Source organism: Streptomyces sp. JH002 (assembly GCF_050916115.1).
In the GTDB taxonomy this organism is placed as follows: domain Bacteria; phylum Actinomycetota; class Actinomycetes; order Streptomycetales; family Streptomycetaceae; genus Streptomyces; species Streptomyces xiamenensis.
The window spans coordinates 1883953-1939730 of the sequence record NZ_CP087989.1; the positions used below are offsets into that span (position 1 = coordinate 1883953).

At 71.3% G+C, this 55778-nt stretch carries 52 protein-coding genes, 3 tRNA genes and 1 pseudogene (2 of these 56 only partly in view); 31 read left to right on the top strand and 25 right to left on the bottom strand.

Annotated elements, in window-relative coordinates; translation table 11 throughout:
• From H7827_RS08105 to H7827_RS08125, 5 genes are all read right to left on the bottom strand, one after another.
• Positions 1 to 830: the 5' portion of an HD-GYP domain-containing protein gene (locus H7827_RS08105; RefSeq protein WP_432743791.1), read on the bottom strand. The gene continues 460 nt to the left of window position 1, outside the view; the window shows 830 of its 1290 coding nt (coding positions 1-830); it begins with the start codon at positions 828 to 830; its stop codon lies beyond the left edge, outside the window.
• 206 nt (positions 831 to 1036) lie between these two features.
• On the bottom strand, positions 1037 to 1366 hold the full coding sequence (gene rsrA, locus H7827_RS08110; protein WP_432743793.1) for a mycothiol system anti-sigma-R factor: 330 nt from the start codon (positions 1364 to 1366) through the stop codon (positions 1037 to 1039).
• On the bottom strand, positions 1363 to 2013 hold the full coding sequence (locus H7827_RS08115) for a sigma-70 family RNA polymerase sigma factor (RefSeq protein WP_030733316.1): 651 nt from the start codon (positions 2011 to 2013) through the stop codon (positions 1363 to 1365). The genes rsrA and H7827_RS08115 overlap by 4 nt, the downstream gene beginning before the upstream one ends.
• A gap of 333 nt (positions 2014 to 2346) precedes the next feature.
• Entirely contained in the window at positions 2347 to 3201 is an 855-nt protein-coding gene (locus tag H7827_RS08120) for an SOS response-associated peptidase (protein ID WP_046724783.1), read from the bottom strand.
• 133 nt (positions 3202 to 3334) lie between these two features.
• Positions 3335 to 5092, bottom strand: a complete 1758-nt coding sequence (locus H7827_RS08125; protein ID WP_432743795.1) for a glycoside hydrolase family 6 protein — start codon at positions 5090 to 5092, stop codon at positions 3335 to 3337.
• Between the two features lie 234 nt (positions 5093 to 5326).
• Here H7827_RS08125 and H7827_RS08130 point away from each other — a divergent pair, with 234 nt between their 5' ends.
• Entirely contained in the window at positions 5327 to 6397 is a 1071-nt protein-coding gene (locus tag H7827_RS08130) for an SCO2400 family protein (RefSeq protein WP_432743797.1), read from the top strand.
• Positions 6398 to 6547: 150 nt separating this feature from the next.
• On the opposite strand, the pseudogene H7827_RS08135 reads toward H7827_RS08130, so the two are convergent.
• Positions 6548 to 8512: pseudogene (locus H7827_RS08135) on the bottom strand (glycoside hydrolase family 48 protein); the annotation flags it as partial.
• Between the two features lie 622 nt (positions 8513 to 9134).
• Between H7827_RS08135 and H7827_RS08140 the strand changes: the two are divergent.
• Positions 9135 to 10550 (top strand): glycoside hydrolase family 6 protein, encoded by a 1416-nt coding sequence (locus H7827_RS08140; protein WP_432743799.1) that lies wholly within the window; start codon positions 9135 to 9137, stop codon positions 10548 to 10550.
• Positions 10551 to 10641: 91 nt separating this feature from the next.
• On the opposite strand, the gene H7827_RS08145 is transcribed toward H7827_RS08140, so the two are convergent.
• A complete protein-coding gene (locus H7827_RS08145; protein WP_432747952.1) occupies positions 10642 to 10974 on the bottom strand; it encodes a glyoxalase superfamily protein in 333 nt (110 codons plus the stop codon).
• Positions 10975 to 11299: 325 nt separating this feature from the next.
• Between H7827_RS08145 and H7827_RS08150 the strand changes: the two genes are divergently transcribed.
• Both H7827_RS08150 and H7827_RS08155 read left to right on the top strand, forming a co-directional pair.
• The gene (locus H7827_RS08150) at positions 11300 to 11758 is read left to right on the top strand and encodes a GNAT family N-acetyltransferase (RefSeq protein WP_386542019.1); all 459 of its coding nucleotides are present in this window, start codon (positions 11300 to 11302) and stop codon (positions 11756 to 11758) included.
• Positions 11759 to 11916: 158 nt separating this feature from the next.
• A complete protein-coding gene (locus H7827_RS08155) occupies positions 11917 to 12903 on the top strand; it encodes an NAD(P)/FAD-dependent oxidoreductase (protein ID WP_432743802.1) in 987 nt (328 codons plus the stop codon).
• A gap of 534 nt (positions 12904 to 13437) precedes the next feature.
• Here the strand turns inward: H7827_RS08155 and H7827_RS08160 are convergent.
• Positions 13438 to 14475, bottom strand: coding sequence for a LacI family DNA-binding transcriptional regulator (locus tag H7827_RS08160; RefSeq protein ID WP_200364381.1), 1038 nt, complete (start codon positions 14473 to 14475; stop codon positions 13438 to 13440).
• 304 nt (positions 14476 to 14779) lie between these two features.
• Between H7827_RS08160 and H7827_RS08165 the strand changes: the two genes are divergently transcribed.
• The 4 genes from H7827_RS08165 (at position 14780) to H7827_RS08180 (ending at position 19584) form a co-directional block, all read left to right on the top strand.
• The gene (locus H7827_RS08165) at positions 14780 to 16048 is read left to right on the top strand and encodes an ABC transporter substrate-binding protein (protein ID WP_386542017.1); all 1269 of its coding nucleotides are present in this window, start codon (positions 14780 to 14782) and stop codon (positions 16046 to 16048) included.
• A 19-nt stretch (positions 16049 to 16067) separates the two neighbouring features.
• The gene (locus H7827_RS08170; protein ID WP_234389685.1) at positions 16068 to 17075 is read left to right on the top strand and encodes a carbohydrate ABC transporter permease; all 1008 of its coding nucleotides are present in this window, start codon (positions 16068 to 16070) and stop codon (positions 17073 to 17075) included.
• A 131-nt stretch (positions 17076 to 17206) separates the two neighbouring features.
• On the top strand, positions 17207 to 18019 hold the full coding sequence (locus H7827_RS08175; protein WP_046725792.1) for a carbohydrate ABC transporter permease: 813 nt from the start codon (positions 17207 to 17209) through the stop codon (positions 18017 to 18019).
• Positions 18020 to 18132: 113 nt separating this feature from the next.
• A complete protein-coding gene (locus tag H7827_RS08180; RefSeq protein WP_432743805.1) occupies positions 18133 to 19584 on the top strand; it encodes a GH1 family beta-glucosidase in 1452 nt (483 codons plus the stop codon).
• A 14-nt stretch (positions 19585 to 19598) separates the two neighbouring features.
• On the opposite strand, the gene H7827_RS08185 is transcribed toward H7827_RS08180, so the two are convergent.
• Both H7827_RS08185 and H7827_RS08190 read right to left on the bottom strand, forming a co-directional pair.
• Complete coding sequence (locus tag H7827_RS08185) at positions 19599 to 21059, bottom strand: sensor histidine kinase (protein WP_432743807.1); 1461 nt, start codon at positions 21057 to 21059, stop codon at positions 19599 to 19601.
• Positions 21056 to 21751, bottom strand: coding sequence for a response regulator transcription factor (locus H7827_RS08190; protein WP_432743809.1), 696 nt, complete (start codon positions 21749 to 21751; stop codon positions 21056 to 21058). The genes H7827_RS08185 and H7827_RS08190 overlap by 4 nt, the downstream gene beginning before the upstream one ends.
• Before the next feature lie 32 nt (positions 21752 to 21783).
• Between H7827_RS08190 and H7827_RS08195 the strand changes: the two genes are divergently transcribed.
• Complete coding sequence (locus H7827_RS08195) at positions 21784 to 22377, top strand: hypothetical protein (RefSeq protein WP_432743811.1); 594 nt, start codon at positions 21784 to 21786, stop codon at positions 22375 to 22377.
• A 33-nt stretch (positions 22378 to 22410) separates the two neighbouring features.
• On the opposite strand, the gene H7827_RS08200 is transcribed toward H7827_RS08195, so the two are convergent.
• Positions 22411 to 23265: a spermidine synthase gene (locus tag H7827_RS08200; RefSeq protein ID WP_030736767.1), complete on the bottom strand. Its 855-nt coding sequence runs from the start codon at positions 23263 to 23265 to the stop codon at positions 22411 to 22413.
• A 25-nt stretch (positions 23266 to 23290) separates the two neighbouring features.
• On the bottom strand, positions 23291 to 23656 hold the full coding sequence (locus H7827_RS08205; protein WP_030736770.1) for a hypothetical protein: 366 nt from the start codon (positions 23654 to 23656) through the stop codon (positions 23291 to 23293).
• 176 nt (positions 23657 to 23832) lie between these two features.
• On the opposite strand from H7827_RS08205, the gene H7827_RS08210 reads away from it, so the two are divergent.
• Complete coding sequence (locus tag H7827_RS08210; RefSeq protein WP_432743814.1) at positions 23833 to 25182, top strand: tetratricopeptide repeat protein; 1350 nt, start codon at positions 23833 to 23835, stop codon at positions 25180 to 25182.
• A gap of 258 nt (positions 25183 to 25440) precedes the next feature.
• Here H7827_RS08210 and H7827_RS08215 read toward each other — a convergent pair whose 3' ends face one another.
• On the bottom strand, positions 25441 to 26040 hold the full coding sequence (locus H7827_RS08215) for a histidine phosphatase family protein (RefSeq protein ID WP_432743816.1): 600 nt from the start codon (positions 26038 to 26040) through the stop codon (positions 25441 to 25443).
• A 153-nt stretch (positions 26041 to 26193) separates the two neighbouring features.
• On the opposite strand from H7827_RS08215, the gene H7827_RS08220 reads away from it, so the two are divergent.
• The 5 genes from H7827_RS08220 (at position 26194) to H7827_RS08240 (ending at position 28425) form a co-directional block, all read left to right on the top strand.
• The gene (locus tag H7827_RS08220; RefSeq protein WP_432743818.1) at positions 26194 to 27072 is read left to right on the top strand and encodes a phosphatase PAP2 family protein; all 879 of its coding nucleotides are present in this window, start codon (positions 26194 to 26196) and stop codon (positions 27070 to 27072) included.
• A gap of 122 nt (positions 27073 to 27194) precedes the next feature.
• Positions 27195 to 27572, top strand: a complete 378-nt coding sequence (locus tag H7827_RS08225) for a hypothetical protein (protein WP_030736780.1) — start codon at positions 27195 to 27197, stop codon at positions 27570 to 27572.
• Positions 27573 to 27623: 51 nt separating this feature from the next.
• Positions 27624 to 28160 carry a hypothetical protein gene (locus H7827_RS08230; protein WP_386539997.1) on the top strand — a complete coding sequence of 179 codons (537 nt, stop codon included), beginning with the start codon at positions 27624 to 27626 and terminating at the stop codon, positions 28158 to 28160.
• Positions 28151 to 28224, top strand: a tRNA-Lys gene (locus H7827_RS08235). The genes H7827_RS08230 and H7827_RS08235 overlap by 10 nt, the downstream gene beginning before the upstream one ends.
• A gap of 127 nt (positions 28225 to 28351) precedes the next feature.
• Positions 28352 to 28425 (top strand) — tRNA-Lys (locus tag H7827_RS08240).
• Between the two features lie 104 nt (positions 28426 to 28529).
• Here the strand turns inward: H7827_RS08240 and H7827_RS08245 are convergent.
• Positions 28530 to 29750: a M6 family metalloprotease domain-containing protein gene (locus tag H7827_RS08245; protein ID WP_432743821.1), complete on the bottom strand. Its 1221-nt coding sequence runs from the start codon at positions 29748 to 29750 to the stop codon at positions 28530 to 28532.
• Positions 29751 to 30063: 313 nt separating this feature from the next.
• Between H7827_RS08245 and H7827_RS08250 the strand changes: the two genes are divergently transcribed.
• Entirely contained in the window at positions 30064 to 31896 is a 1833-nt protein-coding gene (locus H7827_RS08250; RefSeq protein WP_432743823.1) for a putative bifunctional diguanylate cyclase/phosphodiesterase, read from the top strand.
• A gap of 91 nt (positions 31897 to 31987) precedes the next feature.
• Here H7827_RS08250 and H7827_RS08255 read toward each other — a convergent pair whose 3' ends face one another.
• On the bottom strand, positions 31988 to 32761 hold the full coding sequence (locus H7827_RS08255; protein ID WP_262833116.1) for a maleate cis-trans isomerase family protein: 774 nt from the start codon (positions 32759 to 32761) through the stop codon (positions 31988 to 31990).
• A 39-nt stretch (positions 32762 to 32800) separates the two neighbouring features.
• Positions 32801 to 33700, bottom strand: coding sequence for a maleate cis-trans isomerase family protein (locus H7827_RS08260; protein WP_030736801.1), 900 nt, complete (start codon positions 33698 to 33700; stop codon positions 32801 to 32803).
• Positions 33701 to 33936: 236 nt separating this feature from the next.
• Here H7827_RS08260 and H7827_RS08265 point away from each other — a divergent pair, with 236 nt between their 5' ends.
• Together H7827_RS08265 and H7827_RS08270 are read left to right on the top strand one after the other, a co-directional pair.
• Positions 33937 to 34953, top strand: a complete 1017-nt coding sequence (locus tag H7827_RS08265; protein ID WP_432743825.1) for a D-2-hydroxyacid dehydrogenase — start codon at positions 33937 to 33939, stop codon at positions 34951 to 34953.
• The gene (locus H7827_RS08270; protein WP_432743827.1) at positions 34950 to 36434 is read left to right on the top strand and encodes an amidase; all 1485 of its coding nucleotides are present in this window, start codon (positions 34950 to 34952) and stop codon (positions 36432 to 36434) included. Before H7827_RS08265 ends, H7827_RS08270 begins: the two co-directional genes overlap by 4 nt.
• On the opposite strand, the gene H7827_RS08275 is transcribed toward H7827_RS08270, so the two are convergent.
• Positions 36377 to 36883, bottom strand: a complete 507-nt coding sequence (locus H7827_RS08275) for a DUF3830 family protein (protein ID WP_046724774.1) — start codon at positions 36881 to 36883, stop codon at positions 36377 to 36379. The two genes, H7827_RS08270 and H7827_RS08275, sit on opposite strands and share 58 nt — an antisense overlap.
• A 292-nt stretch (positions 36884 to 37175) precedes the next feature.
• Between H7827_RS08275 and H7827_RS08280 the strand changes: the two genes are divergently transcribed.
• The 8 genes from H7827_RS08280 to H7827_RS08315 all read left to right on the top strand — a co-directional run bounded on the left by H7827_RS08280 (position 37176) and on the right by H7827_RS08315 (position 45534).
• Positions 37176 to 38510 (top strand): WXG100 family type VII secretion target, encoded by a 1335-nt coding sequence (locus H7827_RS08280; RefSeq protein WP_432743829.1) that lies wholly within the window; start codon positions 37176 to 37178, stop codon positions 38508 to 38510.
• Positions 38507 to 39697 (top strand): S8 family serine peptidase, encoded by a 1191-nt coding sequence (locus H7827_RS08285; protein WP_432743831.1) that lies wholly within the window; start codon positions 38507 to 38509, stop codon positions 39695 to 39697. Before H7827_RS08280 ends, H7827_RS08285 begins: the two co-directional genes overlap by 4 nt.
• Before the next feature lie 60 nt (positions 39698 to 39757).
• The gene (gene ehuB, locus H7827_RS08290) at positions 39758 to 40681 is read left to right on the top strand and encodes an ectoine/hydroxyectoine ABC transporter substrate-binding protein EhuB (protein WP_030736820.1); all 924 of its coding nucleotides are present in this window, start codon (positions 39758 to 39760) and stop codon (positions 40679 to 40681) included.
• Positions 40681 to 41379: an ectoine/hydroxyectoine ABC transporter permease subunit EhuC gene (gene ehuC / locus H7827_RS08295; protein WP_043178476.1), complete on the top strand. Its 699-nt coding sequence runs from the start codon at positions 40681 to 40683 to the stop codon at positions 41377 to 41379. Before ehuB ends, ehuC begins: the two co-directional genes overlap by 1 nt.
• Positions 41376 to 42029 carry an ectoine/hydroxyectoine ABC transporter permease subunit EhuD gene (gene ehuD, locus H7827_RS08300; RefSeq protein WP_030736826.1) on the top strand — a complete coding sequence of 218 codons (654 nt, stop codon included), beginning with the start codon at positions 41376 to 41378 and terminating at the stop codon, positions 42027 to 42029. Before ehuC ends, ehuD begins: the two co-directional genes overlap by 4 nt.
• A gap of 27 nt (positions 42030 to 42056) precedes the next feature.
• Positions 42057 to 42848, top strand: a complete 792-nt coding sequence (gene ehuA / locus H7827_RS08305; protein ID WP_030736829.1) for an ectoine/hydroxyectoine ABC transporter ATP-binding protein EhuA — start codon at positions 42057 to 42059, stop codon at positions 42846 to 42848.
• Positions 42849 to 42961: 113 nt separating this feature from the next.
• Positions 42962 to 43720: an IclR family transcriptional regulator gene (locus H7827_RS08310; protein WP_030736832.1), complete on the top strand. Its 759-nt coding sequence runs from the start codon at positions 42962 to 42964 to the stop codon at positions 43718 to 43720.
• Between the two features lie 251 nt (positions 43721 to 43971).
• The gene (locus H7827_RS08315) at positions 43972 to 45534 is read left to right on the top strand and encodes an MFS transporter (protein WP_432743835.1); all 1563 of its coding nucleotides are present in this window, start codon (positions 43972 to 43974) and stop codon (positions 45532 to 45534) included.
• 99 nt (positions 45535 to 45633) lie between these two features.
• Here the strand turns inward: H7827_RS08315 and H7827_RS08320 are convergent, their stop codons facing one another.
• From H7827_RS08320 to H7827_RS08345, 6 genes are all read right to left on the bottom strand, one after another.
• Positions 45634 to 45978, bottom strand: a complete 345-nt coding sequence (locus H7827_RS08320) for an antibiotic biosynthesis monooxygenase family protein (RefSeq protein WP_432743837.1) — start codon at positions 45976 to 45978, stop codon at positions 45634 to 45636.
• An 86-nt stretch (positions 45979 to 46064) separates the two neighbouring features.
• A complete protein-coding gene (locus H7827_RS08325) occupies positions 46065 to 46493 on the bottom strand; it encodes an OsmC family peroxiredoxin (protein WP_030736841.1) in 429 nt (142 codons plus the stop codon).
• A gap of 137 nt (positions 46494 to 46630) precedes the next feature.
• Positions 46631 to 46705 (bottom strand) — tRNA-Leu (locus H7827_RS08330).
• Positions 46706 to 46716: 11 nt separating this feature from the next.
• Entirely contained in the window at positions 46717 to 47499 is a 783-nt protein-coding gene (locus H7827_RS08335) for an HNH endonuclease (protein WP_432743840.1), read from the bottom strand.
• Positions 47500 to 47582: 83 nt separating this feature from the next.
• Positions 47583 to 48143, bottom strand: coding sequence for an HNH endonuclease (locus H7827_RS08340; RefSeq protein ID WP_432743842.1), 561 nt, complete (start codon positions 48141 to 48143; stop codon positions 47583 to 47585).
• Between the two features lie 142 nt (positions 48144 to 48285).
• Entirely contained in the window at positions 48286 to 49608 is a 1323-nt protein-coding gene (locus H7827_RS08345) for a DUF445 domain-containing protein (RefSeq protein WP_432743844.1), read from the bottom strand.
• Positions 49609 to 49620: 12 nt separating this feature from the next.
• On the opposite strand from H7827_RS08345, the gene H7827_RS08350 reads away from it, so the two are divergent.
• Positions 49621 to 50925, top strand: coding sequence for an SGNH/GDSL hydrolase family protein (locus tag H7827_RS08350; protein WP_432747953.1), 1305 nt, complete (start codon positions 49621 to 49623; stop codon positions 50923 to 50925).
• Between the two features lie 77 nt (positions 50926 to 51002).
• Complete coding sequence (locus H7827_RS08355; protein ID WP_432743846.1) at positions 51003 to 53267, top strand: transglycosylase domain-containing protein; 2265 nt, start codon at positions 51003 to 51005, stop codon at positions 53265 to 53267.
• 107 nt (positions 53268 to 53374) lie between these two features.
• Here H7827_RS08355 and H7827_RS08360 read toward each other — a convergent pair whose 3' ends face one another.
• The gene (locus tag H7827_RS08360) at positions 53375 to 53677 is read right to left on the bottom strand and encodes a GroES family chaperonin (protein WP_046725788.1); all 303 of its coding nucleotides are present in this window, start codon (positions 53675 to 53677) and stop codon (positions 53375 to 53377) included.
• Positions 53678 to 53751: 74 nt separating this feature from the next.
• Complete coding sequence (locus H7827_RS08365; RefSeq protein ID WP_432743848.1) at positions 53752 to 54069, bottom strand: DUF3618 domain-containing protein; 318 nt, start codon at positions 54067 to 54069, stop codon at positions 53752 to 53754.
• A gap of 136 nt (positions 54070 to 54205) precedes the next feature.
• On the opposite strand from H7827_RS08365, the gene bcp reads away from it, so the two are divergent.
• From bcp to H7827_RS08380, 3 genes are all read left to right on the top strand, one after another.
• Positions 54206 to 54697: a thioredoxin-dependent thiol peroxidase gene (gene bcp / locus H7827_RS08370; protein WP_432743850.1), complete on the top strand. Its 492-nt coding sequence runs from the start codon at positions 54206 to 54208 to the stop codon at positions 54695 to 54697.
• A complete protein-coding gene (locus H7827_RS08375; protein ID WP_030736868.1) occupies positions 54690 to 55469 on the top strand; it encodes an HAD-IIA family hydrolase in 780 nt (259 codons plus the stop codon). The genes bcp and H7827_RS08375 overlap by 8 nt, the downstream gene beginning before the upstream one ends.
• Before the next feature lie 118 nt (positions 55470 to 55587).
• Positions 55588 to 55778: the start of a hypothetical protein gene (locus H7827_RS08380; protein WP_432743852.1), read on the top strand. Its footprint extends 475 nt past the window's final position; 191 of the gene's 666 nt are visible here — the first part of the coding sequence; it begins with the start codon at positions 55588 to 55590; its stop codon lies off the right edge, out of view.

Consider the following 55778-nt stretch of genomic DNA (forward strand, 5'->3'; position numbering starts at 1 on the left):
TTGCGCAGGGTGCGGGTGGGCACGGCGAGTTTGCCGATGTCGTGCAGGGCGCCCGCGGTGCGCAGGGCGTGGACACGCTCCGTGTCCAGGCCGAGTTCGCGGGCGATGAGGGCGGCGGCGTGGCCGACGCGTTCGCTGTGGCCGCGGGTGTAGCGGTCCTTGAGGTCGACGGCCTGGACGAGCGCGGCGACGGTGGCGCGGTGCGCGGCGTCCAGTTGCCGGGAGCGGGCCATGATCCAGCAGCAGATGTAGCCGGGGGCCAGCACGGGGAGCGCGCCGAGCAGTCCGGGCCCGGGGACGGCGTGCCACAGGGTGGCGGCGAGCAGGCCGAGCAGACCGTAGGGCAGGTGCCCGAGCAGGATGGCGGCGGCGCTGCGGCTGCCGCCCAGCGCCCGGTCGGCGGCGGCGCAGGTGAGCACGGCGATGAGGGCGGGCAGCAGCGTGATGGTGAGCGGCGCGGCGGCGGGCTGCGCGTGCCCGGGGTCGGCGCCGGTGGCGGGCAGCGCGTCGCCGAGCAGCCCTTCGGTGAGCAGCCGGAAGCAGTACGCGGCGGCCGCGGCGGTGACCATGAGGCGGATGGCGTGCCGGGTCCTGCCCTCGGCGGGGCGGTGGCCGAGCAGGGCGCCGGGCAGTGGGGCGAGCGCGGCCAGACCGGGGGGCAGCAGGAACACGCCGGTGAACAGCAGTGCCCCGTAGGCGCCGGTCTCCCGTGGTACGCGGTGGCCCAGGAAGCGGCAGCGGGGCAGGTAGGCGCACAGGGCGCCGAGCAGGGCGAGCGGAAGGAACTGGGTCCACGGCAGGGCCGCGACGGCCTCCCCGAATTCCCGCATGGTGGTCCTCCTCCCCTGGGTGTCCCGGGGAGGATAGAGCGCGCGCCGGAGGACGCGGGGGGAGTTTGCGGGTCAGTCCTGGCAGAACGCCGCCATACTCACCCGATCGAGTGAAAGGGGGGTGAAGGAAGTGAAAGTAGGGCGGAGGGCGCGAGGGACGCGCCCCCGGGGTCCGTGCTGCGGACGGGCCGCACGGCGCGGGCGCGTCAGTCCGCGGTCGACGCCGGCGGAGCGGTGGCCCCACCCGGCTGCCCCGTACCCGCGACCGAGCCGGCGGCGCCCGTGCCCCTGATCAGATCGATCCGGTCCAGCACCTTGGCCCGCAGGTCGGCGGGTACCTCATCCTGGCCGCAGCAGCGCTTGACCAGCTTCTTCACCGACTCCTCGAGGCCGTACTCGGCCAGACACGGCCGGCACTCCTCGATGTGCTCCTGGAACTTCACGGAGTCGACATCGGGCATCTCCTTGTCGAGATACTCGTACAGATGACCCAGGACCTCCGAACAGTCCGTGGGGCGCGACGGGTCGCCACTCATGAGCCTGAGCCTTCCTGTGCCCCGCCCGTGCCGGCCGGGACAAGGCCACGCTCACGGGCGTAATCACTGAGCATGTCGCGCAGCTGCCGACGGCCGCGGTGCAGCCGGGACATCACCGTGCCGATGGGGGTACCCATGATGTCGGCGATCTCCTTGTAGGCAAAGCCCTCGACATCCGCGAGATAGACGGCGATGCGGAATTCCTCCGGGATCGCCTGGAGCGCCTGCTTCACGTCGGAGTCGGGCAGGTGATCCAGCGCCTGCGACTCGGCCGAGCGCAGCCCGGTCGACATGTGCGACTCCGCCCGCGCCAGCTGCCAGTCCTCGATGTCCTCGGCGGCGCTGCGCTGCGGTTCCCGCTGCTTCTTGCGGTACGAGTTGATGAAGGTGTTGGTGAGGATGCGGTACATCCACGCCTTGAGGTTGGTGCCCTCACGGAACTGGTGGAACGAGCCGTACGCCTTCGCGTAGGTCTCCTGCACCAGGTCCTCGGCATCGGCGGGGTTGCGCGTCATGCGCAGCGCGGCCGAGTACATCTGGTCGAGGAAGCCCAGGGCGTCCCGCTCGAAGCGCGCGTTGCGCTCGGCGTCCGTCTCCCGCGCGGCCTCGTCCCGCGACGAATCGTCCGTACCGGTGACCTGACCCACCTCCTCCTTCCGAAAGGCGACGAACCCGGGCATGGGCCCGTCCGTTTCGGAGGATAGACGACGGAAGGGCCCGTCCGCCGGTCGGGAGGACCGGTCGGAGGCCAGTGCCAGCGTCGCCCAGTCCACCTCGGCGGCGGCCGGCCGCCGCGGTCGGGTCGGGCAGCTGATGGATCCCATGGGGGACGTCTCCGCTCTCTCGTCTGCCGTGCGTGCTGTACAGCCCGTACGCATGGCACAACACGGCGGGTGCGCGCCGCATTCCGGCGCGCCGCGGTGATCACGCTCACGTGGGAGGAACGGCCTCGCGAGGCCCGGCGCGCCGCGCGCCCCGGCTCAGAAGAGCGTCTCCTCCTCGGGGGCCGGAAGGGCGGCGACCAGCTCGGGGCCGTTGTTCCGTACGTTGCTGACGTCCGTGGTGACCGGGTACGCACGCACCGTGCCCGGCGGGGGCGGCGCCAGCAGCTCCCGGATGTCCTCGGGGTCGGTGCGGGAGGGATCCAGCCAGGCGTCCCAGCGGTCGGGCAGCAGCATCAGCGGCATCCGGGGGTGGATGTCGGCCAGCGACCTGGGCCCCTTCGCGGCGGCTCCCACCGCAGGGCCCGCGGGCTGCGGGTTCCCTTGCGGCGCGTCCGCCAGCGGGGTGTCCTCCGCGTCGGTGGTGAGCACGGTGCAGGTCACCCACCAGGCGCGCGGATGGTCCTCGGGAAGGGTGCTGTCGCGCCAGAACTCGTACAGTCCGGCCAGCGCCATCACCGAGCCGTCGGCCGGGGTGACGAAGTACGGCTGCTTGCGCTGCCGCTTGCGTTTGCCCTTCTCCTCCTCGGCGCGCTCGTCGCCACCGGTGGCCCATTCGTAGTAACCGTCGGCGGGGAGCAGGCAGCGGCGGGCGGCGAAGGCCCGGCGGTAGGAGGCGCGCTCGTGGACGGTCTCCGAGCGGGCGTTGATCATCTTGGCGGCGGATTCCGGGGACTTGGCCCAGGAGGGCACCAGGCCCCAGCGCAGCACCCGCAGCTGGCGCACCGGCTCGGGGCCGCCGCCCTTGAGGGGGCGGTCGAGGACCGCGTACACCTCTTTGGTGGGGGCCACGTTCCAGTCGGCGGGCAGCGCCTCGGACGGCTCCCAGCGCTCGATGTCGAAGATCGTCGCGAGATCCTCCGGGCTTCTGCTGGCCGCGTACCGTCCACACATGTGATCAAGCGTAGTGCGCCGGGGCCCGTGCGGTGACGGGCCCCGGCGGCGTCGTGGTGCGGTGGTCGGAGCGGACCGGGGGCGGACGCTCCCGGCCCGGTCGGACCGGGTCGGGCCGCGTCACGCGGTCAGGTCACAGGGGCGGGTAGGCGTTCGCCATCAGCTCCTGGAACTGGGCGGAGAACCAGTGTCCGGAGACCGGTGCGTTCGGCAGGGCACCGGACATGTTGTTGTTGTTGCGCGGATTGCCCTCGTAGGTCGGGTCGCACATGCGGTCGAAGCCCTTGCCCTCGTCGTTCGGAATCTCCGAGCTCGAACCGTCGGACTCACCCGGGGGCTTCATCCACACATACGCGTCGATCCCGGTGGCGGGAGCGGCGGTCGGGCGCTCGCCGAGGCCGGCGCCGGCCTGGTTGCACCAGTTGCCCTGGTGGATACGGCCATCCACGCGGCTGCCCTCGACGAACGCGTCCAGGCTGGTGCTCGGACCCGGGCCGGAGGGCCGGTCGGAGCCGCCCCAGCCGCTGCGGGAGGTGTCGATCAGCATCCCGATGCCGGAGTCGAAGCCCTGCCGGACCAGCTCGGAGCGGAAGCCCTGGGCGAAGCCCTGGTTGTCGACGTAGCGGTTCCAGTCGACCCACTTCGACTCACGGACCGAGGCGCCGTTCACGGAGTCACTGATGGAGTAGTACGGCTCGACCGCCGGCCCGAAGTTGGCCGTGTTCACGATGAAGCCGTGGACATCGTCCACGGAGGCGCCGGCGGTGGTGGCGGCCGTCTTGAACAGCTGGGCCGAGGCGGTGAAGTTGTCGTCCCAGCCGATCCAGCCGTAGTGCCCGGCGTCGACATAGTTGTAGACGTTCGGGATGGCACCGAGCTTGCCGAGCGCGTATCCCACGCCCTCGACGTAGTTGCCGTTGGCCTTCATCACGTCGCACTCGGGAGTGGCCGTGGGCCGCGGGGTGACGTTGGTGACGAGGTTGGGCAGCGAGTCGATCTCGATCGTCGTCACGATCCGCAGATCCGCGTAGGCCGGATCGGCCAGGATCTCCGCGATCGGATCGATGAACTCGGACTTGTACCGGCCGATCTCCGTCGGGCCCAGCTCACCGTTGGACGCCAGAGCCGAACAGTCACGGCCCGGCAGGTTGTAGACAACGACCTGGAACACGAACTCGCTGTGGCTGCGGGCCTGGATCACGGCGGCGTCGAGGTGGTCGCGCAGACCCATCGTGCGGCCCCCGCCCTGACCCGTGCCGTGGATGGCGGCGGTCCGGTCCAGCCACACACCGGTCGGCTGGTTGGCGATCCGGCTGCCACCCGGTTCGGCGGCGGCATTCGCCGACCACTCCGGGTTCACATAGACACCGGCGCCCACGTACGGGTTGTCGACGCGGTCACCGGGCGGGTTGCCCGGCTCACCGGGCTCGCCCGGCCCACCCGGGTCCTCACCGCAGGTGACACCGTTGACCGCGAAGCTGGTGGGCGCCGCGTTGGAGCCGCTGTAGGTGAACTGCGCGCCGGTGCTGACACTGCCGCCGTTGGCGGCGATGCCTGCGTTGTGGGCGGCGTTGCGGACGGTGATGTTGCGTCCGGACTGCGACCACTGGCCGTTCCAGCCCCCGCTGAGGGTCTGGTTGCCGGCGTAGGCGTAGCTGAGGGTCCAGCCGTTGACGGCCGTGGTCCCGGAGTTGGTGATGGTGACATCGGCGGTGAAGCCCGAGCCCCAGTCATTGGTGCGGTAGTCGACGGAGCAGCCCACGGCGGCGGCGGAGGCCGTGCCCTGGAGCATGCCGCCGGTGCCCAGCGCAGTGGCGATCAGTGCCCCTGCTGCCAGCAGGGCACGGCCGCGTCTGCGCCGACGGGGAAGTGGGGGGGTGCTGCGGCTCATCGGAGTCCCTTCGTCCTTGAAAGGTCCGCACCCCACGGCCGGTGGCCCGGAGTGCGATGCGATGCGGTGCATGGAAGCGCTCCCACTAGCTGAGGGGAAGGTAGCGCCTCCAACTCCGGTCCGCCAGATGTCTGTTCAGAAATTGTGCCCATGAAGTCACCAGAAGGTCAGATACTGCAAGGAAATCACCGGACGGTCATGACCTGACGTCCAAAGTCTTGACACATACGCGTCATGGACACATCGTTGGGAGCGCTCCCACTAGCTACGGAGCTCGCGCCACTCTGCTCCCCCACAGAACCGCCCGTACCGCCCGGCACGTCCACGTCGCTAAGGTGTCTCGCGCACCACCCACCCCCCTCTCGCACGAAGCCGGGTAAGCCCGTGGACTACTGCATAACCTGCCGTCGGCATCTCAACGGAGCTTTGACATGTCCAGGATGCGGCGAAGTGACCTCTTGGCAGCAGCCGCACCAGGACCCTCCCGCGTCACCGATGGCGGTCGGCGGACGCGGCAGTGACCACACCACGCTTGGCGGACGCTCCGGCTCGGCCCCCGGCTCCGGCTCGCGGGGCCGGCACGTACCGGAGGACGGCCACGACGGGGGCGACGATCCGGCACTCCCCGGACAGCCGGACGACTCCCCCACCCCGCCTCCCGCCGGCGGCGGGCGCGCCGAGCGGCGCGGCAAACGCCACGCCTCCCGTCCCCGCAAGGGCCGCCGCTACGTGCTCGGCGCCGTCCTGGGCATCGTCGCCGTCGGCGTGCTGGTCGCCGAGGTCGGTGACGTACGGCTGCCCCTGCAACGCGAACAGCCGGCCGACTCCGGCCGCGCCACGGATGCCGCCTCCGAGTCCTCGGGCACGGAGGAGGACGGGGAGACCACCGACGACGCCGCCGGGGGCGGCGACACGGCGGCCGGCCCGAGCGGCGACGCCACCGCCACCGCGGGCGAGAGCGGCTCCCCCTCGGAGGGGGACGACGGCGACGCCGCGGGCAGGGACGAGGACGACCCGGACGCGGACGAGGACGAGGACGCGCGGGACGGTGAAGAGGAGAGCGCGGGTGAGTCCCCGTCCCCGGACGCCTCCAGCTCGGGCAGGGTGAGCCCTCCCCCCAGTGATACCGGTGCCCCTACCGAAGGGGCCTCCCCCGATCCGACCGAGACCGCGCCGGGCGAGGAGGAACCCTCCTCGCCGCCGCCGCCGGACGACAGCGCCGGCGGTGGTGACGGCGGCGGAGACGACGGAGACGACGGCAACAACGGGGGTGGCGGCAGCTGCTGGCTGTGGTGGTGCTCCTGACCCCGGCCCGGATCCTGGCCGGTGGGCACCGACCACGGCACCGCCCCCGCACCCCGCCCGCACACACCGGAAGCCCCGGCCGGCGCTGTGGCGCCGACCGGGGCTCCGGGCGTGGGTGCGTGGGTGGGTCTCCCGTGGTGATCCTGCCCGCTACGCGCCGTCCCCGAACAGTTCGGAGTACGTGGCCATCGCGATGGCGATGTCCGCCTGCGCCCAGAAGCGGTGGTACTCGAAGGTCGGCGCGGGACCCCCGTCCAGGTGGGCCTGCACCTTCGCCCAGTCCGGGTCGTCCTGGTAGAAGGACCGGATCGACTCGAAGGTGGCGCCGGACTCGATGACGTCCCCGTTGGGCATCTCACCGCTCCAGCCGGACGGGATGTACACCGGGTCGTCGAAGCGCGAGAAGTCGCCGCGCTCCTCGGGCACCGCGATGCCCAGACCGTCGGCGTTCTCCCACAGCGCGTCCAGCAACCCGGCCGCCGTGTCCCGCGCGGCCGTGTCACCGCTGGCCGCGGCGTAGTACGACAGGGCGTTGGCCAGCGAACCGGTCACCCCGACGTCCTGGGTGTACTCGGTGACCGTCACGTGCAGCCCGGAGTTGCTGCCCGGGTTGGCGGGGTTCCAGGTGTCGGGGCTGCCCGACCACGACAGGGTGGACGGAATCTGGAAGTCCCCGCCGCTGCCGATGGTGACATGGTCCAGCACCCAGTCGACCCACTTGTCGAGCACTTCGCCCGCCAGCGCGTCACCGGACTCGTGGTAGTACTCGGCGAGCCGCTGCATCGACCAGGCCTGCATGCCGAACCACTGGTTCGACGGCGGGTCCCGGTAGACGGGCGCCTCGTCGTAGAACAGCCCGTAGAAGGTGGGGGTGCCGGCCGGCGGGGTCGCGTAGGAACCCTCCCAGCTGTTCGTGGCACCGCCCGCGATGCCGCCCTCGGCCGACTGGAGCCAGCGGTAGAACTCCACCATCCGGTCCAGCGACTGCCCCCAGTCCTGCCCGGCGCTCGGGGAGTTGGGGATGAGCGCGGAGTCGGTGCTCAGCGCGTAGGCGGCCAGCGGGTTCTGGTAGCCGAAGTGGGAGTGGCTGCTGCCGATGCGGTACGCCCAGCCCGCGTTCGGGTCCAGCGCGCCGCCCCAGCTGTAGTACCAGGACATCAGGTAGTGGGCGCTGTTCTTGCCGCTGCCCGCCGGGCAGGAGGTGGCGCCGACGCAGTTGCCCGCCCGCTTGAAGTACTTGTCGTACATCGAGTAGCGCAGGTAGTCGCCCATCTTGGACGCCTTGTCGACCGTGCCCGCCACGGCCGAGGCGTTGCCCTGCTCGGCGGCCCACTGGTTGGCCCAGTACGCGGCCTGCACGGCGCGGGCGTCGGCGTCGGGTGCGTTGGTGTAGCGCCACTGCTCGGCGTACCCCTGGTCATCGATGAACAGATCGAGGTAGCCGTTCTGCCCGCCGTAGGTGAAGTCCTCGCAGGAGGGGTGGGGCACGGTTTCCCATACCGATTCCTGCGAGCCGCGCTGGAAGGTGTTGATGAACGACGGCCCCTCGGTCTCCGGGCCGCCACCGCAGGGATTGCCGGGGCTGTTGCCGAACCCGTAGACGTTGTCCACGTCCTGGAGCCAGTGCATCCCGTAGATGTCGGCGGTGCCGTACGTGTTGGTCAGCTCGCCGGCGATCGGGTCCTGCCCCACGGACACGCCCTGGTTCATGGGGGACGGGTACGCCGAGGGGTCGGTGTGCTCCGCGGCGTACGTGGCCGGGCTCGACGCGTTGTAGAAGCTGTTCGTCGGCTGGTCGACGGAGCCGGGGATCATGTACTGCTCCATCAGCTCCCAGGCGTCGTTGAACGGTGCCCAGTCGCCGGTGACCTTGCCGTACTGCGCCTCCAGCCAGATCAGGTACGAGTACGCCTCGGAGGTCGTCTCGTGCCCGTGGTCCGGCGCCTCGACGATCAGCGTCTCCACGGAGTGGTACGGGATCCCCTCCGGTGAGAAGTACCCGTTCGCGGGGTCCTTGATCGTGGCGTAGAGGTCGAGGAACTGGCTCTCGAAGCGCAGCGCGCCGGGGCCGTCCGCGAGCGGGACGGGCGCGGCGCTGCTCTGCGCGGCGGTGGCGGTCAGCCCCAGGGGAAGGGACAGCGCCACCAGGCCGGCGATCCACAGCCGGCGGGTTCTGCGCGCGGCTCGGGTCGGGTGGGGGTCTTGTGGTCTCGCTCTGGTCGGGGTCCCGATGGGTGATCCGGTCCGGATACGCATCGTGCCTCCTCGCGGCTCGGTGGGGGGTGAGAGGCCGTGCTGTTCGTACGGAGGTGCTTGTTCGAACCAAACCAGTGGGAGCGCTCCCAAGGATTCTGTCTACGAGGTGTGCACGTCAACCCCTTGGAGTACCGCCTCTGACGGTTATTTCTCGAACGCCCCCTTGGCGAATGGGGGTTTCGTGTCCTACGGTCCCTTCAACCAGTGGGAGCGGTTCCAAGCCGAAGGGCGCTCTGGACGACGCGTCACGAGGCAGCGGACACCGTTCCGTATCCCCATCCCACCCCCACGACCCCACACTCCCCCACGACCCACCCGCCGCACCCGTCACGCCCACACCGGCCCCGCGCACCGCGGGGCCACCGGCGGCGGGCCGGCCACCGGGCACGACCCTCGCGGTCGCGCCACCGGCCGAACCGGCACAGGCACAGGCACACCTTTCAGCAGAACACTCCAACCCCCACAACGGAGGAAGACTGCGATGAGCCGCACCATGAACCCCCCGCACGAACATCCCCCGCACCGCCGCGGACGCCGGATCGCCCTGGCCGCGGGCGCCCTTCTCGGCGCCGGCGCACTGACCGTCGGCACCCTCGGCGCCGCCTCGGCCAACGAGGACCCCAGCACTCTGGACCGGGTGGACAACCCGTATGTCGGCGCTGATGTGTATGTGAATCCGGAGTGGTCGGCGAATGCCGCCGCCGAACCGGGTGGCAGCCAGATCGCGGATCAGCCGACGGGTGTGTGGCTGGACCGGACGGCTGCGATCGAGGGTGACGGTCAGGGCGGGGGCCGCACGATGGGTCTGCGTGACCACCTCGATACGGCGGTGGAGCAGGCGGCCGGGAGCGACGCGTTCGTCTTCCAGGTCGTTGTCTACAACCTGCCGGGCCGTGACTGTTCGGCTCTGGCGTCCAACGGTGAGCTGGGCCCGACGGAGATCGACCGGTACAAGTCCGAGTTCATCGATCCGATCGCCGCCATACTCTCCGACCCCGCTTACGCGGATCTGCGGATCGTGACGACGATCGAGATCGACTCGCTGCCCAACCTCGTCACCAACGTCACCCCGCGGCCCACGGCCACCCCTGAGTGCGACGTGATGAAGGCCAACGGCAACTACGTCGAGGGCGTGGCCTATGCCCTTGACCAGCTCGGTGCCATCCCGAACGTCTACAACTACATCGACGCCGGGCACTACGGCTGGATCGGCTGGGACGACAACTTCACCGCCTCCGCCGAGCTGTTCAAGACGGCCGCCACCACCGGCGGCGCCACCGTGGACGACGTCCACGGCTTCATCGTGAACACGGCCAACTTCGGGCCGGCGGTCGAGCCGTACTACTCCATCGACGACTCCATCAACGGCGCCTCGGTCCGTGAGTCGAAGTGGGTCGACTGGAACCGCTACGTCGACAACCAGGGCTTCGCCCAGGCCTTCCGGACCGAACTGATCAGCCTCGGCTTCAACTCGGACATCGGCATGCTGATCGACACCTCCCGCAGCGGCTGGGGCGGCTCCGACCGGCCCAGCGGTGAAGGACCGCGCACCAGCGTGGACGCCTTCGTCGAGGGCAGCCGCGTGGATGGCCGTATCCACCAGGGCAACTGGTGCAACCAGGCCGGCGCCGGCCTCGGCGAGCGCCCGACCGCCGCTCCCGCCACCGGGATCGACGCGTACGTGTGGATGAAGCCCCCGGGCGAGTCCGACGGCTCCAGCACCGAGATCCCGAACGACGAGGGCAAGGGCTTCGACCGCATGTGCGACCCGACCTACGAGGGCAACCCCCGCAACAACAACAACATGTCCGGCGCTCTCGCGGACGCCCCCGTCTCCGGACACTGGTTCTCCGCCCAGTTCCAGGAGCTCCTGGCGAACGCCTACCCGCCCCTGTGACCTGACCGCACAACGCACCACCGGTGTCACCCCCTCCTGAACGCACCCGCCCCCGGCGCCCCCTGCGGCCCGGGGGCGGGTTGCTGCCCGCCTATCCGGGCGGCGTACCGACCCGCACGCGATTTCCGTCCGGATCGGTCAGCTCCATCTCGCGCCCCCACGGCTGTTCCGTGACATCGACCGCGAACTCGGCGGCCACGGCGTCGATGTCCCGCAGCCGCAGATGCACGAGCCCGCCGGGCGGGGCGTCACCGGTGTGCTCGGACAGAAACACCTTCACCCGCCCGCGCACCACCTCCACGAAGGCAGGAAACCCCGGCTCGAACCGGTGCTCCCACGCCTTCGCGAAGCCCAGCCGCCCCCACCACTCCACCGCGACACCGGCATCGGCCACCCGCAGCACCGGCACGATCTCTTCCGCCATCTCGTCCATGCCCCGATGGTGTCACCGGCCACTGACAATCCGTGACGAACGGCATCCGCACGCCTCCTCGGAGACGGAGCAGGTGCCGAGCACGGCAGCGCCGCACGGGTTCCCGCGGCGGGTGCGGCACACGCATCCGAGCCGGCCCACCGGCGGCTGTGCCCCGAGGCGGGTGGACCGGAGGGCGGTCAGCCGCACGCGAGCGATCGGGGTGAACGGTTTCCCGGGGACGAAGCGGAGTCGCTCACGTCCCCGGCCGGCCCGGCCCCCCTGCGGGCGGTGTCCATCCGGCCGGGCTGTCAGTGCCTCCGCGTACCTTCCTGGCATGACGTCATCACTGCGGTTGGAGACTATCGGCCCCCACAATGTCGACGCGGCGTGCGACCTCGTGGTGCGCCCCGAACAGGAGGACGTGGTCGCGCCGGTCGCCAGATCCCTGGCTGACGCGTATGCCCACGGCGACGCCGCCTGGCCCCGGCTGGTCTTCGACGGAGACCGACTCGTGGGGTTCGTCATGGGCGGTTTCGACCCGGCCAACCCGGTGGACGCCTTCCGGTGCGGCATCTGGCGGCTGAACATCGCGGCGGATCAGCAGGGCCGGGGGTACGGCCGCTTCGCGGTGGAAGCCGTGTGCGCGGAGGCCCGCCGCCGCGGAGAGCGCCGGGTCACGGTGCTGTGGGTTCCGCACGCGCACGGACCGGAGGACTTCTACCTGCGGCTGGGCTTCCGCCCGACCGGGGAGAAGATCCACGGGCAGATACTCGGCGCACTGTCGCTGGAGTAGCGGTGCCGGGTCCGGGCGCACCCCCTCCGGCCGGGCCCGCACACCGCCCGCTCGCGTTCACTTCTTGAACAGTAACCCCACCACGCATCCCGGAAATGGCAACAGAAGTTGTCGCTGACGCATCGCGCTTCGCATGCTCGGTCGCGGAGGTGGTCAGGATGACCGACGACGCGTACGACACGCTGATCATGGGCGGCGGTGCGGCCGGGCTCAGTGCCGCCCTGGTGCTGGGGCGGGCCCACCGGCGGGTGGCCGTGGTGGACGGCGGGGCACCCCGCAATGCCCCCGCCGCCCACATGCACGGCTTTTTGTCCCGGGACGGCCTGCCCCCGGGTGAGCTCCTGGCGCTCGGCCGGACCGAGGTCGCCGGGTACGGCGTGGAGCTGATCGATGCCCTGGTGGAGGACGTGCGGGCCGCGGATGACGGGTTCGCGGCACGGCTCGGGGACGGGCGGCGGCTCACCGCGCGCCGGCTCATCCTGGCGACCGGACTGCGCGACGAACTGCCCGGCATCCCCGGTGTGCGGGAGCGCTGGGGCAAGGAGGTGGCGGCCTGCCCGTACTGCCACGGGTACGAGGTCCGGGACCGCCCGATCGGCGTCATCGGCAGCGTGCACCTGGCGCTGCTGCTCGGTCAGTGGTCGGGCGACATCGCCTACTTCCCGCACGACGTGCCCGTCGCGCCCCAGGAGCGGGAGCAGTTGGAGGCGCGCGGGGTCCGGATCGTGACGGGCCGGGTCAACCGGCTGGCCGTCGAGGACGACCGGCTGCGCGGCGTGGAGGTGGACGGCAGAGGTTCGGTGGTGCGGGAGGCCGTGTTCGTGGCGCCGGCCTTCGTTCCCCGGGACGAGGTCCTGGTCGCGCTCGGCGCCCGGCGCAGGCCGGACGGCTTCATGGCGGTCGACGCGAACGGCCGCACCGACGTGCCGGGGGTGTGGGCGGCGGGCAATGTCGTCGACCCGCGCGCCCAGGTCATCACGGCTGCCGGGCAGGGCTCGGTGGCGGCGGCGCAGGTCAACGCCGATCTGCTCGCCGAGGACATCGCGGCGGCCGTGGCCTCCCGGCGCGCCGCCAACGCACTGTCCGGGGCGGGCGAACGCGCGGCCCACGCGGCACGCCACCGCGCCGCCGATCCGCTCGGGTAGCCCACCGGAGGGTCGCGCAGGTCGTACGGCGCCGTACCGCCGGGCAGTGGGCGCGGCCAACCGGGCAGCCGGAGAAGGCAGAAGCGGACTCCCCCTCACGCCACGCCACAGCGGGTCACCGGACTCTCCCCGGTCCGGCGCCCCTGCCTCAAGAGGCCCCCTTCGGCCCCGCTTCCCCGCCTACGGTTGCGCCGCCGGGCCGGTCCGCACGGTCATGACGGCACCGCACGCGGTGCCCTGGAGGGCCATCGGCCGCTGCCCGTGCGCTCCCCCGGAACGGTCATTCGGCCACCACTGGACGTCTCAGACGGGCATCCGTCCACACACCACCAGGGCCTGTCGCCAAGGCAGCGCCGTCCGGCCGAAGGGCGGGCCCGCCGCGTCTGGTGCTGGGGAGCGCCCAGGCCGAAGACCGGGGGGAGCACCGCACGGCGGAGGGTCGCCCTCGTAGCGGGCCGTTCGGGCAGTTCGCCAACGCAGCGAGGTGACGTGGCGTGCAGGAGGCCGCGGCCGGGCGGATCCGTCGGAGGGGACTCAGGACGACGAGCGGCGCACCAGTTCGGTCGGCAGGACCGTGCGCGCCCGCTCCGGGCCGCCCTCCGTGATCTCCGCGAGCAGCGCCCGGGTCATCGCCCGCCCCATGCCTTCCATCGGCTGCCGGACGCTGGTCAGCGGCGGGTCCATGTGCCGCGCCATGGAGGAGTCGTCGAACCCGACGAGGGCGACGTCCCCCGGCACCGTACGGCCCACCTCCCGCAGCGCCCGGCGGGCACCGATCGCCATCAGGTCGGAGGCGCAGAACACCGCGTCGAGGCCGGGGCGCCGGCGCAGCAGCGCGCGCATCGCCGCGTGCCCGCTCTCCTCGGTGAAGTCGCCGTGCGCGATCAGCTCGTCGTCGGCCTCGCGCCCGGCCGCCCGCAGGGCCTCCTGGTAGCCGGACAGCCGGCACTGGGCCGCGTACATGTCCAGCGGTCCGGTGATGGTGGCCACCGTGCCCCGGCCGCGACCCAGCAGGTGTTCGACGGCGAGCTGGGCGCCGCCGAGGTTGTCGCAGTCGACGTGCGGGAAGGTCTCCTGGGCCGAGCGGCGGCCGTTCATGACCGCGGGCATACCGATCTCAGTGAGCAGGTCGGGCAGGGGGTCATCGCCGTGCACGGAGACCAGCAGGACGCCGTCCACCCGACGGCTGGAGGCATACTGGCCGAAGCGCTGGCGTTCCTTCGGGGTGCGGATCAGGGTGAGCAGCAGCTGGATGTCGGTGTCGGCGAGTTCGGCGGTGACGCCGCGGATGATGCCGGAGAAGTACGGTTCGGCGAACAGCCGGGCCTCGGCCTCGGGGATGACGAGCGCGATGGCGTCGGCACGGTTCGCGGCGAGGGCACGGGCCGCGCGGTGCGGCACGTAGCCCAGGTCGGCGATCGCCGCCTCCACCGTGGCACGGGTGCGGTCACTCACCCGTGGGGAGCCGTTGATCACACGGGACACCGTGCCCCGGCCGACGCCCGCGCGGGCGGCGACCTGTTCCAGGGTCGGTCTGCCGTCGCGGCCACTGCCGCGTCCTGTACGAACCATCGCTTTTCCTCCCGTTCGCCCGCCCCGTTCCAACTACATCACGGAAACCGAGTCGTCGTGTCCGATGCCTTGACACCCGCCAAGGGCTCGGGGAGCCTTCAACCCATCACAACTGGGAGCGCTCCCACACATCAGAAACCCTACAGACCCCGTACGTTCCGAACCCAGGCCCCACCCCCACACACGCGCGCCGCACCACCCCGGCCGGGAAGGCAACGTCAGTGCGCCAGGAGGACGACCCGCTATGCGCAACACACCCCAAGTCCAAGTGTCATACCGCCGGCGCGGCCGGACCGCCAGAGCGATGGCGATCGGTCTTGCCGCGACCCTCGCCACCGGCCTGCTCGGCGCGTGTTCGAGCAGTGGCGACGGAGGTGACGACGGCCAGGTCACGCTGACCGTGGGCGTCTTCGGCCAGTTCGGATACGAAGAGGCCGGCCTGTACCAGGAGTACATGGACGCCAACCCCCACATCAAGATCCAGCAGGACTCGATCACCGAGAACAAGGACTACATAGCCCAGCTGCTCACCCGCCTCTCGCAGGGCAGCGGCCTGGCCGACATCCAGGCCATCGAGGTCGCCAACATCGCCGACATGGCCGGCGACCTCAACACCCGCTGGGTGGACTTCAACGAGTACGAGGACATCGACACCAGCCACTTCGCCCCGTGGAAGCTGGTGCAGTCCACCAGTGCGGACGGCCGTCTCATCGGGCTCGGCACCGACATCGGCCCCACCGCCATCTGCTACCGCAAGGACCTCCTCGAGGAGGCCGGGCTGCCCACCGACCGGGACGAACTCGGCGCACTGTGGGCCGGCGACTGGACCGCCTACATCGAGGCCGGTGAGCAGTTCCAGGAGAACGCCCCCGACGGCGTCTCCTGGGTGGACTCCCCCGGCGGCGTGTACAACGGCGTCGTCTCCAGCTACGAGGAGCGCTACTACGACGGCTCGGGCGAACTGGTCTACGAGACCAGCGAAGCCGTGCAGGCCGCCTGGGAGCTGGGGGTGCGCACCGAGGAGAGCGGTCTGAGCACCCGCCAGAAGCAGTTCACCCCCGAGTGGGAACGCGCCATGGCCAACGGCGACTTCGCCACCATCTCCTGCCCCGCCTGGATGCTCGGCTACATCCAGGAGAAGGCCGGGGACGCCGCCGAGGGCCTGTGGGACGCGGCGCCCGCGCCCGTGCCGTCCAACTGGGGCGGCGCCTTCGTCGGCGTGCCCGAGGCCGGCAAGAACCACGAAGAGGCCGTCAAGCTCGCCGCCTGGCTGACCGCCCCGGAGCAGCAGGCCAAGCTCTTCACCGAGCGCGGCAGCTTCCCCTCCTCCCTGGAGGCGCAGAGCACGCCCGAGGTCCAGGACGCCACGCACCCCTACTTCGAGGGGATGCCGATGGGAGAGATCTTCTCCGGCGCCGCCGCGGAGATCCCGCCCACCATCATCGGTCCGCGTGACCAGCTGATCCAGGAGGCCTTCGCCGACGGTCTGCTCCAGATCGCGCAGCAGGGCGAGTCGCCGGACTCCGCGTGGAGCAACACCCTCAGCAGGATCCAGAACGCCCTCGACGAGTAATCGGAACAGGTGCGGATCAATGACGACCGATAACGTCCCGGCCGCGCCCCCCGTTTCCACGGGGGGCGCGGCCCCGCCCGGCGACGCTGCCAAAGAGCAGCGCCGGGCCGACCGCCGTTCCCGCCGCTATCAGCGGGACACCAAATGGAGCCCGTACGGCTTCATCGCGCCCTTCTTCGTCTTCTTCGCCGCCTTCGGGCTCTTCCCTCTGCTGTACACGGGCTGGTCCGCCCTGCACCGGGTGTCCCTTCACAACCCGAACGAGCTGGAGTGGGTGGGGTTCCAGAACTTCACCCGGCTGTGGGAGGACGAGTTCTTCTGGAACGCCCTGGGCAACACCTTCACCATCGGCGTCATCTCCACGGTGCCGCAGCTGCTGATGGCCCTGGGCATCGCCCATCTGCTCAACTACAAGCTGCGCGGCTCGATGATGTTCCGGGTCGCGATGCTCACGCCGTACGCCACCTCCATCGCCGCCGCCACCCTGGTCTTCGCGATGCTGTACGGCCGGGACTACGGGTTGATCAACTGGGCGCTCGGCCTGGTGGGCATCGACCCGGTCTCCTGGGAAGCGGGCAGCTGGAGCAGCCAGTTCGCGGTCTCCACCATCGTGATCTGGCGCTGGACCGGCTACAACGCGCTGATCTACCTGGCCGCGATGCAGGCGGTCCCGCACGATCTGTACGAGTCGGCCGCGCTGGACGGGGCCAGTCGCTGGAAGCAGTTCATCCATGTGACGATCCCGTCGCTGCGCCCGACCATCATCTTCACCGTCGTGGTCTCGACCATCGGCGCGACGCAACTGTTCGGTGAGCCACTGCTGTTCGCCGGGTCGCCCGCGGGTGGTTCGCAGTCCCAGTACCAGACGCTCGGTCTGTACATGTACCAGATGGGCTGGTTCAACTTCCATCTCGGCCGGGCGGCGGCGATCGCCTGGACCATGTTCATGCTGCTGATCCTCATCGGCCTGGTCTATTGGGCGATCACCCGCTGGGTGAACCGCGACACCGCCGGCAAGGAGGCGTGACCGTGCCAATCACTGAGGTCGAGGCGGGCGCCGAGCCGGCGTCGCCGGCCACGGACGCGAAGAGCCCGGGCGGGAACGGCACGGGCCGTTCCGCCGGGCGCGGGCGCCGGGCGGGCAGCGCCGGCCGGCAGATGCACGGCGGCTGGCTCACGTACACCATCCTGGCCATCTTCACGGTGGGCTCGCTGATCCCGCTGGTGTGGCAGATCATCGCGGCGTCGCACTCCTCGGGCCGGCTGGCGCAGACCCCGCCCCCGCTGTGGTTCGGGGACCGGCTCTTCGACAACCTGGGCAGCGCCTGGACCGATGCCAACCTCGGTCTGGCGCTGCTGAACACCACCTTCGTGGCGGGCACCATCACCTTCTCCACGGTGCTGTTCGCGACGCTGGCCGGGTTCTCCTTCGCCAAACTCCGCTTCCGGGCGAAGAATCTGCTGTTCCTGCTGGTGATCGGCACCATGATGGTGCCGCCGCAGCTGACGGTGGTGCCGCTGTTCATGGCGGTCTCGGAGGTGGGGTGGACGGATCACCTCCAGGCCGTCATCCTGCCGATGATGGTGAGTGCCTTCGGGGTGTTCTTCATGCGGCAGTACCTGTCGCAGGCGCTGCCCACCGAGCTGATCGAGGCGGCCCGGGTGGACGGCGCGCACAGCCTGCGGGTGGTGTGGCACGTGGTCTTCCCCGTGGCGCGGCCGGCGATGGCCGTGCTGGGGATGCTCACCTTCGTGGCGGCCTGGAACGAGTTCTTCTGGCCGATCATCGCCCTCACCCAGCGCAATCCCACCGTTCAGGTGGCGTTGACGAACCTGGGGCGTGGGTATGTCCCCGATCAGGGCGTGATCATGGCGGGCGCGCTGCTGGGCACGCTGCCGCTGCTGATCGCGTTCGTGCTGTTCGGCAAGCAGATCGTGGGCGGCATCATGCACGGCGCGATCAAGGGCTGAGCATCGGCCGCGTACGCGGTCGGGTGGCGGCGCCGGTCCCTCCGGCGCCGCCGCATCAGCACCGTCCGGCGAGGTCAGTTACCCTCTGAACAAGCAAAAATGGGAGCGCTTCCATGACTGAAAACAAACCACGAGTGTTTCCACCGGACTTCCTGTGGGGGTCGGCCACGGCCGCCTATCAGATCGAGGGAGCCGCTCGCGAGGGCGGTCGCACGCCCTCGATCTGGGACACCTTCAGCCATACGCCCGGCAAGGTCCTGGCCGGCGACACGGGGGACGTGGCCTGCGACCACTACCACCGCTGGCGCGACGACCTGGCGCTCATGTCCGAGCTGAACCTGCGCTCGTACCGGTTCTCCGTCTCCTGGCCCCGGGTCCAGCCCACCGGGCGCGGCCCGGCCGTGCAGGCCGGGCTCGACTTCTACCGCGAACTGGTGGACGGCCTGCTGGAGCGGGACATCACCCCCATCGTCACCCTCTACCACTGGGATCTGCCCCAGGAGCTGGAGGACGCGGGTGGCTGGCCGGAGCGGGAGACGGCCGAGCGGTTCGCCGAGTACGCGGGGATCGTCGGCGAGACGCTCGGCGACCGGGTCCAGCTGTGGACCACGCTCAACGAGCCGTTCTGCAGCGCGTTCCTCGGCTACGGCTCCGGCGTGCACGCCCCGGGGCGCACCGACCAGGAGTCGGTGCTGCGCGCCTCGCACCACCTCAACCTCGCGCACGGTCTGGGGACCCAGGCGCTGCGCTCGGTACTGCCGCGCTCCGCCGAGGTGTCGATCAGCTTCAACCCGGGCGTGGTCCGTCCGCTGAACCCCTCCTCGGAGGCGGACCGCGACGCGGCGCGCCGGATCGACAACCTGCACACCCGGATCTTCTCCGACCCAGTGCTGCACGGTTCGTACCCCGAGGACCTGAAGCAGGACACCGCGCGGGTGAGCGACTGGTCCTTCGTGCGCGACGGCGACGAGGCGATCATCCACCAGCCGCTGGACTCGATCGGGATCAACTACTACACGACGACCATCGTGTCGGGTCCGCTGAACGAAGACCTGCCCGAGAGCAAGCTCTCCAGCAACCACGGCAAGTCCGAGCACTCCATGTGGGTGGGCGCGGAGGACGTGGTCTTCCACCGGCCGCCGGGCGAGGTCACCGAGATGGGCTGGACGGTCGACCCCTCGGGACTGACCGATCTGCTGCTGCGCTTCTCCCGCGAGGCTCCGAAGCTGGGTCTGTACGTGACCGAGAACGGCGCCGCGTACGACGACAAGCCCGACGCCACCGGAGCGGTGCACGACCCGGAGCGCATCGCCTACCTCCACCAGCACTTCGCCGCCGTGCACGAGGCGATGGAGCAGGGCGCGGACGTCCGCGGCTACCAGGTGTGGTCGCTGCTGGACAACTTCGAGTGGGCCTTCGGATACAGCAAGCGGTTCGGGATCGTGCACGTGGACTTCGACACCCTGGCACGCACCCCGAAGTCCAGCGCTCGCTGGTACGCCGGGGTGATCGCCGCCGGAGAGCTGCCCGCGGAGCCCGCCACAGGCGCCCCCCAAAGCGACTGAAGCGACCGAAGCGACTAGCCGCCCGTCGTCTGCCGTCGCTTTCCCGGAAGGGGGGACGGGGGAGCCTGGTGCCTGGTCCGCCGCCGTGTTGCCGCACGGCGCCGGGCCGGGCCCGGGCTCGTCCCGGCGTCGCCGACCGGGCCGCCCAGCGCCAGCCACAGCCGGATCTCGGCGCCGCCCAGCACCGAGCGGCCGATCCGCAGATCGCCGCCGGTGGACTCCGCCAGCCGGCGCACGATGTCCAGGCCCAGCCCGGTGGATCCGGGCCCGCCGTGGCCGTGGCCGCGGCGCAGCGCCGCGTCCGGGTCGGCGATCCCCTCCCCCGCGTCGGAGACCAGCACGATCACGGCGTCGTCGGTGCTGGCGTGGTGCACGTCCACGGCGAAGGCGGTGCCCTCGGGGGTGTGCCGGAAGACATTGCCGAGCATCGCGTCCAGGGCCGCGGTGAGTTCGGCGCGCGGCACCGGCACCCGTACGGGCTCCTCCGCCCCGGACAGCCGTACCTCGCGGCCCTCGTCCTCGGCCAGCGCCGACCAGAACGCCATCCGGTCCCGGATCACCTCCGCCGCGTCGACCTCGCCGCGCTCGGCCGCGGTGCCTCCCGCGGAGTGGTGGGCGCGCTGTTCGCGGACGGTGCGGATGATCTGGTCGATCTCCGCCTCCAACTGGTCCACCGCGTGCCGGGTCTGGTCGGCGGCGTCGCCCTCGCCGAGGGTGGCGGTGTTCAGGCGCAGGACGGTGAGCGGGGTGCGCAGCCGGTGCGAGAGGTCGGCGGCCAGTTCGCGCTCGTTGGCGAGCAGGCGGGCGACCTGGTCGGCCATGGAGTTGAACGCCACGGCGGCCTCGCGCAGTTCGGCGGGGCCGGCCTCGGGCACCCGTACCTCCAGACGACCCTGGCCCAGTTCGCGGGCGGCGCCGGCGAGTTCCTCGGCGGGGCGCACGGTGCGGCGGCCGAGCCGGTCGGCGATCACGAGGGAGCCGGCCACCAGGGCGATGCCGACGGCGGCGAGCACCAGCCAGGCGGTGGTGACGCCGGTGGCGAGTTCGGCGTCGGGGACGAACACCTCGACGACGGCGATGCGTTCGCCGGAGACGGCGGTGGGCTGGAGCAGGATGACGCCGCCGGGGGTCTCCAGTGTGGCGGCGCGGGCGAATTCGGTGAAGGAGCGGAACTCCTCGTCGCTGGTGTGCGGTTCACCGATGACGATGGCCTCGTCGGCGGGTCCGGTGGCGGCGGGCAGCCAGATGGCGATGCGGCCGGCGGCGCCCGCCTCCGTGCTGGCGACGGCTCGTTCCAGCTGGTCGCGGTCGCCGGTGATGGCGAGGACGGGGCCGATGGCGGCCGCCTGCCGTTCCGCGTTGCTGATGGCCCGGTCACCGGCCATCTCCTGGACGACCAGGCCGAGCGGGACGGCGAAGGCCAGCACCACCATCGAGGTGACGGCGAGCGAGATGCGCACCAGCGCCCATCTCATAGGGGCGCTTCCAGCTTCACTCCGACGCCGCGCAGGGTGTGCAGGTAGCGGGGTTTGGCGGCCGTCTCGCCCAGCTTGCGGCGGAGCCAGGACAGATGGACGTCGATGGTCTGGTCGTCGCCGTAGGACTGCCGCCACACCTGGGTGAGCAGTTCCTTGCGCGCAACGACGACACCGGGGCGCTGGGCGAGGAAGGCCAGCAGGTCGAACTCACGCCGGGTGAGGTCGAGTTCCATGCCGTCGAGCCGGGCCCGGCGGCGCAGTGGGTCCACCGACAGGCCGCCGACGCGCAGTTCGGCGTCCTGGGGTGCGCCGGGGCGCCCGCCCCCGGCGCGGACTCGGCGCAATACCGCCGCCATCCGGGCCGAAAGATGCTCTGCGGAGAAGGGTTTGACGAGATAGTCGTCGGCGCCGTCGTTGAGGAGCCGTACGATCTCGGTCTCGTCGTCCCGGGCTGTGGCGATGATCACGGGCACGTCGGTGATGCCGCGCAGCATCTTCAGGGCTTCCCGGCCGTCCAGATCCGGGAGGCCGAGGTCGAGAATCACCAGGTCGAAGCCGATCTGGGCCACTTCCCGCAGCGCTTCGAGCGCGGTGCCCACGCTGCGCACGGTGTGTGCGGCATCGGTGAGCTGACGGATTAAGGCTGACCGTACGAAGGGATCGTCTTCCACCACGAGCACATGCGCCATGCGCGGCACCGTACGCCATTAGGGTGATCCTGATGCAACGTCTCCTGGTGCGCGCGGGTGTGTGGGCGGTCGCGACCGGCTTGGCCGTCACGTTCTCCTGGTTCGGGGTGTATTCGGTGCTGCGCGGGACGGTGTACGACCCGCCGCGGGCCGTTCCGGTGCGGGACGCCTCGGTGTGGACGGAGCCGGCCGCGTCCTCCACGCACCGGCCGCCGCAGGAGCCGGCCGGAACGGCGGGAGCGGAGGGGTCACCGCCCGACGCGTCGCCGGACCCGGAGCCGGATCCCCCCGCGGATCGCGCTCCCGGGTCGGGGGAGGAGTCCGGATCCGACCCCGGTCAGGGAGGCGAGGGGGAACCGCCGCCGGACATGGACCCGGAGCCGGTGGATCCGCCACCGGCCGGGGGCCGGGTGGAGACGGTGACGCTGGACGGCGGGCGGGTGGTCTACGAGCTGACGCCGGACCGCTGCGAGTTGGTGTCGGCGACCCCGGAGGCCGGCTGGGAGATGCAGGTGTGGACCACCGAGTCGTATCTGCGGGTGACCTTCGCCGGGCACGGCCGGGAACTGTCGGCGTTCTGCACCTGGCACGGCTACGAGCCGGTGGTCGAGGTCCACGAGCAGTGACACGCCACGAGGGCCGGGCGCGCGGAGTCCCGCTCAGTCGAACAGGCCCTCCGGCGGGGCCGGGGACGGCTGGGCCGTGGCGTCGGTGACCACCGCGGCGCCGGCGGTGAAGTCGGTCAGCGCGGTGTCGGTGAGCAGCCGGGTGGGCTGGGGCTCGCGGGCCAGGCGCTGACGCAGGGCGTCCAGGGGCAGCGGTCCGTCGGCGGCGAGCAGGATGCCGTTGCCGTAACGGCGGCCGCGCAGCACGGCGGGGGCGATGCTGAGGGCGGCGGTGCCGAAGCGGCTGAGCGCGGTGGCTGTCTGGCCGCGCAGATGGGTCAGCGGGCCGCCGTCGGTGATGTTGGCCGCGTACGTTCCGCCGGGGGCGAGCACCCGGCGTACGGCGTCGAGGAATTCGGCGCTGGCGCAGTGGGCGGGGGTGCGGGCGTGGGCGAAGATGTCGGCGATCACGAGGTCGGCGGAGTGCTCCGGCAGCCTGTCGAGCGCCTCGCGTGCGTCCAGGGCGCGCACTTTGACGCGCGCGCCGGCGGGCAGCGGCAGGTGCCGGCGTACGAACTCGGTGAGCGCCGCGTCGGGCTCGGCCACCTGCTGTCCGGAACGCGGCCGGGTGACGGCGACGTAGCGGGCCAGGGTGAGCGCGCCGCCGCCGAGGTGCACGACCCGGAGCGGGGCGCGGGGCGGGGCCAGAACGTCGATCACATGGCCGAGCCGGCGCTGGTACTCGAAACCGAGCCGGGTGGGCTCGGCCAGGTCGACGTGCGACTGCGGCGCGCCGTCCAGGAGCAGTTCCCACGCCTCGGCGCGATCGGCGTCGGGCAGCAGTTCCGCGCGCCCGCCCGCCACCTGCGCGGTGGTCGTCTCCGCCGCCTGCCGTCCTCGTCGTGCCATCCGACCAGTATCGCCCGGGTACCGGTCAGGGCTGACAACGGTCGGCCGCGGCGAGCAGCCGGGCCGCGTGCCGCAGCGCGGTGCGCAGCCGCTCGGGCGGCGTGGCGTGCGGGACGGAGCCGTCCGGCGGGACCAGCCAGCCGGTGCCGGTGACCGGCGGGCGCCCCACGCCCTGCGGCTGGCCGTAGGTGGGAGTGCAGGCGCTGCCGGGCAGATCCCAGCGCTCCGCGGTGCCCGGCGGTACGAGGAAGCCCAGGGTGTCGCCATTCCTGTCGTGCAGGACGGGCCCGGTGCCGTTCAGCAGCCGCACCATCAGGTCCACGGCTTCCAGGCCCTCCCTGGCCGGTACCGTGACCAGATCGCACGGCTGTGCTCCGCCGCCGTTCACCATGGGGATTCACTCCTCACGTCACATCGGTGTGTGAGGTACAACGCCGCACAGGCGTCAATGGCTACGGGCATGTGCCGCTGAAACGAGTGGCAGTTCATGGCAGATCGCGGGCGGAATATCCGATCTGTACGTACATCGACGTCCCTTGGGCGCTATGCGGCGGGTACGGTCCCGATATGGCCACGTCACCGAACCGAGCCTTCCGGGCGCTGCGCGGCACCCGTTCGGCCGCGGAGTTCGCCACGGCGGTACGGCGGGCGGCTCGGGAGATCGGCGAGACCGTCAGCTGCGACGCCCGGTACATCGGGCGGGTGGAGTCGGGTGTCATCCGCTGTCCGAACTACGCCTATGAGCGGGTATTCCGCCATATGTTTCCCGGCCGCACCCTCGCCGACCTGGGCTTCGCCCCCCGGGACACCGTGCGCGGGCGCGGGGCGCGCGCCGGAGTAAGCACATCAGTACGAATTGCTGGGTACACCACCAGGGACCGCACCGGCACCGACCACCGTGAGGAGAGCGACGTGTTGCGCCGAGTGTTCATGGCCGGTGGCCCGGCCGCCGTGGCGTCCCTCACCCCCCTCGCCGCCCTGACCACCGCCGCGGCCGCCGGCCCGGCCGCCGCCACCACGACGCCGCATCACGTCGGCGCCACCGAGGCCGCGGCGGTGGAACAAGCGGTCACCGACATCCGGGACTTCGACGACCGCTACGGCGCGGACGAGCTGTACGGCCCGGCCGGTGAAACACTGCGCGCCGCCCAGGAACTGCTGGACGCGGGCACGGCCCGCGCCTCCGTCAGCGCCCGGCTGCACGCCGCCGCCGGCGAACTGGCGCTGTCGGTGGGCTGGCTGGCGCACGACTCGGGGCGCCACGCGGACGCGCGCTCGCACTACGCCGAGGCCCTGGCCACGGCGCGCATGAGCGATGACCGCGCGCTGGAGGCGCACGCCTTCTGCAACACGGCATTCCTCGCCCGCGACACCGGCCGCCACCGGGAGGCGGTCCGCGCCGCACAGGCCGGCCAGCAGGCCGCCCGCGCGGCCGGCTCGCACCGGCTGCACTCGCTGCTGGCGCTGCGCGAGGCCGGCGGCTGGGCCGGCCTCGGCGATCGCCGCGGCTGCGAACTCGCCCTGGCCCGGGCCCACACCGCGTTCGGACACGGTCCGGACGACGCGGACCCGGCCTGGATGACGTTCTTCAACGAGGCGGAACTGGCCAGCCAGGAGGCGCACTGCTGGGCGGCGCTGGAGGACTGGGAGCGCGCGGGCGACGCGGCACGCCGGGCGCTCACGGCGCGGGAACCCCACCTGGTACGCAACCGGGCGCTGTACCTCGCCGAACTGGCGGACCACCTGACGCACGGCGGCCAGCCCGAAGAGGCCGCCTCGGCCGGCCGCCAGGCCCTCGACCTCCTGGACCGCGTCCGCTCCTCCCGCATCAGCACCCTCCTGCGCCGCACGGCACAACGCCTGGTCCCGTACGAAAACACCCCGGAGGTAGCCACCTTCACCGCCCGCGCGGCATAGCCCGCGAGGCGGGCGGTCAGGCGGTCAGGCCGACGAGGCGGCGACCGACCAACGACCCGGAACGGCCCGGACGGCTATCCCCGCGTGTGCGGGGAGCACCCTTTCCAGACTACTCACGTGAGTAGTCTGGAATGGACCATCCCCGCGTGTGCGGGGAGCACCCTTTTTGACCTGTGCTTTTGTCCTGACGCCGGCCGGTTTTCGTTCACCTGCGCAGCGCGTCCCCGCCCGGCACGGCTCAAGCGCGTGGGTACGCGCTCAGTGTTCCAGGTGGCCCGTGTCGTTCCAGCGGGCCAGGACCGGTTCACCGTGGGCCCAGCCCAGTTCGGACAGCGAGGCAGGCGCGAGGCGGATGCGGGAGGCGAAGCGCACGTCCTGGCCCAGCCAGCGGGCCGCCACCGAGCGCAGGATGTGGCCGTGCGCGAACAGCACCGCGTCACCCTCGACCTCCTGTGCCCACGCCACGACCTCGTCGGCCCGCGCCGACAGCTGCGCGAAGGTCTCGCCGCCGCGCACCCCGTCGCGCCACAGCACCCACTCACCGCCCCGGGCCTCGGCCATCTGTTCGCCGGTGCGGCCCTCGGCGTCGCCGTAGTCCCACTCCTTGAGCGCGTCCCAGTCGCTCGCCCGGTCGCCGAATCCGGCCAGCTCGCAGGTCTCCTTGGCGCGCGACAGGGGCGAGGTGCGCACCTGCGCGCCGCGCAGCCCGTCCCACGGCGCGCGGTGCAGCCGCGCGCCCAGCGCCTTGGCGTCCGCCCGGCCCTCGTCGAGCAGTGGGACGTCGGTGTGCCCGGTGTGCCGTCCATCCACCGACCAGGCGGTCTGCCCGTGCCGTACCAGCAGAATGCGCGCGGTCATGATTCTCACTTCTCTCACGGTGTACCGGGTGGTACGTGGCTGATTTTCCCATCCTCCCGCATGGAACCATGGGCACCGACCGAGCGTCTGTTCCCTTACGCCCCGCTGTCCGCGGGGTGAACTGTCCCTGCCCGAACACTGGAGTCCGACCCCATGCCCCGAGTCCGGCCCCGCTGGTGGACCGAGCTGCTGCTGATCGTGGTTGTCTACGGGGCGTATTCCGGCGCCCGCCTGCTGGCCAGGGGTGATGTCAGTACGGCGGTGGAGAACGGACTGGCGATCCTGCGTCTGGAACGGTCCCTGTTCCTCAATCCGGAGGAGCCGCTCAACGACCTGTTCACGCAGGAGGCGTGGCTGGGGATACCATCCTCCTTCGCGTACGCGTCCCTGCACTACCTGGTCACGCCGGCGATCCTGGTCTGGCTGTTCAAACGCCGCGCCGCGCACTACCGGCTGATGCGGACCTGGCTGATGGGGTCGACCCTGATGGGGCTGATCGGGTTCACCCTGATGCCCACCTCGCCGCCCCGGCTGCTGCACGACCGGCACGGTTTCACCGACAGCCTCTCCCAGTACAGCGAGTACGGGTGGTGGGGTGACGAGGCGAGCGCGCCCAGCGGGATGGGCGACATGACCAACCAGTACGCGGCGATGCCGAGCCTGCACGTCGGCTGGGCGGTGTGGTGCGGGGTCGCGCTGTGGTACTTCGGGCCGCGCACCTGGTGGATGCGTTCCCTCGCGGTCGGCTACCCGCTGATCACCGTGATGGTGGTGATGGGCACCGCCAACCACTACTTCATCGACGCGCTGGCCGGCATCGCGGTGATGATCGCCGGGCTGCTGCTGGCCCGGCCCCTCATGCGGCTGGCCGAGCGGTTCCAGGAGCGCCTGGGGCTGGTACGGAGCGCGTCGGCGTCCCGCGACGGGTCCGTGTCTGCGGGGCCGTACGCCCCGGAGCGTACGGACGGCGCGCGGAGTGGCGACCGGAGCGAAGCGGAACTGGCCCGGACCTCGGGTGGCTCGCGGACGTAACCTGGGGAGGATTCCCGCGTCCCCACGTCCCCGATCCGCACGCGCATCCGATCGCGCGTCCCAGCGCCCCTCGCGTCCCAGCACCCCCGCACCCGCCGCTCAGCAGCCGTGGAGGCTCCCGCATGACCGATTCCGGACCGGCACCCGAGTCGCCGCGCTTCCGCCGCCCCGCCGGGCTGTTCTTCGAACCGCCCACGGATGCCCCGGAGGAGGAGCACTTCTTCGATCTGGAGTCCATCTCCGAGCCGGATCTGCTCCTGTCGCGCGCCACCGAACTCGCCGTGGCCTTCCAGGCCGCGGCGGACCGCGCGGTGGAGTACCAGGCCGTCGCGGCCGCCCAGCTGGCGGACCCGCGCCGCTTCGACCGGCTGTCGGCGGCCCAGATCGCCGAGCGGGCGGAGTGGACCGAGGACTACGCGGTGAAGATGATCGAGTTCGGCCGGCGGCTCCAGCGGCGGCAGGCGCCGCACGGTACCGGAGGTCACCCCCCGCTGTCCTGATTTCCCGGAGATGCAGCGGGGGCGGCACCCGGTCCCGTACATCTGGGTGTCATGACGGAACCCGCGGTTCTCCCGACACCCGCCCCGGCACCTGTGCCCGCGCCGACACCGACCCCCTCCGGGGCCCGGTGGCTGGCCTCGGCGCGCTGCGGCACGGACTTCGATGTGATCAGCGCGCCGGGTCTGTTCGGGCGGCGCGTGCTGGAGCGGCTGTGGTCGGCGGGTCCGGGCCGGGGTCCGGTGGCGGCGTACCGGGGCCGGCTGCTGCTGTTCGCGGCGCCCGGCACCGCGGCCAGGCTGCCGGCGCTGCTGCGCTGGGAGGAGTGGAGCCGCGGCACCCGGCTGATCCCTCCGCTGCTGTGCCACGGCGTGGGGGACGTGGTGACGGTGCCGGACGGCACGACGGCGGCGGACGGTCACTGGCTGGTGGCGCCCGAGAGCCGTCATCCCTGGCTGCCGGGCCCCGAGGTGCTGCTGTGGGCCTGTGTCCGGGCGGCCAGGGAGGGGGCCGGGCGGGGGCGGGAGAAAGCGATTTTTGCTGATGACCGGCGGGGTGCTAATGTCTACGACGTCAGCAGGCGCCGCTAGCTCAGTTGGTTAGAGCAGCTGACTCTTAATCAGCGGGTCCGGGGTTCGAGTCCCTGGCGGCGCACCGACACGGAAGGCCTCTCGCAGCAGCGGGGGGCCTTTTCCGTACCCCTCGAACCGGCGGCTCCTACCGCATCCCGGGGTGGTTCGGAAGGGGGCGCGCGGGGTGCTAATCTTTATGACGTCAGCAGGCGCCGCTAGCTCAGTTGGTTAGAGCAGCTGACTCTTAATCAGCGGGTCCGGGGTTCGAGTCCCTGGCGGCGCACCGACACGGAAGGCCTCTCGCAGCAGCGGGGGGCCTTTTCCGTACCCCCCGAACCGGCTGGCTCCTCCACCCCGCAGCCCTTCCCCCACCCACACCTCCCCCCCTCACTCCTTGACGATCTTGAGATTCCAGCCGCCCGCGGGCGTCCGGTCCCCCACCTCCACCCGTACGCCGTGTTCCTTGTCGTGGTAGCTCTCCCCGGTCCCCAGCGGGGCGTCCGCCAGCCGTGGGTGCACGGAGCTGCCGTGGCAGGCGCCGGTGCCCGGGTGGCCGTCGATGACCTGGATCGGGCCGTCGGCGGAGGCCACGTCGCTGCGCACCTTGTAGAGCAGGACACCCTGGGTGCAGGCCCGCTTGTCGTTGCCCTCCCGGGTGCGCGCCTCGGCGACCAGGACCTCGGTGCGGCCGAGGCGGATGACGGCCAGACGGGTGTCGGCGGCGGGGTTGGCGGCGTCCAGGGGCGCGGTGAGCGGCTGGAGCGTGTGCCGGGTGGTGCCGGGGGCCCGTACGCAGTCGACGTGCTCGGTGGTGAGCCAGCCGAGTTTCCACTTGTGCCAGGCGAAGGGCTCGGGGGCGAGTCCGAACTGGCTGCCCATGAGGTCCCAGTCGCCCACGTGGGTGTCCCAGTCGCCGTAGTCGCCGACGGGCCGGTTGTACAGGTCGGGCAGGTCGAAGATGTGCCCGGTCTCGTGGGCGAGGACGTTGCGGTCCGGCGGCCGCTTCTCGAAGACGGTGACGACGCGGCTGATCTCCGTGTCGCCGACCCGCAGCGGCTCGTGGAAGTTGACGACCTTGGTGGCGTCGGAGTCCACACCGGGCGCCTGGGGGTCGGCGACCAGATAGATGACGTCGTACGCGCCGAGGTCCTCGACGACCGGGGCGAGGACGGTCAGGGCGTCGCGCAGGTAGGCGGTGCGCAGCTGGGCGTCCCAGTCGCGCTGGACGGCGTAGTGGGTGGACGGGGCGGGCATCTCGGTCCACCGGGGCACCACGTCCATCGCGAGTTCGAATTGGCCGTAGGAGGCGCGCCGGAAGAAGTCGTCGGTGGCGGGGGTGTGGTCGGCGGCGATGTCGGCCGGGTCGAGCAGGTCGCCGGAGTCGGGGAAGGAGAGGAAGACCATCACCGCGTCGAGGGTGCCCACCGGGCGCGGGTAGGCCTCGTTCCAGGTGTCGAGGCCTTCGGAGTGGTGGTGCGCGGAGCGCGGCAGGCCGCACGGCTCGTCGGCGAGCGCGGCTGTGCCGGGTCCCGCGGTGAGAGTGCTCCCCATGAGGGCGGTCAGCGCGGTGAGGACGGCGGCGGGCCGCAGGAGGGCGCTCCGTGACACGTCTGCCTCCCATGGGGTGTGCGGGAGCGGGGAGATGCCCTCACCACTGTGTTCACTTCTGTCCCGCTGTGCCCCATGGGATTGGGCCGGCCGGCCTAACGAGCAGTACGATTACCCTGCGTATATGTCTTTCGGGAACGATCGCTACCTTGCCCCGGGTGGGCAGAACCGATCAGCTCCTCGCAAACGTGTGCGGGGCGGTGGGGTCGGGGATCGAGACAGGCCCGGAAGGAGCTGGCTCCGGCCACGGATCAGCCTCTATGATCGGCACATTTCCAGCGGATTCCCCCGGCCGGCAGCCCAGGAGCGATCGGTGAACGGACCCATCCCAGGACCGGGCGGCCCACCCGGCGGCGCCCAGGACATCCCCCGGCCGGTCATCACGGAGCGTGATGTTCAGGCCCGCTACCGGGCCGACCAGCAGACCGATCCCCGGGCCGGTCACCGGGCCGACTACCGGGCCGCGTTCCGGATCGCCTCCGCGCCGATGGCGCTGATCGCCCCCTCCGGCCGGATCACCGCCGCCAACACGGCGCTGGAGACCCTGCTCGGACACGGCCCCGGCGAACTGGCGGGCCTCCCCGCCGACGCCGCCACCGGGCTCGACCTCGGCCTGGACGGCGACACCCGGGGCCCGTACCACGCGGTGCTCAGCGGGCGGCGCGAGCAACTGCGCTGCACCCGGCGGCTGAAACACGCCGACGGGCACACCGTCTGGGCGGAGGTCACCGTACGGCCGTCCGGGCCGGACGGCGGCGCCCTGCTCTCGGTGCTCGACATCACCGAACGGCGCGAACTGCGCGAGAAGCTGTGGCACCTCCAGATGCACGACCCGGTCACCCGGCTGCCCAACCGCTCGCTGTTCGTGGAACGCCTCACCGCCGCCCTGAACGACTCCGCCACCGGCCGCATCGGCCTGTGCTACCTGGACCTGGACGGCTTCAAGGCCATCAACGACACCCACGGCCACCGGGTCGGCGACGAACTGCTGAGCGCCGCCGCCCGGCGGCTGAGCCAGTGCACGAACGGCACCACCGGGACCGGCACCCTGGTGGCGCGGCTGGGCGGCGACGAGTTCGCCGTACTGGTGGAGAGTTCCGCCGGCACGGATCAGCTCACCGGGCTCGCCCAGGCGATGCTGGCCGCCCTCCAGCGCCCCTTCGACGTGGCGGGACAGCGGCTGTCCGTCTCCGCGAGCATCGGCGTCGTGGAGCGCGAATGCGCCGGCGTCAACGCCACCTCCCTCATGCAGGCCGCCGACACCACGCTCTACTGGGCCAAGGCGGACGGCCGGGCCCGCTGGACCCTCTTCGACCCCGAGCGCAACGCGCACCGCATGACCCGCCAGTCGCTCACCGCCACGCTGCGCCCCGCCATCGAACGCGGCGAGTTCGTCCTCGAATATCAGCCGATCGTGGCACTCGCGGACGACACCCTGCGCGGCGTCGAGGCGCTGGTGCGCTGGCAGCACCCGCAGTTCGGGCGGCTCACCCCGGACCGTTTCATCGGCCTCGCCGAGGAGAACGGCGCCATCGTGCCGCTGGGCCGCTGGGTGCTCACCGAGGCCTGCCGGCAGGCCCGCGCCTGGCAGCTCAGCCACCAGCACCGCCCGCCGCCGTTCGTCAGCGTCAATGTGGCGGTGCGGCAGATGTGGGACTCGGACGTCGTCGCGGACGTCACCCGGGTGCTCGCCGAGACCGGACTGCCCGCCGGGCTCCTCCAGCTGGAACTCACCGAATCCGCCGTCATGGGCCCGGCCGGGCGACCCCTCCAGGCACTCCAGGAACTGTCCGAGATGGGGGTACGGATCGCCATCGACGACTTCGGCACCGGCTACTCCAACCTCGCCTACCTCTCCCAGCTGCCGGTACGCGCCCTCAAGCTCGACGGGACGTTCGTCAAGGGGTTCAGGACCGCCCGCCACCTCAACCCGGCGGACGAGACCATCGTGACCGCCCTGGTGGACCTCGCGCACAAGCTGGGCCTGACCGTCACCGCCGAATGCGTGGAGGGCCAGGCCCAGGCCGACCGGCTGCGCCGTATCGGCTGCGACACCGGTCAGGGCTGGCTGTACGCGAAGCCGCTGCCGCCGGAGCGGATCACCGCCATGATCGGCGGGACGACGGGGTTCGCGGACGGTTCCTGACCGTCCGATCGGCCCGGGGCCGGGCTTCGGACGCCCGGTGGCCGGGCCTGCCGTCGGTGCCGGCGGATACCGGCGCCGGACGGCGGGCGGGTCAGGCCCGGTCGAACAGCGCGCCGAGCGCGGGCACCCGTACCGTACGGCCCAGCAGCCGCAGGCCCTCCCACGCCGTCACCTGATTCGCGGTGAGCACCGGCTTGCCCAGCTCCGACTCCAGCTCCGCCACCCACGCCGCCGTGTGCAGCGCCGTGTCCGGCAGCAGCACCGCCTGCGCCGCCGGGTCATCACCCTCGCGGGCGATCCGCAGCACGTCCTCGCGCCCCCAGGTGCCGACCTCGGCGGCGGTGATGATGCCGCTGCCCCGGGTACCGACCACCTCGGCGCCCGCCACCTTCAGGAACTCGGCGAACAGCCCGGCCACGTCCTCCGGGTACGTCGCCGCGATCGCCACCCGGCTCACCCCCAGCTCGGCCACCGCGTGCGCGAAGGCGAAGGAGGTACTGGAGGCGGGCAGCCCGGCCGCCTCGGAGAGCGCCGTCACCTGCTGGCCCGCGCCCTCCCAGCCGTATACGAAGCTGGCGCTGGTGCAGGCCCACACCACCGCCCGCGCGCCCGCGCGCTTCAGCTCGCCGACCCCCGCCGCCAGCCGGGGCACCGCGCCCATCTCCAGCAGCGCGTCCACACGGTGGGCGTCCGTCCCCATGTCGGTGTGGACCAGCGGCAGCCGCACCCCCGCGGCGCGGGGGTCGCCGCTGTCCCGCAGCAGGGCCTCCATCCGGGGGTAGTCGTCCTCCGCCGAGTAACCGGGGTAGAGGAATCCGACGGTGCCGTCGGCCGTCGTGTCCGTGCCGTCCCTGCTGTCGTCCATACGGCGCTCGCTTCCTGCTCGTGCTCGTCGTGGTCACCCTCAGCCGGGCGGCCGGCCACCGCCGAGGTCGTCCGGGAAGACCATCCCGCCGGTCGTCTCCAGCGGGCTCTCCTCCCCCGCCGTCGCCGCCGCGGCGGTCGGCTCCGGCGCGGTGACCGTGGGCAGCGGCGGGATGGCGGACAGCGCCTCCAGCGAGGCCCGCGCGGCCGGGTCGAGCAGCGCCTGGTACGGGCCCACCGCTTCCTTGCCGATCATCCGCAGCGCCTTCCAGACCGTGACCTGGTTCGCCGACAGCACCGGAATCCGCAGCTCCGCCTCCAGCTGCGGGATCACATCGTAGGTGGCGAGGTTCGTGCAGCTGATGAACAACGCGTCCGGGGCGTCGGCCGCCGTCGCCTCGCGGGCCATGTTCACCACGTCGCGGTAGCCGACCCGCCAGATCTCCCGGGTGAGACCCAGATAGCTGCGTCCGCTGACCTCGACCCCGGCCGCGTGCACGAAGTCCTCGAGGGAGTCGGTGACCGAGCGGGTGTACGGGGTGATCACCGCGACCCGGCGCACGCGCAACTCGCGCAGCGCCTCCAGCAGCGCCCCGGAGGTGGTCATGGCGGGGGCTTCGCCCGCCTGGGTCATCGCGGTGGTCATGGCCATCTCGCCGGCCACCCCGCCGACGAAACTGCCGGAGGTGCAGGCGTACGCGATGACCTCGGGGGACACGGCGGACAGCGCGCGTACCGCCTCCCGCAGGGTCTCGTGCTCGGAGACCATCCGGGCCAGGTCGAGACTCACCTCCACCGGCACGAACGGGGTCCGTGTCACATGCAGGGAGATGTCGTCGGGCACCCACCGCCACAGTTCGCGATCGAGCGCGAAGTCGAACGGCGCCACGACTCCGATCCCACGCTGCGGCTGCGGGCCACCCAGGAAGGAGACATCCATTTCACACCCCATATTCAAACGCGGGGGCGGCGCAGAACCAGTCTGGCCGGACGATGACATATACAGAAACGCACTACCGGTCGGCGAATCTTCCGGTACCGGGACGCCGGGAGTCGATGGCCTTCGTTGACGAAGGTAGTTTCTTCTCCCTACCGTGGTCAATCCTCGACCGCACCTCCATTGGCACCACCTTCTCCCCAGCCAAACACGCCCTCGTTTCGAAACGGTTTCGCCGGATGCCCGAATCCTGTGTCCTGGTCCTTGACGCCGACCCTCTCCCCCGCCTCGACCGGCTCGCCGGGCGGGCGCGCGTCCTGCACGCCGACGGCGCCGCGGCCCTTGCCCGGCAGCTGCCCCAAGCGGATGTACTCCTCGTGTGGGACTTCGGCTCCGACGCGGTACGGGAGGCCTGGCCAGGCGCCGGAGCGCGCCCGGCGTGGGTGCACACCGCGAGCGCCGGCGTGGACCGGCTGCTCTTTCCCGAACTGCTGTCCGCCGCGACGATCATTACCAATGCCCGGGGCGTCTTCGACCGGCCGATCGCCGAATATGTTGCGGGGCTGGTCCTGGCCATGGCAAAGGATTTCCTGGGCAGCTGGAAATTGCAGCAGGAGCGCCGCTGGCGGCACCGGGAGACATTCAAGGTGTACGGAAGCCGGGCGGTTGTCATCGGATCGGGTCCGATCGGCCGGAGAATCGGTTCGACGCTCATGGCACTGGGTGTCAAAGTGACACTCACCGGCCGCCGGGAACGCGCCGGCGATCCGGAATTCGGCCGGGTGCGGGCCGCCGACGACCTGCCCGTTCTGCTGCCGGAGGCCGACTGGGTGGTGTGCGCGGCACCGCTGACCGAGGCGACGAGAGGTCTGTTCGACGCGGACGCGTTCGCCCGGATGAAACCGACAGCGCACTTCATCAACATCGGACGGGGCGGCCATGTGGTGGAACCGGACCTGGCGGCGGCCCTGCACGCCGGGGCGCTGGCGGGCGCGGCGCTGGATGTCTTCGCCACCGAACCGCTGCCCGCCGACAGCCCGCTGTGGGACGCGCCGGGGCTGATCGTCTCGCCGCACATGAGCGGGGACACCTTCGGGTGGCGCGATGACCTGGCGGAGCAGTTCCTGGACAACTTCGACCACTGGGCGGCGGGGGAACCGCTGTTCAACGTGGTCGACAAGCGGCTGGGCTATGTGTCGGGCGACGGCCCCGGCACCGGCGCGGCCACCGACGGAGGGGAAGGGAAGCCCACGTGACGGCGGACGAGGAACTGACCGGCTGGACGGCGACAGAACTCACGCGGGCGTACGCGGCGGGCGAGGTCTCCCCCGTGGACGCGACGCGCGCCACGCTCGCCCGGGCCGAGGCCGTACAGCCCGAGCTGAACGCGTTCGTCCTGCTCGATCACGACGGCGCCCTGGAGCAGGCGCGGGCCGCCGAGGACCGCTGGCGGCGCGGCGCGGCGGCCGGCCCGGTGGACGGCGTGCCCGTCACGGTGAAGGACATCCTGCTGATGCGCGGCCACCCCACGCTGCGCGGCTCGGCCGCGCTGTCCGCCGAGGGCGTGTGGGACGAGGACGCGCCGGCGGTGGCCCGGCTGCGGGAGTCGGGGGCGGTGTTCATCGGGAAGACGACCACGCCCGAGTTCGGCTGGAAGGGTGTGACCGACTCGCCGCGACACGGCGCGACCGGCAATCCGTACGCCCCGGAGCGTACGGCCGGCGGATCCAGCGGGGGCAGCGCTGCGGCGGTCCGGGCCGGGGCCGGGCCGCTGAGCCTGGGCACGGACGGGGGCGGCTCGGTACGCATCCCCGGGTCGTTCTGCGGGGTCTTCGCGCTGAAGCCGACGTACGGACGGGTCGCGATCTATCCGGCGAGCGCGTTCGGGACGCTGGCCCACGTCGGCCCGATCACCCGGGACGCCCGCGACGCGGCGCTGCTGATGGATGTGATCGCCCGCCCCGACCCGCGCGACTGGTCGGCGCTGCCCGCCACGGGCGGCGCCCACCGCTTCCGCACGGCGGTGGCCGAGGCCGGGGACACCGTCCGGGGACTGCGGGTCGCCTACTCGCCACGGCTCGGCTTCGACGGGGTGCGGGTCGAACCGGCCATCGCGGCGGCCGTGCGGCGGGTGGCCGAGCGGCTGGCCGACCTGGGCGCGGTGGTCGAGGAGACCGACCCGCCGCTGCCGTCGCTGGACCAGCTGCGGGAAGCGTTCCACGTGCTGTGGTTCGCGGGCGCCGCGCGGGTGATCCAGCCCTTCGACGAACGGCGGCAGGCGCTCCTCGACCCGGGGCTGCGGGAGATCTGCGGCCAGGGCGCCGGGTACGGGTCGCTGGACTACCTGGCGGCGGTGGACGTGCGAATGGCCCTGGGCAAGGCGATGGGCGGCTTCCACGAGGCGTACGACCTGCTGCTGACGCCGACGATGCCGATCGCGCCGTTCGCGGCGGGGGCGGAGGTGCCGGCGGCCTCCGGTATGACGCGGTGGACGGAGTGGACGCCGTTCACCTACCCCTTCAACATGACGCAGCAGCCCGCCGCGACCGTGCCGTGCGGCACGGACGCGGGCGGACTGCCGATCGGCGCCCAGCTGGTCGGGGCGCGGCACACGGACGAACGGGTGCTGGCGGTCGCCCACGCGCTGGACGCCTCGGGCGCCACCCGGGTCGAAGACCCCTACGCGCGCCGGAAGTTGAGCGACTCACCGAGCGCACCGGCGCGCCACAGGTCCTGACAGGCGTCGGCCATCCGGTCGAGCCCGTCGACCACGGTCCCCCACACGATGCCGGGCACCCAGCCGGCGTCGCCGTTGATGAGGAGGTTGTTGCGCTCGTAGAAGAGCGCGAGATCGACGACGGTCGCCTTGCCCTGGTGGGCGGCGTGCGTCTCGTACCCGTAGGCCTTGGTGCCCAGCTGGGTGTCGGAGAAGGTGAAGTAGCACAGGTCGCCGGGGATCGGCGTGATGGTGGGGTTCTCCAGCGGCGGCTCCTCGGGGGCGAAGGGCGGCACGAGGGTGTAGATCTCATTACGGGCGTACTTGGCGTGATAGACGTCGCCACCCAACGGCAAGGCGTCCCACACGGCATGGCAGGTGATGGGCGCCCGGTCACTGAGCAGCTTGGCGGTACAGCTGACCCCGCGCTTGTCCAGCGAGACGGTGATGAACCGCTCCGAGTCCGACATGGGACATCCCTCCTGATCCGCACACGATGTTCTGCTGCAGGCATGGTGGCACACCGGAGCGTGTCGGCAGCGGAACGTATCCTGAGGCTCGAACGTCTTGGCGGGGAGAGGCCGACGGGGAGGGGACCGGACCGTGGAGGATAGTGGGACGTATCGCGGCACGTACAGGGGCCACGGCTCCGAGGACTACGCCGCGGAGCAGTTGCAGAGCATGTCTCACCGGGAGTTGGAGGGGCTGCTGGCGGGGGCGAGGCCGGACATGCTGATCCAGCGGGGGGAGACGCTGGGGGCCGTGGCCGAGACGGTGGAATGGCTGGGCGAGCAGATCCGGGCACGCGCCAATGAGTTGGAGTGGCAGGGTCAGACGGCGGACGAGTTCCGCGAATGGGTCCGCCACTTCCATCACACGTCGGTGGATCTGAAGACGTACGCGAGCCACATGGCCCACGCGATCACCAACGCGGGCGTTGCTCTGCGCCAGGCCCAGAGCGAGATGCCACCCGCCCCGCCCCAGGAGATGCCGGCGACCGCTCTCGACGTGGCCTACGACACCGGCGACGGCGACCGCCCCATGACGATGACCGAAGCGGACTCCAGCCGCCAGGAAGCGATCGCCGTCATCAACCGCCTGGGCTCGGTGTACAAGACATCGGCGGGAACGATCCAGTACGTGAACGAGCGGGAGCCACAGTTCATGGGAATGGATCTCGTGAATCCCTTTCCGGTGAACAACCCCACGGGTTCGCCCGGTCAGGCGCATGGCGGGGTCCCAACCGCTGGAACGCAGACCTTGTACGGACCAGAACAGCAGACCGCCGACACACCTCCTTACGGGCACAACGGACCGTCAAGACATCCGACACACAGCCCCAGCGAAGTGGTACGCCCCGAAATGAATGCGGGTGATGGTGCGGGGACGTCGTTGGATTCGGTGGGGATGGTGCCTAATGGTGCGGCTCCTCCAGCTCCCCCTACGGCGTCGGGGCCACCGGGTCCCGTGGCGCCTGATCGGCCCGTGACGGGCGGTCCGCCGCAGCAGCCTGTCACAGGCCCGATACCGGGGTGGCATGGCTCTGACCGGTCCGGACCGGGTTGGAGTATGGGCGGTGGCGGCGGCAGGGGAGGCCAGATTCCGCCTATGCGTCCATCAGCTCCGTCTGCCGGCCCACCCGGTGGACCGGGGTCGCAGCAGCCTGTCGGCCGACCTGCCGGGCCTGGGATGCCCGGTGGGCAGCAGCCTCCCGCGGGCCGCCCGCCCACGGGCGGTGGCGGCCCCGGTGGGGGCAACCCCTGGGGCAGAGCGAACAACTACGGCCTCCTCGGAGGCAAACCGGTACCGAACGCGAAACCCACCGTGGCATCACGTATCCCGCCCGGTGGGGTGATCCAGCCCGGCATGAACGCCGCCAACTCCCGCCTCACCCCGACCAAGGGCGACCAGCCCAACGCGCCGCGTGGCACGTATGGGAAGGCGACGGTCGACGGACGGCCGGCCACCGGCCGTGGCGAGCGCGGGCGGTCCCTGCCCAAACCCACCGGTGTGATCGGCCTGCCCGGCCAGGGCAGGAAAAACGGCAAGAAGAAGAAAAAGAAGAACGAGAGCAAGGACGACAGGCAGCAGCCATGACCCCCACCCGCCGGGCCCTCGCCACCACCCTTGCCCTCACCGCAGCCTTGGCCACCGCACCCAGCACCGCCCAGGCAGCAGACACCCCCCAACACCCCTGGTACTTCGACACCCTCCGCGTCGAAGAAATGTGGCAACACGCCACCGGCGAAGGCATCACCGTCGCCGTCATCGACACCGGCGTCGACCCCACCCTCCCCGAACTCCAAGGCCAAGTCCTCGACGGCACCGACCTCGTTTCAGATGCACCTCATGGACATACTGATGCGCAAGGTCATGGCACTGATATGGCCGCACTCATCGCTGGCGAAGGACGAGGGGAAGGAATCCAAGGACTCGCCCCCGGGACATCGATTCTCCCTATTCGCGTCGCAGGGGAGGTCAATTTCTTCAACGATTCCGACCGAATCGGGGAAGCAATACAACATGCCGTCGATTCGGGCGCACAGATCATCAATATCTCAATGTCGGGAACCGTTTCGGAGCAAAATATTGCACCCATGATAGAGATGGCAGCACGGCATGACGTGCTGATTTTTGCTGGAGCAGGAAACAACGGCACAACGAACAATGTTCCAACGGCTCCGGCGTCCCTCCCCGGTGTCATCGGGGTTGGCGCCGTGGCCAGCAACGGTGAAAGGTCGCCCTACTCCACCTACGGCCCGCAGGTATCCATTGCCGCCCCCGGGGACGACACCCCCAGCCGCTGTGGGAACTTTTCCGGCCCCGCCTGCATCCGTGAGGAGGGTGGTACAAGTTCCGCCACCGCTCTCGCCTCCGCCTCCGCCGCGCTGATCTGGTCGCAGCACCCCGACTGGACCAAGAACCAGGTTCTGCGCGTGATGCTCAACACCGCCGAACGCCCCGATGACCAGCGACGCGATGACTACACCGGGTACGGCATCGTCCGCCCCGACCGGGTCGTCATCGACGGGGAAGGCGACCCCGGCGACCCCGACAGCCCGCCCATCTTCCGCGACTGGGAAGCGGGCCTTGTGCCGCCCGTCACACCCGAGCCGACGCCCGAAACGACTCCGGACGACAGCGCCGAGCCCGCACCGGGACCGGAGGCGGATGCCGCCGCCACCAGCGAGAACAGCGGTTCGCTGCCGTGGATCCTCGGCGGCACCGCCGCCGTCCTGGTCGTCGCCGTGACCGGATGGGTTCTGTACCGGCGACGCGTCTGATCGGATGATGTACCGGAAAGGAGTCGCATAAGTTCGTTGAGGCTGGGTAGCCGCGCCGCCATGGCTCCACCGCAACGGACAAAATCGACACCTTACGAAAGACGGACGTCAAACGGCATCAGTCGGCGATCACTCCTCGCCGGTGCCGCCGCCTTCGGCGCCTTCGGCTCCCTGGCTGCCGCGTGCAGCCGGATCCCCCCGGAGGGCAGCGTCGAGGGCGGCGATCTGCTGGAGCGGCTCCGCTCCCGTGGCTCCGTCAAGGTCGGCATCGCGAGCGAGCCGCCGTTCGGCTACATCAACAAGGACGGCGAGCCCGACGGCGAGGCCCCGGCCATCGCCAAGGTGATCTTCACCAGGCTCGGGATCGACAACGTCACCCCGGTGCCCGTCGAATTCGGCGCGCTCATTCCCGGGCTCAAGGCGCAACAGTTCGATGTGGTCTCCGCCGGGATGTACATCAATCCCACCCGGTGCGCCCAGGTCCTGTTCTCGGACCCGGACTACCTCATGCTGGACTCGTTCATCGTGCCCGCCGGGAACCCGCACAACATCCAGCGGTACGAGGACATCGCCGAGCAGAACCTGGTGCTCGCGACCGGCACCGCGTACGCCGAGATCGACTACGCGCTCGCCGCCGGCATCCCGGACAGCAGGCTGCTGATCCTCCCCGACCAGGTCGCCGGCCTCGACGCCGTCGTCCAGGGGCGGGCCGCCGCGTTCGCCGGGACCAATGTCACCGTCACCGGCGTCGTCGAGAACTCCCCCCGGGCCGAGGCCACCGAACCGTTCCAGCCCTATGTGAACGGCGAGCCGGCCTACGGCGCGGGCGGCTTCGCCTTCCGTCGCTCCGAAAAGAATTTCCGCGACGCCTTCAATGTGGAACTGCACAAACTCAAGGACAGTGGCGAGCTGCTCGACATCGTCAGCCCCTTCGGGTTCACCGAGGCCGAGATGACGGACCTCACGGCCGAGGAGCTTTGCTGATGATGACCTCAGGAATGTTCCAGAACTATTTCCTCCCGGGAATCTGGATCACCATCCAGGTGACCCTCTACAGCGCCGCGCTCGCCGCGGTCGTCGCGTTCACCATCGGCACGCTGCGCACCTCGCGCCTGTGGATCGTCCGTTTTCTCGCCGGCGCCTATTTCGAGATCTTCCGCGGGATGTCCGCGCTGGTGATGCTGTTCTGGCTGGCGTTCTCCCTGCCGCTGATCCTCCAGTGGCAGCTCGTCCCGATGTACGCCGGCGTGCTCGCGCTCGGCCTCACGTACGGGGCGTACGGGTCCGAGGTGGTACGCGGCGCGCTCGCCGCCGTGCCCGTCGCCCAGCGCGAGGCGGGGGTCGCGCTGGGCTTCTCCCGGGCCCAGCGGCTGCGCCGTATCGAGATTCCGCAGGCCTGGCCCGAGATGGTCCCACCGTTCAACAACCTGCTGATCGAGCTGCTCAAGGGCACCGCGCTGGTCTCCGTCATCGGCGTCGCCGACATGACGTACGCCGGCAACCTGGTCCGGCTCGGCAGCAATGAAAGCGCGCCCGTGTACACCCTGCTGCTGGTTCTCTACTTCGCGATGGCGTTCGTCCTCACCCGCGGCATGCGGGTCGTGGAGCGGGCCGCCAAGGCGGGGGTGGGCCAGGCGCCCGCCCTGAAGTTCCCGCTGCGTGTGGGGGGCGGTGCCCGATGAGCTGGAGCTGGGACGTCGTCTCCGACTTCATGCCCGACTTCTGGAAGGGCCTGCTGGTCACCCTCCAGGCACTCGCCCTGGGGACCCTGATCGCCTTCTCCCTCGGCCTGGTGTGGGCGATAGCGCAACGTTCGCGCTTCCGCGCCGTGCGCTGGCCGGTGAACGCGGTCACCGAGTTCATCCGCAACACGCCACTGCTGGTGCAGTTGTTCTTCCTGTACTTCGTGGTGCCCGAGTGGGGTCCGTCCATGTCGGCGCTGACCACCGGCATCGTGGGCCTGGGGCTGCACTACTCGACGTACACGGCCGAGGTGTACCGCTCCGGCATCGGCGGCGTGCCGCCCGGCCAGTGGGAGGCGGCCACCGCGCTCAGCCTGCCGCGGGTGCGCACCTGGACCGCGGTCATCCTGCCGCAGGCCATCCGGCGGGTGGTCCCGGCGCTGGGCAACTACGTCATCGCCATGCTCAAGGACTCGCCCATGATCGCGGTCATCGGCGCCCTGGAGATGCTCGGCGAGGCACGCAGCTTCAGCAACGCCACCTTCACCTCCGAGGCGTACACCATCGTCGGCATCGCGTTCCTGGTGATCGCCTACCCGGCCTCGCTGCTGATCCGCGCCCTCGAACGCCGGCTCGCGCTCACCACCTGAACCGACTGCATTGAGAGACCCCAAGCCATGAGCAACGATCCCAGCCGTGCGAACGGCACCGAACTCGTCCGGTTCGACAAGGTCACCAAACGCTTCGGCGAGGTGACCGTCCTCGACGAACTCGACTTCTCCGTCGCCACCGGCAAGCACGTCACCCTCATCGGCCCCTCAGGATCCGGCAAGACCACGATCCTGCGGCTGCTGATGACCCTGCTGCGGCCCGAAGAGGGCACCATCACCGTCGACGGCGACCTGCTCACCCACGAGGAGAAGAACGGGAAGCTGGTACGCGCCGGGGAGCGGCACACCCGCGAGGTCCGCAAGAAGATCGGCATGGTCTTCCAGCAGTTCAACCTCTTCCCCAACATGAAGGTGCAGCGCAATGTGATGGAGGCGCCGGTCCATGTCCTGGGCATGGACAAGGACGAGGCGGCGCAGCGGGCCAGGGAACTGATCGAGCTGGTCGGGCTGACCGAGCATCTCGACAAGTACCCCAGTCAGCTCTCCGGCGGTCAGCAGCAGCGGGTGGCGATCGCCCGCGCGCTGGCGATGCGCCCGCAGGTGCTGCTGCTGGACGAGGTCACCTCCGCCCTCGACCCGGAGCTGGTGGCCGGCGTGCTGGACGTGCTGAGCGACATCGCGCACAGCACCGACATCACGATGATCTGTGTGACGCACGAGATGAGCTTCGCGCGCGACATCTCCGACCGTGTGCTGATGTTCGACAAGGGCAAGATCGTGGAGTCGGGGTCGCCGGAGAAGATCTTCAGCGATCCTGAGAACGACCGGACCCGGGAGTTCCTGAGCACCGTGCTGTGATCGCGGGGTGGTCCGGCACCGGAGGAGTCACTTGTGCCGGACCGCCTCCCTGGTGGCCGCATCGTCGCTACCCTGGGTCCGAGCTGGCACAACTCCCCCTCCAGGAGGACGAAGTGGCGATCACACCCGGGCTGACCGCCCCCTTCCACTCCGTGCAGTACGCGCTGCGGCTGCTGGAGACCGTCGCGGGCCACCCCGACGGCATCCCGGAGAACGAGATCGCCGAGCACATCGATCTGCCGCCCGGTCAGCTCTCCCACCTGCTGCTGATGCTGACCCGCGAGGGGTACGTGCACCAGCTGCGGGACGGCGCGTACCTTCCCGGCGAGGCGCTGATCCTGCTGAGCCGGGGCGGGGACCGGCAGCGCGTGCGGCACGAGAAGCTCCAGGAGGCGCTGGACGCGCTGCGCGTCGCGCTGGGTGCCGCCGTGTACATCGGGCTCTACCGGGACGGCGAGCTGGAGGTGCCGCACGTCTCGGACGCGCCGGAGACGCCGCCGGTGCACCAGTGGGTGGACTTCCGGTCGGCGGCGCACGCGACGGCCATCGGCAAGTGCCTGCTGAGCCAGCTCGATCACGACGGGCGGCAGGACCACTTCTCGCGGCACCGGGCGGCGCGGCTGACCTCGCGGACGATCACCGACGCCCGGGTCCTCCTGAACTCGCTGGAGCGGCAGCCGGCCACCATGCCGGTGCTGGATCTCCAGGAGTACGCGGTCGGTACGCTGTGCGCCGCGGTGCCGCTGACGGCCGGGGCGACGGTGGGCTGTCTGGCGCTGTCGCTGCCGGTCGGTGAGGCGCACCGGCTGCGGCAGGCGGCGGAGACGCTCAACCGCAAGGCGGCCCCGGCGCTGCTGTCACTCGCGCTGTAGCCCGGCGGCGCGTTCGCCACTGCCGCCTTCTCTCCCCGCGGCTCTCCCACGTTCCGCACCGGGGCGGGCCCGCCGGTCCGGTACCGGCCCCGGGCGCCGCTCGCCGCATCTCAGGCCACCCGCCCCCTTGTTGCCCGTGTCGCCGCGTCCGGTGCCCCCTGCCCGTCGCTGTCCCGCACTGCGCCTTGACATACCTCTACCCTCAAAATAGCTTTGTATGCCAAGCTAAATATGCGGGAGGGGACCTCGTCATGACCGGTGGAACGTTGACGGACGGAAGAGAAGCCGCACAGTACAGTCCACGCCGCTGGGCGGCACTCGCCATCACCCTGCTCGCGGTCCTGATGGACATGGTGGACAACACGATCCTGAACGTGGCCCTGCCCTCCGTCCAGACCGATCTGGGCGCCTCCTCCTCCCAACTGGAGTGGGCCGTCGCCGGATACACCCTGGCCTTCGCCACCGCGATGCTCACCGGCGCCCGCCTCGGTGACCGCTTCGGACGCCGCCGGATCTATCTCACGGGGCTGGCCGGCTTCGTGGCCGCCTCCGCACTGGCCGGGGCCGCCATCAACCCGGAGATGCTCATCGCCTCCCGAGTGCTCCAGGGCGCGGCCGCCGCCATGATGGTGCCGCAGGTCCTGGCAATGCTCCAGGTCGAGTTCCCCAGCTCGGAACGGACCCGGGCCATGTCGCTGTACGGGCTTACCTTCGCGGTGGGCGGCATCGGCGGCCCCCTGCTGGGCGGGACCCTGCTGGAGGCCGACCTCTTCGGCCTCGACTGGCGGCCGATCTTCTACCTCAACATCCCGGTGGGCACGGCCGCCTTCATCGGCGCCCTCCTCCTGACCCGCGAATCGCGCGGCCCCAAGCTGCGCGGCTTCGACACACGCGGCACCCTGATCGCCACCGCCGGCCTGCTGTGCCTCCTCTTCCCCCTGGTCGAAGGCCGCGAACTCGGATGGCCCTGGTGGACATTCGCCCTGATGGCCGCCTGCCCCGCCGTGCTGTGGCTGTTCATCCGCCACGAACAGCGCATCAGCGACCGGGGCCGCTCCCCCCTCATCGCCCCCAGCCTGCTGCGGCACCGCGGCGCGGTCGGCGGACTGCTGGTCGCCGTCCTCTTCTTCTGCGGCACGGCCCACCAACTCGTCATGACCGTGCACCTCCAGGTCGGCGAGGGCTACACCCCGCTGCGCACCGGCCTCACCATGGTCGCCTTCACCGTGGGCGTCGGCATCGGCTCCGGATTCGCGCCCCGGCTGATGCCGCTGGGCCGCCGGGTCGTCCTCCTGGGCTGCTCCGTCATGGCCGCCGGGATGGTGCTCATCACCGCCACCGTCGACCGGCACGCCGGTGCGCTGGAGCCGTGGCATCTCGTCCCCGGCATGGTCCTCTCCGGGCTCGGCATGGCGATGGTGGCCGGCACGCTCGTGAACATCGTGCTCGCCAAAGTCCCGCGCTCGGCCTCCGGTTCGGCCTCCTCGCTGGTGAACACCGCCATCCAGGTGGGTGTCGCCACCGGCGTCGCCATCGTCGCCACCGTCTACTTCTCCGCGCTGGACGGTGGCGACCCGCCCGCCGACGCGGCCGTCACCGGACTGTGGAGCGTCGTGGCGCTGTACGTCCTGGCCGGCCTGTCCGCCTTCGCCCTGCCGCCCGGGAGAGTCGAACCGGCCGGGGACGACCGCGAGGACGACCAGGACAACGGAAGCGCCGGACGCACCACCTCCGCCGGGGAGCGGCCTCGCCCGCTCCCCCGGACGCAGGCCACGCTCCGGCCCCGGGCAAGCGGAGCACGGCAGGGCACGTGACCGGCCCACGCCCCTCTCCACACCACCGGGCCCGTCACAACCGGGGGCGGCGGCGTCCCGGCGGAAAACACCCGCACATACGCGGCCGTTCCCGCGTCATCAACCGGGACGATCCCCGCTGACCGGCGCCGCCTGCTGGACCACCTCGAAGGACCACAGCTCGGAACCCGAGGCGGCCGGCTTGCGACCCTCACCGCCGGAGCCACCAGAGCCGCCGTGTGCCTGCCGCATGGACCCCTTCATCCAGTTCTGGAAGTCCTCCTCACTGCGCCAGCGGGTGTACACGAGGTACGTGTCCGTACCCTCCACCGGCCGCAGCAGCTCGAACCACTCGAACCCGTCCTGCCCCTCCACCGCACCGGCCCGCGCGGCGAACCGGCGCTCCAGCTCCTCGCGCTGCTCGGCGGGAACGGTCAGAACATTGATCTTCACCACGCTGGCCATCGGCGCGCCTCTCTCCGGGGGTACGAACCACCGCCCAGCGTACGGCGGCCCCGGCATCCTGGAATGCCGGGGCCGCACGCGTCGGATCAGGCCAGCAGCTCGGCTTCCAGCGTGATCGTGACACCGGCCAGCGCCTTGCTGACCGGGCAGTTCTCCTTGGCGGTGGTGGCCGCCTCCTGGAACGCCTCCGCCGACAGGCCGGGCACGCGCGCCTTGACGTTCAGCACGATGCCGGTGATCCCCTCACCCGGCTGGAAGGTGACGGACGCCTGCGTCTGCACGGTCTCCGGCGGCGTGCCGGCACCGGCCAGGCCGTGCGAGAGGGCCATGGAGAAGCAGGAGGAGTGCGCGGCGGCGATCAGTTCCTCGGGGGAGGTCCGCCCGTTGGGCGTCTCGGCCCGCGAGGGCCAGTTCACCTCGAACGTCCCGATCCCCGAGGACTCCAGTGCGACGGTACCCGACCCCTCCATGAGAGAGCCGGCCCAATTGGTCGTGGCGACACGGGTGGTTGCCATGGTCGATCCTCCAGAGAATCAGCTGAAGCAATACCCCCACACGCTATCGGGACGCACAGCCGATGGCCCGGATCGACCCCGGACACGCGCATGCCCCGGCTGCCGGAGGAACCGGGGCATGCGCATCCGCAGACGAGTGGGCCCGGTGGGATTCGAACCCACGACACACCGGACCTAAACCGGCGCCCTCTTGCCAGCTGGGGTACGGACCCTCGTCGTCATCCTACCCGCGACGGCCCACCGCCCCCGAGGGCCGGACACAGTACGTCGGCGTCTGGCTGTGACAGGACGGGCAGAGATAGCGGAGGTTCTCCAGGCGGTGATCCCGGCGATCGCCGTTGACGTGATCGATCTCCAGCACCAAGGTCCTGCCGCGCCACCGATCTCCGACACCGCACCCACCGCACCGATAGGGCACGTTCATCTCCTGGAGCGCCCGATGCAGCAGGGCGCGATGGGCCCGGGGGCCATCAGGCGGTCTCGTGACGAGAATCTCTGCCGCCGACAGCCGGTTGGGCGAGCGGCGGCCACGGTTGTGGCCCTGGCCGGTGAAGTGGTCGATGGAAATCCCATGCCTGGTGAGAGCGTTCAGAAGACGGCCCCGGGCACTGCCCCATGTCGGCTCCCCCAGTTTGCGAAGCGTCTCGGCAATACTGCGTGAGGAATCAACCGCGGCTTGGAGCGCCTCCTTGTCCGCGGCCAGTGCTTCCCTGCGGCGCCTCACGTCGCTGAAGTGTGAGGTGTCGACACCGAAGTGCTCCAGCCTTTTCTTGAGGTGGAAAGGCAGGCAAGGGTACGGGCGCACCCCCAGATGCACGATGAGTTCCCGCAGTGAGCCGGAGCGGGCCACCGCCGCCTCCAGAATCTCCTTGGTGTATTCCTTCCGCTCCCGCGGTGGGAGGGGTTCGTCCGCGAAGTGAGTGATATCGATCCCGTAGTGCTTCAGCCGCTTCCGCAGGTAGCACACCGTGGCGCCGGACACCGGTTGTTCAAGGCGGCGCACCATGTCCGGGAGGCTGGTGGATCGTGGCGCGAGTTCGGTGAGTCGTGCCCGGGTGTAGCGGGGGCCGCGAGAGGGCATGGCGCCCTTCACGCCGCGAGGCCGCGCCTGCGGCCCCGGTACGTATCGGTGACCGCGTGGCAGTTGGGACACAGGAGGCGCAGGTTCTCCCGCCGGTTGTCCCACCAGTCGCCATTGATGTGGTCGACCTCCAGCCGCAGCGGCTTCCCGTTCCACCACTGCCCGGTGGAACACTCGGCGCAGATCTCGGCCATGCCCTCCCGCACCAGCGCACGGCGCAGCCGCTCGCCCGGGATCCGGCCGGATGACCGATCGCCGAGGACCAGCACGTCCGCACGGGCTGTCCGAGGACGCCGCGCACGGAGGGTCGTGAAGTGCGAGGTGTCGATTCCCAGTGCGGTGATGCGGCGTCCGAGGTGTGCCTGATTCCCGCCAACCGGGCTGACACCCAGCCGTCGCGCCACGTCCGCGAGGCTGTGCGACGCACTCACGGCTTCGCGCAGCCGTCGCTCGGTATGCCGGAGGCCCGCCCGTTCGAAGTGCGCGATGTCGAGACCCCAGTCCCGGATGAGCCGACGGAGATAGGCCCGCGATCCGCGGGTCACCCGGCCGCCGGACTTCTCGATCACTTCCGTCAGTGAGTGCGATTCCCCGATGAAAGCGGCAACGGTTTCCTTCGTGTATCTGGACGTCATCGTGCGGCGCTCCCCTTCGACCGTCCGTCCTGGTCTCGCACGGATCAACGATCCGGGTGCCCGGCGGTTACGCCGGTCAGGTGAGGAGCTGGGTCACCGTGTGGATCACCAGGCCGGCCAGGGAGCCGATGATCGTGCCGTTCAGGCGGATGAACTGGAGGTCCCGGCCGATGTGGAGTTCGATCTTGCGGGAGGTGGTGCGGGCGTCCCAGGAGGCGACCGTGTCGGTGATCAGCGAGGTGATCTCGCTCCGGTAGCCGGACACCACGTGCAGCGCCGCGTCGGTCACCCAGCCGTCCAGCTTGGCGCCCAGGCGGTCGTCCGTCGCCAGGCGCTCGCCCAGCGAGAGCAGCGCCGCCCGCGCCCGCAGCCGCAGCGCGCTGTTCTCGTCCTCCGCCGCCGCCATGATCATCGCCCGGACCGCCGCCCAGGCGGAAGCGATCAGGTCCTGGACCTCGGGCCGGCGCAGCAGGTCCGCCTTCAGGCGTTCCACCCGCGCCCGGGTGTCCGGGTCGTCCTTCAGCTGCTGGGCGAAGTCCGCGAGGAAGCGGTCCAGGGCGCCGCGTGCCGGGTGCTGGGGGCTGTCGCGCATCTCGGTGACGAAGCGGAGCAGCTCGCGGTAGACGCGTTCGCCGATTCTGCGGTCCACGAACCGGGGGGTCCAGCCGGGGGCGCCGCCCTCCACCGCTTCCATGACCGCGTCGCGGTGCAGGATCAGCCAGTTGGCGGCGCGGGCGCACACCAAGTCGACCATGCGGTGGTGGGCGCCGGCCGCGACGGTGCGCTCCAGCAGGTCGCCCAGCTGCGGGGAGATCTCGCGGCGGCCGGCCTGGCGGGTGATGGCCTCCCCTATCACGGCCTGGACGTCGGCGTCGCGCAGCACGGTCAGTCCGCCGCGTACGGCGGTGGCCAGTTCCGCGGTGACCCGGTCGGCGTTCTCCGGGCGGGCCAGCCAGGTCCCGGCGCGCCGGGACAGGCCCAGGGAGCGGAGTTTGTCGCGCACCACGCTCTCGGAGAGGAAGTTGTCGCCGACGAAGTCGCCCAGGGACTGGCCGAGCTGGTCCTTCTTGGTCGGGATGATGGCGGTGTGCGGGATGGGCAGGCCCAGCGGGTGGCGGAAGAGGGCGGTGACCGCGAACCAGTCGGCGAGCGCGCCCACCATGCCGGCCTCCGCCGCGGCGGCCACGTAGCCCGCCCAGGCGCCCGCTCCGCTGTGCTCGGCCCAGGTGGCGAGCGCGTACACGACGGCGACGGCCACCAGCAGGCCGGTGGCCACTCCCTTCATGCGGCGTAGGGAGCGCTGTTTCGCCACATCTGCTGCCGTGAAGCTCATGTCCCCCATTGTCGGGGGTGGGGTGATCCGAACGGACGAGCCCGTGCCGTCCGATCGTGGGATCATGTGCGGGTGGGTGTGGGAGTGGTGGGTGTACGGCGGGCTCCGGCATGGTGGGCGGCCGGGGTGGTGGCGTTGCTGGTGATCGTGTCGGCGGTGCTGTCGGGGCTGCCGGGTGATGACGGCCGGGCGGTACGGGCCGCCCCGGGTCCGCCGGGCGCGGTGGTGCCGGCCTCGCAGGGCGCGTGGGTGGGGGCCTGGTCGGCGGCGCCGACGGGGTCCGAGCCGAGCACCCGGGACGGTCTGGGCGGGCAGTCGTTGCGCAATGTGGTGCAGGTGTCGGCGGGTGGCACGGCGGTGCGCGTGGAGTTGTCCAACCGGTACGGGAGCCAGCCGGTGACGTTCACGCGTGCCTCGGTCGGGCTCGCGGTCGAGCCGGGCAGCGCGGAGGCGGTGGTGGACAGCGTGGTGCCGCTCGCGTTCGGCGGCGGGGCCGCGGTGACCATACCGGTGGGGGGCGTGGTCCTCAGTGACGCGGTGTCGCTGGCGGTGGAGCCGGCGACGCGGCTGCTGGTGTCGGTGTACGCGCCGGGCCCGTCGGGGCCCGTGACGTACCACCGGCACGCGCGGGAAACGAACTTCGCGGCGCGCGGTGAGCACACGGCGGAGGTGTCGGGGGCGGCGTACACGGCGACGACCGAGCACTGGCGTTATCTGACGGGGGTGCAGGTGTTCTCCCCCGCGTCGCCGGGTGCGGTGGTGGTGCTGGGCGATTCGCTGACGGACGGCATTTCCTCGACGCCGGGGGCGGGGCATCGCTGGACGGATTTCCTGGCGGCGCGGCTGGAGGGGACGCCGGTGCTCAATCTGGGGATCAGCGGCAACCGGCTGCTGCGCGACGGTTCGCCCGGCAGGTCGTACAACGGGGCGAGCGGGCTGAGCCGGCTGCATTCGGACGTGCTGCGCCAGGAGGGCGCGACGGTGCTGGTGGTGCAGTTGGGGATCAATGACATTCTGCGGGCGCCGCGTGAGCCGGATGCCGGGGAGATCGTGGCGGGTCTGGAGCGGCTGGCCGCCGAGGGGCGGGAGAGCGGGCTGCGGGTGGTCGGGGCGACGCTGATGCCGTACGAGGGGCACTACGCGTGGAGCGAGGGGGGTGAGGCGGTCCGGCAGGAGGTCAATGAGCGGCTGCGGGCGGGCGGTGTCTTCGACGGGCTGATCGATCTGGACGCCGCGCTGCGCGATCCGGCGGACCCGTCGCGACTGCTGCCGGCGTACGACTCGGGCGATGCTCTGCATCCGACGGACGCGGGGTTCCGGGCGATGGCGGAGGCGGTGGATCCGGCGCTGCTCATGGGGGTGGAGCCGGCCGCGGTGCTGTAGGGCCGTTCGGGGGAGGCCGGGGGCGTACCGGTGGTGTGCGGGGGGCGTGCGGGGGCCGGGTTGCGACAGTGTGGCCCATGGGCGTTGACCGATGGCCGGGGTGGCCGGCGAAGAGCGCGGGGGCGCGCCGGCCGCGTCGCAGGGGTCTGCGGCGGCTGCTGCCCACCTGGCGGGTGCTGCTGGGCGGGCTGATGGGCGCCACGGTGCTCGGGCTCGGGGCCCTGGTGGCGGGCTACCTGCTGGTGGAGATCCCGGAGCCGAAGTCGGCGGCCGCCGCGCAGGCGAATGTCTATCTGTACGCGGACGGTTCGCAGCTGGCGGCGGTCGGTGAGGTGAACCGGGCGAACGTGTCGCTGGATCAGGTGCCGGAGCCGGTGCGGCACGCGGTGCTGGCGGCGGAGGACCGGGATTTCTACGACTCCTCGGCGGTGGATCTGTCGGCGATGGTGCGGGCGGGCTGGAACATGCTGCGCGGCGGGGGCCGGCAGTCGGGTTCCACGATCACGCAGCAGTTCGTGAAGAACTACTACCTGGATCAGCGGCAGACGGTGACCCGCAAGGTCAAGGAGCTGTTCATCGCGGTGAAGCTGGGGCGGGAGACCAGCAAGGAGGAGATTCTCCAGGGGTATCTGAACACCAGTTATTTCGGCCGCAACGCGTACGGCGTGCAGGCTGCGGCGCAGGCGTACTACGGGAAGGACGCCGCGCGTCTGGACGTGGCGGAGGGCGCGTATCTGGCGGCGCTGCTCCAGGCGCCGAGCGCGTACGACGTGGTGGCGGATCCGGGCAGTGCCGGGCGGGCGGTGGCGCGCTGGGAGTACGTGCTGGACGGCATGGTGTCGCAGGGGTGGCTGGGCGCGTCGGAGCGGGCGGGTCTGGAGTTCCCGTGGCCGGGCCCGTACGAGCCGTCGGATCTGCTGTCGGGCGAGCGGGGTTATCTGGTGGAGGCGGTGAAGGGGCACCTGACCGGGCGGGGCATCGTGGGCGAGGACGAGCTGGCGGCGGGCGGGTACCGGATCACCACGACGATCGATCCGGTGCGGCAGGAGGCGCTGACCCGGGCGGTGGGCGAGCAGTTGCTGGACGGTCTGGGGACGGAGCCGCCGGACGCCTTCGTGCGGGTGGGGGCGACGTCGGTGGAGGTGGCCACGGGCGAGGTGGTGGCGATGTACGGGGGCCGGGACTACACGGAGCAGTTCGTCAACAACGCGACGCGCCGCGACTATCAGGCGGCGTCGACGTTCAAGCCGGTCGTGTACGCGGCGGCCCTGGAGCACGCGGCGCTGACGGTGGACGGGGAGCGGATCGGTCCCGCGACGGTGTACGAGGGGGACAGCGGCCGGGAGGTGGTGAACCGGGACGGTACGGGTTCGGGCTGGTCGCCGCAGAACGAGGGCGGCAAGGACTTCGGCACGGTGACGGTGGCCGAGGCGATGGATCAGTCGGTGAACGCGGTGTTCGCGCAGCTGGGGCAGGACGTGGGGGCGGACCGGGTGCGGGAGACGGCGGTGGCGCTGGGTATCCCGGAGGACGTGCCGGGGCTGGCGGAGGCGCGCGGCTCGATCTCGCTGGGGACGGCGACGCCGAGCACGCTGGATGTGGCGCAGGTGTACGCGGCGCTGGCGGGGCGGGGGACGTACCGGGAGGCGGTGCTGGTGCGGGAGGTGAGCCGGGACGGGGAGCCGGTGCCGGTGCCGGGGGCGGTGGAGCGGCGGGCGGTGTCGCCGGAGGCGGCGGACGGGGTGACGGCGGTGCTGCGCGGGGTGGTGGAGCGGGGTACGGGGACGGCGGCGCGGTCGGCGGGGCGGCCGGCGGCGGGGAAGACGGGGACGGCGGAGGAGGACCGGGCGGCGTGGTTCGCGGGGTTCACGCCGGAGTTGGCGACGGTGGTGGCGGTGTTCGGCCAGGACTCGGAGAGTGGGGAGCAGCAGTCGCTGTACGGGGCGGCGGGGCAGGAGCGGATCAGTGGCGGGGGGTTTCCGGCGCGGATCTGGGGTCAGTACACGGCGGCGGCGTTGGAGGGGCGGCCGGTGGTGGGGTTCGAGGGGGCGGCGGAGCCGGTGCCGTCGGCGAGCCCGGACGGGGAGCGCGATCCGGAGCCGGACCGGGAGCCGGGGCAGGTGCCGGAGGGGGAGCGGGAGCGGGAGGACGGCGGGCGGGCGGGGTCCGGGGAGCCGGAGGCCGAGCCGGGTGGGTCGACGGTGCCGTCCGCGCCGGGTTCGGCGGCGCCGTCGACGGGGCCGCCGCCGGCCGATCCGTCGCCCTCCGCGCCGCCCGGGGAGCCCTCGGTGGTGCCGTCGGGGACGGGAGAGCCGGAGCGGGAGCCGGCGCCGGGCCGCTGAGCGGGGTCAGCGGCCCGGGTCGGCGGGGGTGATCGGTGGTGCGGGCCGGTGGCCCTGACCGGCGGTGCGGCGGGTGGCGCGGTCGGAGCGTGGGCCGGGCGTCCGGGTCAGAGGTAGAGCCCGGTGGAGTCGTCGGACCCCTGGAGGCGTTCGGCGGCCACCGCGTGCAGGTCGCGTTCGCGCATCAGGATGTAGGCGACGCCGCGCACTTCCACTTCGGCGCGGTCCTCGGGGTCGTACAGCACCCGGTCGCCGACTTCGACGGTGCGGACGTTCTGTCCCACGGCCACCACCTCGGCCCAGTCGAGCCGGCGGCCGACCTGGGCGGTCGCCGGGATGACGATGCCGCCCGAGGAACGGCGTTCGCCGCCCTCGCCGTCCGCCCGGACCAGGATCCGGTCGTGGAGCATGCGGATCGGCAGTTTGTCGTGGGTGGGGTTCGAGCTCACGGGGATGACCGTATCTCAGGTGGTTGAACGTTCGGCTACCGGTTCCGCCGCCGGTTCTTGGGGCGCTCGGTGTCGGAGGAGCGGGAGGAGGTGAGCAGCAGGCCCACCGCGACCACCGCCATGGCGAGCGGGATGACCCGGCCCATCCGGTAGCTGCCGTCCTCGTGGGTCAGCTTCTCGCGGAAGCCGCCGACCGTGCGGTCCACGCTGGCGGCGGCGCGGGCCTTGGCGTCGCCGACGATGGTGCTGGGGTGGACCCGGACGCCGATCTCTTCGAGGGTGCCTCGCAGGCTCTCCCGCCGCCTGTGGATCCGCGCCTCGATCGCCGCGGGGTTCTCGGCTGCTTGCGACACGCTCACGCCTCCATCGTCCAATCCCGGATCGGGTTCACGGGACAGTGTGTCAGCTCCGCCGGGCCACTGCCTGTCGCAGGCCACGATTAGGCTGGGTGGCGCAGTGCTGGAAATGACCGAACCGTGAGGATCCGCGATGAGTGAGCGCCTTCAGCCGGGGGATCCCGCCCCCGCCTTCTCCCTGCCCGACGCCGACGGCAAGCGGGTGTCGCTGGCCGATCACGCCGGGCGCAAGGTCATCGTCTACTTCTACCCGGCGGCGCTGACCCCGGGCTGCACCAAGCAGGCGTGCGACTTCACCGACAATCTCCAGCTGCTGGCCGGCGCCGGCTACGACGTCATCGGGATCTCGCCCGACAAGCCGGAGAAGCTGGCGAAGTTCCGGGAGAAGGAGTCCCTGGGCATCACGCTGCTGAGTGACCCGGACAAGGAGGTGCTGGGCGCGTACGGGGCGTTCGGCGAGAAGAAGCTGTACGGCAAGACGGTGACCGGGGTGATCCGTTCCACGGTGATCGTGGGCGAGGACGGCAAGGTCGAGCGGGCGCTGTACAACGTGAAGGCGACCGGCCATGTCGCGAAGCTGATCCGTGACCTGGAGCTGGCGGCGGGGGGCGAGCAGGGTGAGTGAGCGCAAGCCGATCGAGTCGTGGCTGACCGACATGGATGGGGTGCTCATCCATGAGGGCGTGCCGATTCCGGGCGCGGACCGTTTCCTGAAGCGGCTGCGGGAGTCGGGCCGGCCGTTCCTGGTGCTGACGAACAACTCGATGTACACCCGGCGGGATCTGCACGCGCGGCTGTCGCGGATGGGTCTTGAGGTGCCGGTGGAGAGCATCTGGACCTCGGCGCTGGCCACCGCGCAGTTCCTGTCGGAGCAGCGGCCCGGCGGCAGCGCGTACGTCATCGGCGAGGCCGGGCTGACGACGGCGCTGCACGATGTGGGCTATGTGCTCTCGGACTCGGGGCCGGACTACGTGGTGCTGGGTGAGACGCGGACGTACAGCTTCGAGTCGCTGACGAAGGCGATCCGGCTGATCAACGACGGTGCGCGGTTCATCGCGACCAACCCGGACCACACGGGTCCCTCGACGGAGGGGGCGCTGCCGGCGACGGGTTCGGTGGCGGCGCTGATCACCAAGGCGACGGGGCGTGAGCCGTACTTCGTGGGCAAGCCGAATCCGCTGATGATGCGGGCCGGGCTGAACGAGATCGGGGCGCACTCGGAGACGAGCGCGATGATCGGTGACCGGATGGACACCGATGTGCTGGCGGGTCTGGAGGCGGGGATGGAGACGTTCCTGGTGCTGACGGGGCTGACGCGGCCCGAGGAGATCGACCGGTATCCGTTCCGGCCCTCCACGGTGGTGGACTCGATCGCGGATCTGGTGGACCGGGTCTGAGTCCTCGGTGACGCGTCCGGGTGATCCGGGTCCCCCAACGGCGTAAGGGGCGGGGCCTGCGGGTGCGGCGGTGCGGGTGGCGGGTGACCTTCGGAGGGAGCGATCCGGAGGTTCCGCCATGAGCATCGTCAGGCCCGCGGGGCTCGCCCTGTGCACGTTGTCGATGACGCTGGCCGTGCTGGCGCCGGCCGGCGCGGCGTTCGCGGCCGGTGGGGGTGGTGAGGGGGAACGGGAGCGGGGGCACGGGGAGGTGCGGATCTCGCCGGCCGCGCCGCGCCCGGGTGAGGAAGTGGTGCTGCGGGTGACGGG

Coding starts and splice junctions, on each gene's coding strand:
- H7827_RS08160 (WP_200364381.1), bottom strand. CDS start 14,475: ATGGTTCGTACAGGACGCGGCAGTGGCCGCGACGGCAGACCGACCCTG.
- H7827_RS08120 (WP_046724783.1), bottom strand. CDS start 3,201: ATGTGTGGACGGTACGCGGCCAGCAGAAGCCCGGAGGATCTCGCGACG.
- H7827_RS08125 (WP_432743795.1), bottom strand. CDS start 5,092: ATGAGCCGCAGCACCCCCCCACTTCCCCGTCGGCGCAGACGCGGCCGT.
- bcp (WP_432743850.1), top strand. CDS start 54,206: ATGAGTGAGCGCCTTCAGCCGGGGGATCCCGCCCCCGCCTTCTCCCTG.
- H7827_RS08225 (WP_030736780.1), top strand. CDS start 27,195: ATGACCGATTCCGGACCGGCACCCGAGTCGCCGCGCTTCCGCCGCCCC.
- H7827_RS08230 (WP_386539997.1), top strand. CDS start 27,624: ATGACGGAACCCGCGGTTCTCCCGACACCCGCCCCGGCACCTGTGCCC.
- H7827_RS08255 (WP_262833116.1), bottom strand. CDS start 32,761: ATGGACGACAGCAGGGACGGCACGGACACGACGGCCGACGGCACCGTC.
- H7827_RS08315 (WP_432743835.1), top strand. CDS start 43,972: ATGACCGGTGGAACGTTGACGGACGGAAGAGAAGCCGCACAGTACAGT.
- H7827_RS08335 (WP_432743840.1), bottom strand. CDS start 47,499: ATGGTGCGCCGCCTTGAACAACCGGTGTCCGGCGCCACGGTGTGCTAC.
- ehuD (WP_030736826.1), top strand. CDS start 41,376: ATGAGCTGGAGCTGGGACGTCGTCTCCGACTTCATGCCCGACTTCTGG.
- H7827_RS08220 (WP_432743818.1), top strand. CDS start 26,194: ATGCCCCGAGTCCGGCCCCGCTGGTGGACCGAGCTGCTGCTGATCGTG.
- H7827_RS08130 (WP_432743797.1), top strand. CDS start 5,327: ATGGACACATCGTTGGGAGCGCTCCCACTAGCTACGGAGCTCGCGCCA.
- H7827_RS08210 (WP_432743814.1), top strand. CDS start 23,833: ATGGCCACGTCACCGAACCGAGCCTTCCGGGCGCTGCGCGGCACCCGT.
- H7827_RS08205 (WP_030736770.1), bottom strand. CDS start 23,656: ATGGTGAACGGCGGCGGAGCACAGCCGTGCGATCTGGTCACGGTACCG.
- H7827_RS08145 (WP_432747952.1), bottom strand. CDS start 10,974: ATGGCGGAAGAGATCGTGCCGGTGCTGCGGGTGGCCGATGCCGGTGTC.
- H7827_RS08180 (WP_432743805.1), top strand. CDS start 18,133: ATGACTGAAAACAAACCACGAGTGTTTCCACCGGACTTCCTGTGGGGG.
- H7827_RS08320 (WP_432743837.1), bottom strand. CDS start 45,978: ATGGCCAGCGTGGTGAAGATCAATGTTCTGACCGTTCCCGCCGAGCAG.
- H7827_RS08190 (WP_432743809.1), bottom strand. CDS start 21,751: ATGGCGCATGTGCTCGTGGTGGAAGACGATCCCTTCGTACGGTCAGCC.
- ehuB (WP_030736820.1), top strand. CDS start 39,758: ATGGCTCCACCGCAACGGACAAAATCGACACCTTACGAAAGACGGACG.
- H7827_RS08275 (WP_046724774.1), bottom strand. CDS start 36,883: ATGTCGGACTCGGAGCGGTTCATCACCGTCTCGCTGGACAAGCGCGGG.
- H7827_RS08170 (WP_234389685.1), top strand. CDS start 16,068: ATGACGACCGATAACGTCCCGGCCGCGCCCCCCGTTTCCACGGGGGGC.
- H7827_RS08285 (WP_432743831.1), top strand. CDS start 38,507: ATGACCCCCACCCGCCGGGCCCTCGCCACCACCCTTGCCCTCACCGCA.
- ehuA (WP_030736829.1), top strand. CDS start 42,057: ATGAGCAACGATCCCAGCCGTGCGAACGGCACCGAACTCGTCCGGTTC.
- H7827_RS08215 (WP_432743816.1), bottom strand. CDS start 26,040: ATGACCGCGCGCATTCTGCTGGTACGGCACGGGCAGACCGCCTGGTCG.
- H7827_RS08165 (WP_386542017.1), top strand. CDS start 14,780: ATGGCGATCGGTCTTGCCGCGACCCTCGCCACCGGCCTGCTCGGCGCG.
- H7827_RS08185 (WP_432743807.1), bottom strand. CDS start 21,059: ATGAGATGGGCGCTGGTGCGCATCTCGCTCGCCGTCACCTCGATGGTG.
- ehuC (WP_043178476.1), top strand. CDS start 40,681: ATGATGACCTCAGGAATGTTCCAGAACTATTTCCTCCCGGGAATCTGG.
- H7827_RS08265 (WP_432743825.1), top strand. CDS start 33,937: ATGCCCGAATCCTGTGTCCTGGTCCTTGACGCCGACCCTCTCCCCCGC.
- H7827_RS08345 (WP_432743844.1), bottom strand. CDS start 49,608: ATGATCCCACGATCGGACGGCACGGGCTCGTCCGTTCGGATCACCCCA.
- rsrA (WP_432743793.1), bottom strand. CDS start 1,366: ATGAGTGGCGACCCGTCGCGCCCCACGGACTGTTCGGAGGTCCTGGGT.
- H7827_RS08260 (WP_030736801.1), bottom strand. CDS start 33,700: ATGGATGTCTCCTTCCTGGGTGGCCCGCAGCCGCAGCGTGGGATCGGA.
- H7827_RS08360 (WP_046725788.1), bottom strand. CDS start 53,677: ATGCTCCACGACCGGATCCTGGTCCGGGCGGACGGCGAGGGCGGCGAA.
- H7827_RS08325 (WP_030736841.1), bottom strand. CDS start 46,493: ATGGCAACCACCCGTGTCGCCACGACCAATTGGGCCGGCTCTCTCATG.
- H7827_RS08140 (WP_432743799.1), top strand. CDS start 9,135: ATGAGCCGCACCATGAACCCCCCGCACGAACATCCCCCGCACCGCCGC.
- H7827_RS08195 (WP_432743811.1), top strand. CDS start 21,784: ATGCAACGTCTCCTGGTGCGCGCGGGTGTGTGGGCGGTCGCGACCGGC.
- H7827_RS08355 (WP_432743846.1), top strand. CDS start 51,003: ATGGGCGTTGACCGATGGCCGGGGTGGCCGGCGAAGAGCGCGGGGGCG.
- H7827_RS08155 (WP_432743802.1), top strand. CDS start 11,917: ATGACCGACGACGCGTACGACACGCTGATCATGGGCGGCGGTGCGGCC.
- H7827_RS08200 (WP_030736767.1), bottom strand. CDS start 23,265: ATGGCACGACGAGGACGGCAGGCGGCGGAGACGACCACCGCGCAGGTG.
- H7827_RS08175 (WP_046725792.1), top strand. CDS start 17,207: ATGCACGGCGGCTGGCTCACGTACACCATCCTGGCCATCTTCACGGTG.
- H7827_RS08150 (WP_386542019.1), top strand. CDS start 11,300: ATGACGTCATCACTGCGGTTGGAGACTATCGGCCCCCACAATGTCGAC.